At 46.6% G+C, this 57,671-nt stretch carries 53 protein-coding genes and 1 tRNA gene (1 of these 54 running past the window's edge); 19 read left to right on the top strand and 35 right to left on the bottom strand.

Annotated features, from left to right (window positions below; genetic code table 11):
* The 17 genes from VST71_12915 to VST71_12835 form a co-directional block, all read right to left on the bottom strand.
* A protein-coding gene (locus tag VST71_12915; GenBank protein ID MEC4686618.1) for a DEAD/DEAH box helicase family protein crosses the window boundary here: on the bottom strand, positions 1–1,107 show its start. 1,221 nt of this gene lie to the left of the window's left edge; only the first 1,107 of its 2,328 coding nucleotides appear in the window; it begins with the start codon at positions 1,105–1,107; its stop codon lies beyond the left edge, outside the window.
* A 2-nt stretch (positions 1,108–1,109) separates the two neighbouring features.
* Positions 1,110–1,967 (bottom strand): Bro-N domain-containing protein, encoded by an 858-nt coding sequence (locus VST71_12910; GenBank protein MEC4686617.1) that lies wholly within the window; start codon positions 1,965–1,967, stop codon positions 1,110–1,112.
* Position 1,968: 1 nt separating this feature from the next.
* Complete coding sequence (locus VST71_12905) at positions 1,969–2,259, bottom strand: hypothetical protein (GenBank protein MEC4686616.1); 291 nt, start codon at positions 2,257–2,259, stop codon at positions 1,969–1,971.
* Positions 2,256–4,133 (bottom strand): DUF87 domain-containing protein, encoded by a 1,878-nt coding sequence (locus VST71_12900; protein MEC4686615.1) that lies wholly within the window; start codon positions 4,131–4,133, stop codon positions 2,256–2,258. The genes VST71_12905 and VST71_12900 overlap by 4 nt, the downstream gene beginning before the upstream one ends.
* Entirely contained in the window at positions 4,126–5,229 is a 1,104-nt protein-coding gene (locus VST71_12895) for an SIR2 family protein (GenBank protein MEC4686614.1), read from the bottom strand. The genes VST71_12900 and VST71_12895 overlap by 8 nt, the downstream gene beginning before the upstream one ends.
* Positions 5,230–5,232: 3 nt before the next feature.
* Positions 5,233–6,363 carry a restriction endonuclease subunit S gene (locus tag VST71_12890; GenBank protein MEC4686613.1) on the bottom strand — a complete coding sequence of 377 codons (1,131 nt, stop codon included), beginning with the start codon at positions 6,361–6,363 and terminating at the stop codon, positions 5,233–5,235.
* The gene (locus VST71_12885) at positions 6,360–7,814 is read right to left on the bottom strand and encodes an N-6 DNA methylase (GenBank protein MEC4686612.1); all 1,455 of its coding nucleotides are present in this window, start codon (positions 7,812–7,814) and stop codon (positions 6,360–6,362) included. Before VST71_12885 ends, VST71_12890 begins: the two co-directional genes overlap by 4 nt.
* A 629-nt stretch (positions 7,815–8,443) precedes the next feature.
* The gene (locus VST71_12880) at positions 8,444–8,851 is read right to left on the bottom strand and encodes a PIN domain-containing protein (protein MEC4686611.1); all 408 of its coding nucleotides are present in this window, start codon (positions 8,849–8,851) and stop codon (positions 8,444–8,446) included.
* 3 nt (positions 8,852–8,854) lie between these two features.
* On the bottom strand, positions 8,855–9,112 hold the full coding sequence (locus VST71_12875) for an AbrB/MazE/SpoVT family DNA-binding domain-containing protein (protein ID MEC4686610.1): 258 nt from the start codon (positions 9,110–9,112) through the stop codon (positions 8,855–8,857).
* 355 nt (positions 9,113–9,467) lie between these two features.
* Positions 9,468–12,044 carry an AMP-binding protein gene (locus VST71_12870; GenBank protein MEC4686609.1) on the bottom strand — a complete coding sequence of 859 codons (2,577 nt, stop codon included), beginning with the start codon at positions 12,042–12,044 and terminating at the stop codon, positions 9,468–9,470.
* Between the two features lie 9 nt (positions 12,045–12,053).
* Positions 12,054–12,740, bottom strand: coding sequence for a ribonuclease H-like domain-containing protein (locus tag VST71_12865; GenBank protein ID MEC4686608.1), 687 nt, complete (start codon positions 12,738–12,740; stop codon positions 12,054–12,056).
* Entirely contained in the window at positions 12,721–14,070 is a 1,350-nt protein-coding gene (locus tag VST71_12860) for a S41 family peptidase (GenBank protein ID MEC4686607.1), read from the bottom strand. Before VST71_12860 ends, VST71_12865 begins: the two co-directional genes overlap by 20 nt.
* 40 nt (positions 14,071–14,110) lie before the next feature.
* Positions 14,111–15,289 (bottom strand): peptidoglycan DD-metalloendopeptidase family protein, encoded by a 1,179-nt coding sequence (locus VST71_12855; protein MEC4686606.1) that lies wholly within the window; start codon positions 15,287–15,289, stop codon positions 14,111–14,113.
* Positions 15,290–15,311: 22 nt separating this feature from the next.
* Entirely contained in the window at positions 15,312–16,181 is an 870-nt protein-coding gene (locus tag VST71_12850; GenBank protein ID MEC4686605.1) for a permease-like cell division protein FtsX, read from the bottom strand.
* Positions 16,182–16,844, bottom strand: coding sequence for a cell division ATP-binding protein FtsE (gene ftsE, locus VST71_12845; GenBank protein MEC4686604.1), 663 nt, complete (start codon positions 16,842–16,844; stop codon positions 16,182–16,184).
* Positions 16,845–17,048: 204 nt separating this feature from the next.
* Positions 17,049–18,182, bottom strand: a complete 1,134-nt coding sequence (locus tag VST71_12840; GenBank protein MEC4686603.1) for an aminopeptidase — start codon at positions 18,180–18,182, stop codon at positions 17,049–17,051.
* Between the two features lie 204 nt (positions 18,183–18,386).
* Complete coding sequence (locus VST71_12835; GenBank protein ID MEC4686602.1) at positions 18,387–19,601, bottom strand: MFS transporter; 1,215 nt, start codon at positions 19,599–19,601, stop codon at positions 18,387–18,389.
* Positions 19,602–19,789: 188 nt separating this feature from the next.
* Here VST71_12835 and dcd point away from each other — a divergent pair, with 188 nt between their 5' ends.
* From dcd to VST71_12820, 3 genes are read left to right on the top strand one after another with little or no spacing between them, the layout of a single operon-like run.
* On the top strand, positions 19,790–20,338 hold the full coding sequence (dcd, locus tag VST71_12830; GenBank protein MEC4686601.1) for a dCTP deaminase: 549 nt from the start codon (positions 19,790–19,792) through the stop codon (positions 20,336–20,338).
* Positions 20,339–20,364: 26 nt separating this feature from the next.
* Positions 20,365–21,084 (top strand): orotidine-5'-phosphate decarboxylase, encoded by a 720-nt coding sequence (gene pyrF / locus VST71_12825; protein MEC4686600.1) that lies wholly within the window; start codon positions 20,365–20,367, stop codon positions 21,082–21,084.
* Positions 21,085–21,121: 37 nt separating this feature from the next.
* Positions 21,122–22,681, top strand: coding sequence for an anthranilate synthase component I family protein (locus VST71_12820; GenBank protein ID MEC4686599.1), 1,560 nt, complete (start codon positions 21,122–21,124; stop codon positions 22,679–22,681).
* On the opposite strand, the gene VST71_12815 is transcribed toward VST71_12820, so the two are convergent.
* The 10 genes from VST71_12815 to hemL form a co-directional block, all read right to left on the bottom strand.
* Complete coding sequence (locus VST71_12815) at positions 22,678–23,709, bottom strand: ADP-ribosylation factor-like protein (protein ID MEC4686598.1); 1,032 nt, start codon at positions 23,707–23,709, stop codon at positions 22,678–22,680. The genes VST71_12820 and VST71_12815 overlap by 4 nt on opposite strands.
* A gap of 79 nt (positions 23,710–23,788) precedes the next feature.
* The gene (locus VST71_12810) at positions 23,789–25,177 is read right to left on the bottom strand and encodes a sensor domain-containing diguanylate cyclase (protein MEC4686597.1); all 1,389 of its coding nucleotides are present in this window, start codon (positions 25,175–25,177) and stop codon (positions 23,789–23,791) included.
* Positions 25,170–27,848, bottom strand: a complete 2,679-nt coding sequence (gene secA / locus VST71_12805; GenBank protein ID MEC4686596.1) for a preprotein translocase subunit SecA — start codon at positions 27,846–27,848, stop codon at positions 25,170–25,172. Before secA ends, VST71_12810 begins: the two co-directional genes overlap by 8 nt.
* A 94-nt stretch (positions 27,849–27,942) precedes the next feature.
* The gene (locus VST71_12800) at positions 27,943–28,302 is read right to left on the bottom strand and encodes a hypothetical protein (protein MEC4686595.1); all 360 of its coding nucleotides are present in this window, start codon (positions 28,300–28,302) and stop codon (positions 27,943–27,945) included.
* Complete coding sequence (locus VST71_12795) at positions 28,277–28,516, bottom strand: AtpZ/AtpI family protein (protein ID MEC4686594.1); 240 nt, start codon at positions 28,514–28,516, stop codon at positions 28,277–28,279. Before VST71_12795 ends, VST71_12800 begins: the two co-directional genes overlap by 26 nt.
* Positions 28,517–28,741: 225 nt before the next feature.
* Positions 28,742–29,992 carry an NrfD/PsrC family molybdoenzyme membrane anchor subunit gene (gene nrfD / locus VST71_12790; protein MEC4686593.1) on the bottom strand — a complete coding sequence of 417 codons (1,251 nt, stop codon included), beginning with the start codon at positions 29,990–29,992 and terminating at the stop codon, positions 28,742–28,744.
* A 4-nt stretch (positions 29,993–29,996) separates the two neighbouring features.
* Positions 29,997–30,761 (bottom strand): 4Fe-4S dicluster domain-containing protein, encoded by a 765-nt coding sequence (locus VST71_12785; GenBank protein ID MEC4686592.1) that lies wholly within the window; start codon positions 30,759–30,761, stop codon positions 29,997–29,999.
* Positions 30,762–30,766: 5 nt separating this feature from the next.
* Entirely contained in the window at positions 30,767–31,237 is a 471-nt protein-coding gene (locus VST71_12780; GenBank protein MEC4686591.1) for a cytochrome c3 family protein, read from the bottom strand.
* A gap of 81 nt (positions 31,238–31,318) precedes the next feature.
* Positions 31,319–32,302: a cytochrome c3 family protein gene (locus VST71_12775; protein ID MEC4686590.1), complete on the bottom strand. Its 984-nt coding sequence runs from the start codon at positions 32,300–32,302 to the stop codon at positions 31,319–31,321.
* 98 nt (positions 32,303–32,400) lie between these two features.
* Positions 32,401–33,687: a glutamate-1-semialdehyde 2,1-aminomutase gene (hemL, locus tag VST71_12770; GenBank protein ID MEC4686589.1), complete on the bottom strand. Its 1,287-nt coding sequence runs from the start codon at positions 33,685–33,687 to the stop codon at positions 32,401–32,403.
* Between the two features lie 924 nt (positions 33,688–34,611).
* On the opposite strand from hemL, the gene VST71_12765 reads away from it, so the two are divergent.
* The 3 genes from VST71_12765 to VST71_12755 are packed head-to-tail and all read left to right on the top strand — an operon-like array spanning position 34,612 to position 35,895.
* Positions 34,612–35,481 carry a methyltransferase domain-containing protein gene (locus tag VST71_12765; GenBank protein ID MEC4686588.1) on the top strand — a complete coding sequence of 290 codons (870 nt, stop codon included), beginning with the start codon at positions 34,612–34,614 and terminating at the stop codon, positions 35,479–35,481.
* Positions 35,453–35,707 (top strand): hypothetical protein, encoded by a 255-nt coding sequence (locus VST71_12760; GenBank protein ID MEC4686587.1) that lies wholly within the window; start codon positions 35,453–35,455, stop codon positions 35,705–35,707. The genes VST71_12765 and VST71_12760 overlap by 29 nt, the downstream gene beginning before the upstream one ends.
* Before the next feature lie 35 nt (positions 35,708–35,742).
* Positions 35,743–35,895 carry a hypothetical protein gene (locus tag VST71_12755; protein ID MEC4686586.1) on the top strand — a complete coding sequence of 51 codons (153 nt, stop codon included), beginning with the start codon at positions 35,743–35,745 and terminating at the stop codon, positions 35,893–35,895.
* Between the two features lie 62 nt (positions 35,896–35,957).
* On the opposite strand, the gene VST71_12750 is transcribed toward VST71_12755, so the two are convergent.
* Positions 35,958–36,055, bottom strand: a tRNA-Sec gene (locus VST71_12750).
* A gap of 95 nt (positions 36,056–36,150) precedes the next feature.
* On the opposite strand from VST71_12750, the gene VST71_12745 reads away from it, so the two are divergent.
* Positions 36,151–38,460: a PBP1A family penicillin-binding protein gene (locus VST71_12745; protein ID MEC4686585.1), complete on the top strand. Its 2,310-nt coding sequence runs from the start codon at positions 36,151–36,153 to the stop codon at positions 38,458–38,460.
* A gap of 22 nt (positions 38,461–38,482) precedes the next feature.
* Positions 38,483–38,800, top strand: coding sequence for a tetratricopeptide repeat protein (locus VST71_12740; GenBank protein MEC4686584.1), 318 nt, complete (start codon positions 38,483–38,485; stop codon positions 38,798–38,800).
* On the opposite strand, the gene VST71_12735 is transcribed toward VST71_12740, so the two are convergent.
* From VST71_12735 to serC, 7 genes are all read right to left on the bottom strand, one after another.
* A complete protein-coding gene (locus tag VST71_12735; protein ID MEC4686583.1) occupies positions 38,797–39,255 on the bottom strand; it encodes a MerR family transcriptional regulator in 459 nt (152 codons plus the stop codon). The two genes, VST71_12740 and VST71_12735, sit on opposite strands and share 4 nt — an antisense overlap.
* A 237-nt stretch (positions 39,256–39,492) precedes the next feature.
* Complete coding sequence (locus VST71_12730; GenBank protein MEC4686582.1) at positions 39,493–40,194, bottom strand: ComF family protein; 702 nt, start codon at positions 40,192–40,194, stop codon at positions 39,493–39,495.
* Positions 40,173–40,676 carry a PilZ domain-containing protein gene (locus VST71_12725; protein MEC4686581.1) on the bottom strand — a complete coding sequence of 168 codons (504 nt, stop codon included), beginning with the start codon at positions 40,674–40,676 and terminating at the stop codon, positions 40,173–40,175. The genes VST71_12730 and VST71_12725 overlap by 22 nt, the downstream gene beginning before the upstream one ends.
* The gene (locus VST71_12720) at positions 40,676–41,968 is read right to left on the bottom strand and encodes an adenylosuccinate synthase (GenBank protein ID MEC4686580.1); all 1,293 of its coding nucleotides are present in this window, start codon (positions 41,966–41,968) and stop codon (positions 40,676–40,678) included. Before VST71_12720 ends, VST71_12725 begins: the two co-directional genes overlap by 1 nt.
* 56 nt (positions 41,969–42,024) lie before the next feature.
* Complete coding sequence (hisZ, locus tag VST71_12715; GenBank protein MEC4686579.1) at positions 42,025–43,278, bottom strand: ATP phosphoribosyltransferase regulatory subunit; 1,254 nt, start codon at positions 43,276–43,278, stop codon at positions 42,025–42,027.
* Between the two features lie 29 nt (positions 43,279–43,307).
* Positions 43,308–44,885, bottom strand: coding sequence for a phosphoglycerate dehydrogenase (gene serA / locus VST71_12710; protein MEC4686578.1), 1,578 nt, complete (start codon positions 44,883–44,885; stop codon positions 43,308–43,310).
* Positions 44,886–45,051: 166 nt separating this feature from the next.
* Entirely contained in the window at positions 45,052–46,134 is a 1,083-nt protein-coding gene (gene serC, locus VST71_12705; protein ID MEC4686577.1) for a 3-phosphoserine/phosphohydroxythreonine transaminase, read from the bottom strand.
* A gap of 96 nt (positions 46,135–46,230) precedes the next feature.
* Here serC and VST71_12700 point away from each other — a divergent pair, with 96 nt between their 5' ends.
* From VST71_12700 to VST71_12650, 11 genes are all read left to right on the top strand, one after another.
* Positions 46,231–47,691, top strand: coding sequence for a DegQ family serine endoprotease (locus tag VST71_12700; GenBank protein ID MEC4686576.1), 1,461 nt, complete (start codon positions 46,231–46,233; stop codon positions 47,689–47,691).
* Positions 47,692–47,769: 78 nt separating this feature from the next.
* A complete protein-coding gene (locus tag VST71_12695; protein MEC4686575.1) occupies positions 47,770–48,777 on the top strand; it encodes a PIN domain-containing protein in 1,008 nt (335 codons plus the stop codon).
* Positions 48,774–49,457 (top strand): 2-C-methyl-D-erythritol 4-phosphate cytidylyltransferase, encoded by a 684-nt coding sequence (gene ispD, locus VST71_12690; protein ID MEC4686574.1) that lies wholly within the window; start codon positions 48,774–48,776, stop codon positions 49,455–49,457. The genes VST71_12695 and ispD overlap by 4 nt, the downstream gene beginning before the upstream one ends.
* Positions 49,458–49,463: 6 nt before the next feature.
* Entirely contained in the window at positions 49,464–49,949 is a 486-nt protein-coding gene (gene ispF / locus VST71_12685) for a 2-C-methyl-D-erythritol 2,4-cyclodiphosphate synthase (protein ID MEC4686573.1), read from the top strand.
* Positions 49,946–50,122: a hypothetical protein gene (locus VST71_12680; protein MEC4686572.1), complete on the top strand. Its 177-nt coding sequence runs from the start codon at positions 49,946–49,948 to the stop codon at positions 50,120–50,122. Before ispF ends, VST71_12680 begins: the two co-directional genes overlap by 4 nt.
* Complete coding sequence (locus VST71_12675) at positions 50,122–50,730, top strand: YkgJ family cysteine cluster protein (protein ID MEC4686571.1); 609 nt, start codon at positions 50,122–50,124, stop codon at positions 50,728–50,730. The genes VST71_12680 and VST71_12675 overlap by 1 nt, the downstream gene beginning before the upstream one ends.
* The gene (locus VST71_12670) at positions 50,730–51,266 is read left to right on the top strand and encodes a hypothetical protein (GenBank protein ID MEC4686570.1); all 537 of its coding nucleotides are present in this window, start codon (positions 50,730–50,732) and stop codon (positions 51,264–51,266) included. Before VST71_12675 ends, VST71_12670 begins: the two co-directional genes overlap by 1 nt.
* Positions 51,267–51,321: 55 nt before the next feature.
* Positions 51,322–52,263 carry a bifunctional 5,10-methylenetetrahydrofolate dehydrogenase/5,10-methenyltetrahydrofolate cyclohydrolase gene (locus VST71_12665; GenBank protein ID MEC4686569.1) on the top strand — a complete coding sequence of 314 codons (942 nt, stop codon included), beginning with the start codon at positions 51,322–51,324 and terminating at the stop codon, positions 52,261–52,263.
* A 166-nt stretch (positions 52,264–52,429) separates the two neighbouring features.
* The gene (locus VST71_12660; protein MEC4686568.1) at positions 52,430–53,557 is read left to right on the top strand and encodes a glutamate synthase; all 1,128 of its coding nucleotides are present in this window, start codon (positions 52,430–52,432) and stop codon (positions 53,555–53,557) included.
* Positions 53,518–55,179 carry a glutamate synthase-related protein gene (locus VST71_12655; GenBank protein MEC4686567.1) on the top strand — a complete coding sequence of 554 codons (1,662 nt, stop codon included), beginning with the start codon at positions 53,518–53,520 and terminating at the stop codon, positions 55,177–55,179. The genes VST71_12660 and VST71_12655 overlap by 40 nt, the downstream gene beginning before the upstream one ends.
* Before the next feature lie 60 nt (positions 55,180–55,239).
* Complete coding sequence (locus VST71_12650; protein ID MEC4686566.1) at positions 55,240–57,573, top strand: FAD-dependent oxidoreductase; 2,334 nt, start codon at positions 55,240–55,242, stop codon at positions 57,571–57,573.
* Positions 57,574–57,671: the final 98 nt, after the last annotated feature.

The following is a 57,671-nucleotide window of genomic DNA, read 5'->3' as shown; positions in this document are numbered from 1 at the left end:
TTTATCAAGGGTTGTTTGAATTCGTTTTACCTTAAATGGGGTCAGAAATCCATCGTTAATACCTTCTTTGAGCGAATAAAGATAAACAGGTTCTCCGAAATAGGCGTATGTGTCGATGTTCTGCTGTCTTTTTGGCGTTGCGGTTAACCCCAATTGAACGGCAGGAGAAAAATATTCCATAATGGATCGCCAATTGCCTTCATCATTAGCGCCGCCTCGATGACATTCATCAATGATGATAAAATCAAAATAGTCCGCAGGATATTCTCCAAAATAGGGAGAGGGTTTTCCTTCCGCGTCCCGACCACTCATAAAGGTCTGGAAAATGGTAAAGAAAATACTGCCGTTTGTAGGAACTCGGCCTTTCTTTTTTATTTCGTCTGGAGCTATGCGTACCAAAGCGTCTTCAGGAAAAGCGCTGAAAACATTAAATGCCTGGTCAGCTAAAATATTTCTATCTGCCAGAAATAAAATTCTCGGTCTTCTGGAGCCATCCCGTTTTAAATTCCATCGGGCTTGAAAAAGTTTCCACGCGACTTGAAAAGCAATAAATGTTTTACCTGTTCCGGTGGCAAGTGTCAAAAGTAAACGTTCTTTGCCGTCCGCAATCGCATTAAGAGCCCTGTTTACCGCTATTTCCTGATAAAAACGAGGCGCTTTTGTTCCGCCCATATCTTCCAATGGAATATTATTGAAGTTATCACGCCACTGGTTCTGATCTTCATGGACTAAATTCCATAATTTGTCAGGTGTCGGGAAGGCGATTATCAAAGCTTCCTTTCCGGTTTTCATACAAATCTGGTAAATCTTTTTACCATTGGATGCGTAGGTATAGTCCAATTTTAGTTTTTCGGCATATTCCTTTGCCTGTGCGACACCTTCTCCAACTTCCAGCTCATCACTTTTGGCCTCAACTATGGCAAGTTTCACATTTTTATAGGAGAGGATATAATCCGCTATAAGGGGCTTGCTTCTTTTTCCACCTGTTTGGATTTTTCCATGTGTTATATGGAATTCACGAAATACCTTTGTGTCTGCAACTTCACCCCATCCGCTTGTTTTTAAAGCGGGGTCTATAAGTTCGGCTCTGGTTTCTGCTTCATTCATAATTATTCTTCCAACTTCTTTTTATCATCTTTGCCAAGAAAGTTCTCCTTGGAAATCACGCTTCTGCCAAGCTCTTTTTCCGTCTCTTTTCTGGCATTCCCGGCTACTTTTCCACCTCTTTTGGCAACATCCTTACTTTTATCAAAAGTTTTAGGTTTTTCTTTCCTGGAAATCTCTGTTGTAACACGCTCGCCAAGCATGGTGAAAATCAGTTCCAAATCGTCCATGTGGTCACGCAGATTGTCGTTTGACGTTTTCGGCAAATTTTTTAGATTTCTATATTGACTGGGAGTCATTCCGAAGGTTGCTTTGGATATCTCGGCGGTTAGAATAGCATAATCTCGCTGTTCTTCAATACCTCGTTCTTTCCATTCATCAGTAAGGTTCTGGCGTATGGCGATTCCTCGTAATCTTTTGTCTATCCAGTCTTTAGGGTAGCCCTTTTGCTCGTAAATCTCTTTCATTCGGGCTTGAGCAAGTTCGGGATTTTCAATTTCTTCTATCCGCTCGTATCCAACTTTGGCGAGCCATCTTTTAAAGGGTTCCGCTTTAGGGGAAGGGATAGACTGGATGATGCGGAGAGCTCCTTCCGTATTGGTGCAGTCGGTAAGCCGTTTTTTCCCGTCCGGTGCTTCCATTTTCAACTGTCGACAAACTGTCGACGGTTCAAATCCGTCCTCTTCTTTGACTCGAATCTTCATTTTATACCAATAATCGCGGGGATTTGCGGAATCGGTTAAAGCGGCTACGATGTCTATTACCGAAAATACCCATTCATTTTTGTACCAGAGACGGCGGATTTTTTTGGATCGAAATATTACAAGCTTACTCTGTGGTTCTATATCTTTGTTTTTTGCCATTTTATAGAACCTCCGTTTTTACTTGGGGACAATTTGTCCCTATCAATCTGTACTTTGTGGTATGTTCCAAAGTGGAACCAACCACTTTTTCGTCTAATTCGCCACTTTCAAAGATTTTTTTCAGGTGTTTTGTGATTGCAGGGCGTTTAACATCAAACAGTTCCGCCATTTTGACCTGAGTCAGCCAGATGGTTTCATTTTGGAATACCGTATAGATTTTGACGGTGCCGTCAGGGGTGGTGTAGAGGACGATTTCGGATTGGTGGAGGGATGGGAGATTAGATTTTTTCATTCCGACACCTCCGTTATTATCTCGAATTGCAATGTATGACTATCCGGCTTTTGTTTATCTGGTAATTCGGAAATTTTAAGTTTTAAAGGCATTGGTGTAGCAATACCGCTAAAAACACAAGTTCCAACTGGTAGGGTAGGAATTGATTCTTCAGTAATTTTGTCAATATAAGAAACTGTGTTTCCGATAGTTTGCAAATCTCTTTGATTGATAAGCTGATGAATAAAGTAATTATGAACCTGAGAAATAATAGTTTCTGATATATCATTTGGCCTTTGGCTTGCAATAGTTACAAATACACCAAATTTACGCCCTTCCTTTATTATTTCTTCAAATGTCTCAAGTCTGTAATCTTTCCAGTCTTCTGTCTCCCGAAATGATGTTTTGGATAAAATGTTGTGAGCCTCATCAATGATAATTGAGAGGGATTTCTTATTGTTTTCCCGTTTATGTTCATTGTAAATATGCTTTGCCATCAAAAGAGGAATGGTTTTTCGCATATCGAGATTAACATCATGTAGATTTAAAACAACGGTGTTTTTATCTTTCCAAAGGTCAGCATCTTCTTCAATTTGAAAAGTACGTTCAATGCTTGGCTGCTTTGCTTTAAATCTGTTTATTACAGGTAAAACATGGTCAACCTGTACCTTGTAGCGGTATAAGTCATTAATCAGTTGTAAAAGTAGAAATATGAAGAATTGATTTAATTCTGATATGTTGTTTAATGAGGTTGCATCTGCACTGTCAGCTGCTTTCTGTAGGTTAGTATTATCTATTTCATTTACATCTGTTGAATAAAATATAGATGTACCTTTTTTGAAAAACCCATTTGATTGATTGTGAAACTCTATGTCTGAACGAAGTTCTTTTTCTGTATCTCCATCAACAAAAAATGTCAGGATTTCCTCTAAATAATCAAGGATTTTAAACGCGGTATCCTTGTTTGTCATTTGAAGGACATTTCTAATATCCTTTTTGAGAATATTTTTGAAATATCTTACAAAATCATCGTCTCCTTTATCTGTAGTACTTTCTTTAACTCTTTTGTAATATCGTAATGCTCGTTTTAAAAAAGGTTTTTGTGTTTTCTCGGTCGCTTCAAGCAGAATTGCCAACGTTTCTACATCCATTAACTCATCAAAGGTCATCGGAACCTTATCTTTACTGTCATCTTTTGTTGTTAAATTATAAATAATCTTTTCATTGGTAATACAATCCGATTTTACATATTCTCCGTTAAAATCAAAAATGAAAAAACGACAGTTATTTTTGAACCCCGGCTTGTTTTTTAATGCACTTATCATATCTTGATACAGAGCTGCAAGTGTGTTTGACTTACCGCTTCCAGTATTCCCAAAAATTGCGATATGACTGTTAAATAGGCCATCGACAGGAAAACTGATAGGCACTTCTTCAATATCAGTTTTGGCTATGTTGATTTTTAAAGAGGTTTCATTTCTTAACAAATTGTGAATGGTGTGAATTTTCTCTTCGGTAAGGATAAAAGCTTCATTTCCAATTGAGGGAAGTTCTTTGATCCCTCCGACAAAACGTCCATCCGTTCCAATGTATCCGGATAGGGTAACTGTAAGTGTGCGTTTGTTCTTGTCAATGTATTGATATTGATTTTCCTTATCTTTGTAGGAAAACGAATCTTCGACAAGTTTTTCGCCTTCCGCTTTCCCTATAATGCTTAGAAATCCTTTTTTAATTTCTACATAACTACCTACGGAAATATTTTTAAGTATATCACCATCATAAAGAAGCTCTGAGGAGTTTTTGTTTTTATCGAGAGTTATAAAAATCTTCCGCCCTTCAATGCCGGATACCTCGCCAACCCGAAGAACGGCATCTTTTATTAGAGCATCATTCATCGGCAGACTCCCTTGTTTCAACTTTATCGACCGGCGTATCCGGCTTTTGAGGCAAAATATCTAAAAGAATCGAATTGAACATTTTGAAATCAAGATTTTCTTTTTCAGAATAAATAATATCCACATTGTTGAATGATGAAAATTTATCTACGTATTCTTTAGGGTCTTTATCAAAGCAGAAGATTACCAATTTTAATGTTGGGTTTTTTAATGCTCGTTTTGTCAGATCTAAAATATGTTCATCAGCAAATGAAAAACCTTCGGCTATCAATAGGGTGTTTTCTCTATCCAATTCGTTTGTGTAAATCCGAAGCAAATCATAATAGGTTTGATTTAATATTGTTTCTTTGAATTTATCTTTCTTAGGCAGAACAAGAGAAAAGAGGTCAATAAACTCAGCTATTTTATCAGCGCCTGTTTCGTCTTTTAATCCGTCCGCCTTTTTTAAATAGCATAGTGATTGAATAATTGTGTTTGCTCCTGGCTGCCAGTTTAAAGAACCGTGCAACTTTACCAGATTGATAACCGGCACCTGGACCTGATAATTATAGAGATTCCCTGTATTGAATACCGTGTTGAAAAATTGCTTTGGAGAAAATGTATAGGAATTTGTCAGTGATGGAGTGCGATTAAAGCCATCATTAAGGATTACGGATTCGGATAATGATTCAGACGCTTTTTCAATAAACAAATCGTAGCTGGTGGTGAATATGGTAGCCTGCTTATGTAATATGTTGCTTTTTCTTTCAAAAAGAATATTTGAAATTGCCTGAATGAATTTCCTATAGTTTTGAAATGTTTTAAGTAAGTTGCATTGTTCTGTTGTTTCACACTTTTCAATAAATTGGTCTTCAACAAGAATGTTTGTAGATTCTAAAAAAGAGGCCAAGAATTCGGAGAGCTTTTTATTGGCTTCATTATCTTTATTCTCGCTACGTAGCTTTTCGATTTCTTGTTCGATATTTTGAAGGACTTGCAATACGGGAGTTGAACAGCCGGAACCAAAGAGGAAGTTCAGATTTGCAGACTGTACCGCTTTTTGGAGGTTTCTAATTATTTCTTTTTTATCATTATCAATATTGATTGTCTTTGCCATAACCTACAACTCCCCCTTAAATGCTTTTTGCAGTATTGATTCCTTCAATTCTTTCAAAACAGTAATTTTCTGTTGATAGATTTTCACAAGCCGGTTTGTTTCGGCTGAAAAAGCGTCGAGCTTGGAGACAATGCGTTTTTGTTCGGGGAGCGGAGGGATGGGGATCTGAATTGCCTCAATTTGTGCTTTGTTTATTGAGTTGAAAACCGCACCTTCATTGCCCGTTATTTCATTTTCATGTTTAATAAGAGACTGGAAAAGAAATTCTTTGTCAATTTCATCTCCTGCTCGTATTGCTGCAAGACCACGACCTATGCAAATCTTCTGTATAGAAAAATTAACTGGCCCAACAGGTGCACGAACTGACATGAGGATATCGTCCTTGAGAGCTTCTTTAGTTGTAACAGACGTCCAAGTAGTAGGGTTACCGATAATTTTCTCCATGAAATCTCTCTTACCCTGATAAAATGGTAATCCCACTCCGCTTTTATTATAGTATTTACCCTCTGGTGATTGGCCCGCGATAACTTTACACACATCCCCCAGCCTCTTCTCCTCCCAATCCTTCCCCGGATTGCTGAAAATACCATTCAAATAACTCTCAAACAGCTCTTTGGCATTGGCAAAATTCTTTTCGGCATTTTCTTTTGCCTTGTCAATTGCTTTAAAGGCTTTATCGAGGATTTTTACAATGCGTTTTTGTTCGGGGAGCGGGGGGATGGGGATTTCTATTGCTTCGATTTGAGATTTATTTATAGAGTTAAATACTGCACCTGTGTTACCCGTAATTTCATTTTCATACTTTACTAAAAAATTGAAAAGGAATTCTTTATCTAACTGGCCATTACTTCTAATTGCCGCAAGACCACGCCCGATACATATTTTTTCAGTTGAGAAATTGACTGGACCTACTGGTGCTCGAACAGACATCAAAATGTCATCTTTAATAGCTTCCTTTGTTACTTTTGTTGTCCAAGTTGTTGGCTTCCCAATAAACTTGTCGGTGAATTCTTTTTTGCCTTGATAAAAAGGAAGTCCGGTAGAGTTTTTATTATAAAATTTTCCTTCCGGTGATTGTCCGGCAATAACCAGGCAAACTTGGCCGATTCTTTTTAACTCCCATCCTTTTTTCATACCAACTCTTTCACCTTCTTCAAAATCTCAGCGCTTTCCTTGTCCAGTTTTGCAATTTCAGCCCATATCTCTTTCGGCTCCCTCAAAACTGTTTCATCTTTTTTATTGGGATTCTTAACCGATAAATCAAAGGTGGTCTGGTCAATATCTTTTATATCAACCGTCCATGAATTTTCAGAATCTGTCTTTGTTTTTTGCAGTTGTACAAACTCCGCCAAGTCATATTCATTCAACGGATTTGTCTTACCAAGATTACGGTCAAGATTAAGCTGATAATACCAGACCTTTTTTGTGGGAGCGCCTTTTTCAAAAAACAAGACAACCGTTTTAACGCCCGCCCCGGTAAACGTTCCGCCGGGCATATCAAGAATCGTATGCAGATTACAGCTTTCCAGCAGTGTTTTTCTTAAAGAGATAGAAGCATTATCCGTATTGGATAAAAAGGTGTTTTTTATAATAACACCGGCTTTTCCTCCGGCTTTTAAAATCTTAATAAAATGCTGTAAAAACAGAAAAGCTGTCTCACCGGTTTTAATGGGAAAGTTTTGCTGAACTTCTTTGCGTTCCTTACCGCCGAAGGGCGGATTTGTCAGAATGACATCATAACGGTCTTTTTCCTGAATATCTCTGATATTTTCTGACAGGGTATTGGTATGCACGACATTCGGCGCTTCGATACCATGAAGTATCATGTTCATAGTGCCGATGATGTATGCCAGAGATTTTTTCTCTTTACCGTAAAAGGTAGCCTTCTGCAGAGTCGCCATATCTTTGGTAGTAAGTTCTTTACTTTCCTGGAGATATTGAAACGCCTCGCATAAAAAGCCAGCAGAGCCAACTGCACCGTCATAAATTTTATCTCCAATTTTTGGAGAGACAACTTTTACAATGGTTTTAATAAGCGGACGGGGCGTATAATATTCACCGCCGTTTCGTCCGGCATTTCCCATGTTTTTAATCTTGTCTTCATAAAGATGAGACATTTCATGTTTTTCTTTATGGGAACGGAAACGGAGTTCATCCACGAGATTTATTACTTCACGAAGATTATATCCACTCTGAACTTTGTTTTTTAATTCGCTGAATACTTCACCAATTTTGTATTCAATAGTATCGGGACTGTCCGAAGATGTTTTGAGCTTTTTTAAGTATGGAAAGAGCTTCAAATCAACAAAATCTTTTAAATCATCACCGTTTGCTGCCTTGTGGTGGTCAAGGTTTCCATCTTTGGTTTTTGGCGCAGCCCATTTATCCCACTTGAATTCGGATTCTATAATGGGTGTATATGTTTTACCGGACAAATCAGCTTTGGTTTGCTTATCTTTTTCAAGGTCATCAAGATATTTCAGGAATAATACCCATGAGGTTTGTTCTACATAATCCAGTTCACTGCTACATCCTGCGTCTTTATGCAGTATGTCGTCAATATTCTTAAAGGTCTGTTCAAACATTTACCGCGTCCTTTTTAATTGTTTTAGCCCAACAAGACGTTGGGCGTTCCTGTACGGGAATTTTTTATTTCTTTATTCACTTCCTTTTTCATAGGGCTAACGTCCTCTGGATGAGTTTGTTATGTGTTTGCATGTAATCTCGATAGCTTTGATAAAAAATAGTTTGGCTTATTGTCCATTAGAGAAGAAAATAGTTGGTTGATTTTCAAATTATTTTCTTCTGTTATTTCTAACTCATTGAGTTCATTACTTTTCACATAGTTAAAGCATACAAAGTATAAGTCAAACCACTTCACCCAAACATTATCAGTTGGCTTCCAACCTATACACCCAAGATATTTATTATGAAGGTCTATAGACTCAAAGTGTCACGTCCCAGCTAATCGAGACCGGTACAATCTCAGGTAACGGAGACCACCAAATTAATATGCTGCTTCTTCTTCACTTTTAAGTCAATATTTTTCACGTTGGTTTTACCTTCTTACCATACCCACTATGTCAACCAGTGTCGTAGTCGACATGCGTTCATGAGTTCAGGAGATTAAGAGTGCAGGAGTTGTTGATAAAGACTCCTATATTCCTCAATCTGCAATTCCCCACCCCTTCAGCTCTCGCACTTATAAATTCTGTTACGGTTCCTCTCTTTTAATTCCTTTAATTGCATTAAAATCTTCATCATATGAATAAATTTCCGAAACGCCATGATTCTTCATGAAAATAGCATTATAGGCGTCAATATAATCGATGTTTTTTCTGCTGTAAAGGACAAGGGCATCTGCAATGATATCCCTGTCCGGGATATACAGGCTCTCGGTGCTAACTATGATTGAAATCTTTTCAATAACATCAGCCTTGGGAACCCTGTAATAAGATGAAAGGGTCCATACCAGTTCAGCAATTACCATCCCTGATGTTACAAGTGCTATCTTGCCTTCGATGGCTTTCTTAAAGAGGCTGTTGCACTTATCATATTTTGAAGGGTCATCCCTGGTTAGATACCTGAGAAATATGTTTGTATCAATAAACTTTTTTTCCATAGCCTACTTACCTGCCGCCACCACTTTAGCAACTCTTTTTTTCGTCTCTTTTCTCACTTTATGAAAATCCATGGGCTTCTCCTTGTCTGGTATCCTTATCGAACCACCGATATCAAGGATATTGCCCCGCAGGGGTCTAATAACAGCCTGATCGCCCTCGACAACAATGATGACCTTTTCAGACGGTTTCAGGTTTAAGGCTTTTCTTACTTCTTTTGGTATGGTCATCTGTCCTTTTGATGTTAGTGTTGCAATAGGCATTATCTCCCCCTTCTGTATCTTTTTCTTACATTTTATCATTTTTCTTACATATGTGCAAATTTATTCCAGCTTAATATTTTTCGTATACTATTTGCTTCGTCGCTTTGCTCCTCGCAATGACAGTGATGGACTTTTTACGAGAACATCAACTTTTTATCTCCTTCAATATCCCCTCAAAGGTCTTCAGGAAGTTTTTTTCATCTGACGATGCGTCGAATTCCTTTAGCCGGCTATTCTGGAGAGGGTCTCTTCAAACATGAATTCAGCACCTTTGCAATCCGTATATCTACTTCTATGCCTTCCAAAGGGTCTTTTGGAGGCAGCACCCCCACCCTGACCCTCTCAATAAAATCCTTTACGGCTTTAACTTGATTACCTCTTCTCTCACCCTGTCGGCAAATGCCTGGTGGGGATCAGGGGCCTCTTTATCCGTTTCCGGGACTACCGGGGGGCCGATGTGTATCTCAATGTGTGCAGGTTTGGGGTACTTACTGCCCCTTGGCATGGATTTGAATGTTCCTTTGATATAGACCGGGACAACGGGTACATTGAGTTCAACGGTGAGGATAGCCATGCCTTTTTTGAATTCCATGACTTCTCCGTTAAAGGTCCTTCCGCCTTCAGGGAATATGCAGAGTGCCCTCTTCTGTTTTAATAGATAGGCACTCACCCTCAGAGCACTCAGGAGTGAGGTGTCCGGGTCGATCGGTATTACATGGGCAAAATGAGCAACCCATCTCATAAAAGGGCCTTCAAAATATTTACTTGCCCCCTGGAAATAAAGGGATTTAAAAACCCGGAAGGGCAGGTTGGCAGCAAGGAGAAAGCTGTCAAGGTAGCTTGCATGATTCGGCGCTATAATAAAGGGCGGCTGGGGTATGTTCTCTATGCCGGTGATCCTTACCCTGAAGTAAATCCTGCTCAGGAGCCTCAGGAATCCAAGCACTATAAAGAGCAGTCCCTTTTCATACAGGCCCTGAGAAAGTAGACTCTCGGCAATCTTCTTCTCACCCTCCTCTGCATCAAGGAGCCTGACGTCTTCTCCCCTCTTCCGGCCTCCTTCCCTGACAGTGCTTCTTACCTTTTCTATCAACTCCTCAACCGTCTGAACATCAAGGGTGAAATCATCGTAAAGTTTTATGCCGAGGTTTCTCTCCAGTGCAACGACCAGCTCGATCCTCTTGAGGCTGTCAAGCCCGATATCCAGCTCCAGGCTGTCTGTTCTTCCTACAGCAATATCCTTACCCGCAACCTCCCTCAACGACGATATGACCTTTGAGGAAATCTCATCCCCGAGGAGGGTTTCATCTACTTCCGCCTTGGCTTCTCTCTTCTCTTCCTCCAGGAGTTTCTTTACCATAAACCTCCTCAGTTTACCAAGAGGTGTTCGCGGCAGGGGGGCAGAATGAAGGACAAATCCTTTCAGCCTCATATGAGGGGGAAGCTTCATCGAAAGGGCGTTTATCTCCCATTTGAGATATTCATAAATGTTGCCGACCTTCATCTTCTTTGCCATCTCCATATCAGGTACTACAACTGCGCTCAGCCCGTCACCGGTGCCGACTACGCATAGTTCCTTTATCAATTCAATCCCCTGATAATGCCTCTCCACATCCTCGGGATAGATGTTTTTGCCTGAACTCAGCACAATAACCTCTTTAGTCCTGCCTGTGATATGGAGATAGCCCTCGCTGTCCAGATAACCAAGGTCTCCGGTATGCAGCCAGCCATTCCTGATCACCTTTTCCGTCTCCTCGGGGTTTTTATAGTATCCCTTCATAACCATCGGCCCCTTTATCAGGACCTCTCCGTCACTGCTTGTTTTTATCTCCACATTGCTGAGGGGTCTGCCGGCAGAGCCGGTTTTTCTCCTGTGCGGGGGGTTGAACGTCACAACAGGGGAGGTCTCGGTGAGGCCGTAACCCTCAAGCACTGTAAACCCGATCGCCTCCAGGTCCTGCATAACCTGAGGGTCGAGTTTTGCCCCTCCGGATGCAAAGAACCTGAACTGCCTGCCGAACTTCCCGTGAACTGAAGAGAACACATATTTGCCGGGGTTTATGTTAAACCTGTTCCGCAGGAGACTGAAGAGTTTCAGCAGATAAGGGAATACCCTGTTAAGCAGGGGCACCTCACTGAATCCCTGAAAAATCCTGTTTCTGAAGAGTTCGAGCAGTTGGGGGACACCTACAAGGATAGTTCCTCCCCTTTCCCTTACTGCATTGAGGAGTTCCGGTCCCTTTAGCCCCGGCGGATATGTTACTGTTGCCCCTTCAAAGAGTGGTACCAGAAAGGTGGTCATAAAGGGATAGGTGTGATGAAGAGGGAGGACCGAGATTATGTTGTCATCATGACTGATTATGCCTGCTGCAATCAGGGCATCTGCATCCGAGCAGAAGTTGCCGTGAGTCAGGACAACACCCTTTGGCTTGCCCGTGGTCCCGGATGTATATATGATGGAGGCAATATCGTCAGGGGTCAGGGGGGTATTGGGGGCCGGGATTTCAGCGTCCTTTGGGGGTGTGGAATCTGTGATTCCGTTTATGTCGAATGTCTCAACAACAAGACCCTCTGATGCCTCCATAACCTTTGTCCCGGTATAATCATCATAAAGGACAAAGGCCACCTCAGCATCAATCATAAGGTTTCTCATCTCCGAAGCAGTGAGCTCAGGGTCAACAGGAACCCCCACGGCACCGGCAGCGGAAAGGGCAAGATAGGAGATGCACCAGCAGGGAGAGTTCCTTGCAGACAAAAAAAACCTGTCGCCCTTTTTAATCCCCTTTTCCTTCAGTCTTCCAAGCAGAGAGACTGTATAATGGGCGACGTCCCGGTAGGTGAGCTGCTTCCACTCCTCTTTGAAGTAGTGAAAGGCTACCTTTTCTGAAAATCTCTCGGCAGATGTGAAGAATCTATCAGGGATACTGCTCATCAACGTGATTCAGGATGCAGGTCCGGGTTTGAATTTCACATAGTTTTCCCAGCGAAGAAGCAGCTCCCTGGTGGCAAGGAGGTCTCTGGCGCAATACCGGGCTATGTCGGCATAGTGACCTTCCTGAAAAAATCTCTTTACATCCTGTCCTGCAATACCCTCGTCTTTCGGGCTCTTGATTCCGAGTGCCCTGCACCACATATCAAGGCTGAACCTCCGCCTTGTGGCGCCGTAAAATGTTAACTGGTCCAGGAGGTCTATATGCGGACCGTTGTACCTGTTCGGCATCAACTCCCGTGTTGGTCTGAGTTTATGCATTGCAGAGCGTATCAGGATAAACGGACAGTCAAAGGCCCTGCCGTTAAATGTTACAAACTGGGTATAGCTCTTTATAACATCCCAGAACTTCTCGAGTATCTCTTTCTCTGTACCTGTCTCATACTGAACTCCGTCCTCCTCAAAGGGGGAAATGCCCTTGCCGGGCGCCTGAAAGTATATTACCCCCTTCAGGGTGTCCGGATTCATAAGACCTATTGTAACTATCTCGCCGGTAAGTGGATAGAGACCGAGACTATCCTTTACTGCCTCGGCCTCCTCTTCTGTCTCCGCATATTTCAGGAGATATTCCTGCTGTGGCAGGTCAAGGGCATCGAAGTCAGTGCCTATGGTCTCTATATCAAAGATTATCCGCGACATTTTTCTCGCTGTCCGGGGATTTTTTCTCAAATATCCGCCAGCCCTTAAGCAGATCTATTGCCATCTGCAGCTGAACATCATTTTTCTCATCCACTTGCAGTGGAGCCACCTCGGTCTCCTTTTCTTTTTCCTTCTTTTCCTTCTCCTTCTCCTCGGGTTTCTGCTCGTTTTTGAGGTGATGTTCCAGGTCCTTCTCCCTGATTACCGGATAAGCCTCACCGTCCTGAGGCTTGACCTTGACCACAATATCAGGCTCAATACCCTCGTTCTGTATGGATATACCCTTGGGGGTGTAGTACTTTGCAGTAGTGAGCCTTAGGCCGGAGCCTCCACTGAGCGGAATAACGCTCTGGACAGAGCCCTTGCCAAATGTTTTTACGCCAAGCAATACCGCCCTCTTCCAGTCTTTCAGCGCACCTGCCACGATCTCCGAGGCCGAGGCACTCCCGTGATTCACCAGCACTATCATCGGCAGTGTATCATAATAAGGAAGGTCTCCCTTGGTCAGATACTCTGTCTTTTTTACAGAACGTCCTTTTATATACACAACAAGTTTTTCCGGTGTAAGGAACTGTTCGGTAACATCCACCGCACTCTTCAGCAGCCCTCCGGGATTGTTCCTGAGGTCAAGCACCAGGGAGTCTATCTTTTTGTCCGTCAGCTTCTTGAGGGCGTTTGAAAGATCCGATGCCGTCCTCTCCTGGAACTGATTGATCTTTACATACCCTATGCCGTCATCCACCACCCTGTATTTAACGCTCTTTATCTTGATTACATCCCTTGTTATGGTGAAATCCTTTGGCTCCTTCCATCCTTCCCTCACTATGGTTATGGTTACCGCAGTCCCTCTGGGCCCCCGCATCTTCTTGACGGCTTCAAAAAGGGTCATCTCCCTGGTTGACTCACCATCCACCTTGACTATTTTGTCACCCGCCTTGATGCCGGCCTTCCATGCCGGGGTATCCTCAATAGGGGCTATAACCGTAAGCATCCCCTTTTTGATGCCTATCTGTATGCCGAGGCCTCCAAACTCTCCACGGGTGTCTATCTGCATCTCTTTATACTCCTCAGGGGGCATAAAGCCTGAGTGGGGATCAAGTGTCCTTAACATCCCCTTGAGCGCGCCATAGATGAGGTCCTGTGTATTCACCTCTTCAACATATGATGTCTTTATAATGGTGAGGGCCTCTGTAAAGAGCCTGAGGTCCTGATACTCCTGAGAATCTGCAACCGCACTCTTCAGGGGCATCTCACTGATCAGCAAACCACCTATCGCCAGAGAGACAATTAAAATCCATCCAAATATAGCCAAACCTCTACGTTTTTTCATATATCTATACCTCCGGTTATCCTTTTCTCTATTTAAACCCCTAACGTTTTAACCACTGAAGCGGGTTGAGGGGTTTGCCTTTGTATCTGATCTCAAAATAAAGGCCGGGTGCATTCAGCATACCTGAGTCCCCGACCCTGCCGATTAAGGCACCTCTTTTTATTATATCTCCTTTGCTTAAAAAAATCTCGCTCAGGTTTGCATACACTGTGTGATACCCCTCGCCATGATTTATTATCACGACCTTGCCGTACCCCCTGAACCAGTCTGCAAATACTACTTTTCCTGAATATACGGCCTTGACAGCCTCGCCCTCTCTTGACTTGATATGTATGCCGTTTCTGAAGACCGGGGTCTTGAATTTAGGGTCGCGGTAACTGCCGTAGGGCAGGGCAAGTACGCCCTTGACAGGCCAGGGAAGGGTTTTTTTGGCCCTGAAAAAGCCTTTCTGGAGATACTTTGTCTTTTCTGATTCATCAATCAACTTGCGCATCTTCCTTGATGACTCCTTGAGCTCAAGGAGCATTCGCTTGTAAACGTCCCTCTTTTTCCGGACAGATGCCAGAAGCCGCCTTTTCTGTGTCTTCTTGTCTCTCAGAACGGTATTCTTTTTATCGAGTTGTCTCTTCTGGCCTTTAAGCTTCTTCATAAGCACGGACAGGTGGTCCTGTCTCTGTTTCAGTCCCTGAATGTTTGCCGAATAGTCTTTGAGGAGGGAATATTCATACTCTGCCAGACGCTTCAGGTAGTGCCACTTCCTCACTGCCTGGGGGATATCCCTGGCTGACATCAACAACATAAGGGGATCAGTCTTCAATGAAGATGACCCCGGTGTGCTGCCAAAAGAGGATAGTCCGTACTTCTGCATTCCGACAACTTTTCTCCTGAGCCAGGTTTTCTGCCTGTCGAGTTTTTTGGAGATCTTTTTAATCTCTGCTCTTACTAACAGGATGCTTTTTTCATTCCGGCGCATCTTCCTTCTCTGAACCCTGAGTTCCCTCTTTATGCGGTCAAGCGCCCGGTTGGTCGATTCAATCTCATCGAGTATGGAGACTTCCTTCTTTTTTACCTTCTCAAGCGCCTTTTTCTTCTTCTTTATCTCCTTCTGTATCTTCTCGTAGCGGGTTCTGGGGTCTTTTGCCGCCTGGACATTTGTCAGGCAAAAGCCCAGGAATATAATGCAGACAAGGAATATGGCGGTATTTTTTAAGCGGAACATGGCGGTCTCAAAGTCATGGGGCTCAGAATCTCAGCCTTCCCAACGCAATGGTTGATCCAATAATACCCAGAATCGCTCCACCTGCCGGGAGTGCTGCAACGAGTCCGAGAGGCAGGTGCATTACGCCGAGCATGGGGAAATCAGAGATGACCAGTCCGTTGATAAACCGGTAAAGGACATACGTGCCCGCCCCTCCAAGAAGGCCACCGAGGAATCCAAGAGTTCCTCCCTCGATCAGAAAGGGCAGGCGTATAAAGCCCTTTGTGGCCCCAAGCAGTTTGAATATCTCTATTTCCTCCTTGCGCCTGTAGAAGAGGATCTTTACCGTACTGTAACAGACAAAGATAATCGCCATGGAAAAGAGCAGGATGACTCCTGCACTTATGGTCTTGACACCGTTGCGGATTGTATAGATTGTGCCCAGCAGGTCCTCGCCATACACAACGTCATCAACACTCCTGAGGCCTTTAAGTTCGTTAATAAGGCCCTCCACCCTCGTTCTGTCAAAGCTGTTTTTCTTAAGCTTGATCTCTATGGAAGGAAAGAGGGGGTTTTCATCCAGTCCCTCAAGTATGTAGGCTGCATCCTTTAACGAGGTCCTGAGTTCAACAAGGGCATCATCTTTTGATATATACTTTATGCTCTCAACTATCGGGTCTTTTCCGAGTCTTGTCTTGAGGTTGTTGATTTCACGATTCCCTGTGCCGTCAGAGAGGAAGACCATAACAGAAAACCGTTCAGGGAGCCTGTTTGTAATGCCCTCGATGTTATAGAGGGAGAAGAAAATCAGTCCAAGGACAAAAAGCCCAACCCCGATAGTCACAACCGTTAACATATGAATCCACTTTTCAAACCATAGACTTTTTAAGGCAAGCTTTATCGAATAAATCATTTACCCTTCCTCATCTGACACAAGATTGCCACTGTCAAACCAGAGGACCCTCAGTCCTGTATTCCTGAACAATTCCCTGTTATGGGTTGCGATCAGAATGGTTGTTCCCCTTGCATTGATCTCTTTAAATATCTTCATGATCCCGGCTGCATTGTCAACATCAAGGTTGCCTGTAGGCTCATCAGCAAGAAGCACTGTCGGCTCACCAACAATAGCCCTGGCTATGGTAATCCTCTGCTGTTCGCCTCCGGAGAGGGCAACGGGAAAATTGTCGTTCTTATGCCTCAATCCCACCAGTTTTAACGCATCCTGCACCCGTCCCTTTATCTCTGACTCTCGAAAGCCCCTGATCCTCAGTGCAAGGGCGATATTATCATAGACCGTGCGGTTTGCAAGTAGTTTGAAGTCCTGAAACACCACCCCGATATTTCTCCTGAGATAGGGGATAGCGGATTCCCTGAGGGTATCCGTATCCCACCCGGCAATTCTTATGGTGCCATCATCAGGTTTCTCTGCAAGGTAGATCAGTTTCAGTAATGTGGATTTGCCGGCACCGCTTGGACCTGTTACATAGACAAATTCACCTTTTTCGATTCCAAAGGTGACTTTTCTGAGGGCAGTCATATTGTCGTAAATCCTGGTAACATCCTTAAAGCCAATCATTCAATCTCCACTCCTTTAAGCCGGGGACGCAGATTCTGAAGTAACCACAGGGGCATTAAAGCACAGAAGCCCGTACAGAGCATTTTTGTCCTTTGATATTATAAAGTATTAACGTTTCTTTTGCAATTGTTCCCGCCGTTCTTGTCAACGCTGCTCTGTATTTTCAGTAGACAGGATATTGCAATGGAACGGCCTGTTTTCTGCTCAGAAGGAACGGGAGCGCTTTCCGTCCTTCATCAGGGTCTCTTCTGATGAATCCCTGAATATAAGCACCACGGTTGGCCGGAAGAATACAAAGTCCTGATGAAACGGTGTTTTCACCTTGCCGCCAAAGGAGCTGTTGTCCCCGAGTGCAACATGTATGGTGCCAAGGATCTTTTCTGATTCAAGGATATTGTCCGGCCTTATGGCCCTGTCGTTGGTGCCGATGCCGATCTCGGCAATGTTTGCATTCTCCCTCCTCTCTGCAAGCCGCTCCCTCAGTGTAAATACAAAATCGTCCTCACCCTCAACCTCTTCTACATTCCCGCCTCTTACCCTGAGGCTGACCGGAGAGGAGAGCCTCCTCGTTGGTGCCCATTCAAGGACAAGCGTTCCCTCTGCCGTGCCCTCAAGGGGAGCAAAGTAGACCTCTCCGGCGGGCAGGTTTCCAAAAGAGCCGGGCCTTTTCAGGTCCCCTGTGTCAGCAAGGGCCCTTCGCCCCTTTTTGGAGAGCCTCATCCCGGTTCCGTTGGGGGTGCTGATAAACACCTCGACAGCCCTGTTGACCAACTGTGCTATGGCCTTTGTCCTCTTCCGGAGGGTCTTCCAGTCCACATCCATTGCCCCCTCAAACATCCGGACATCAAACAGCGGCATACTGGCATATCTTGCACTGCATACACGGGTAAGGAGGTCCCTGAACCTTGTATGGCTTGTGGAGTAGTTTGCCAGGGCAATCACTACATCCACTGCATGCGCACTGTATCTCCTGATTATCTCTTCTGCCTCCTCTATCTTCCCGGGTGAGGCCTTTTTTTGAATTATGGCCCTGAGGAGCTTTTTCTCCTTCAGTGCCTCCACGGCCTTCTCACCAAAGGCTGCCTTCCAGAGGCCCTCAGGCGGCTCAACCCCGTGTCCGCCCCTGGAGGGATAGCAGTAGAAGATGACCTCACGGGCAAAACCCCTTCCTGTTTCCACCAACAGCATTGCAATATCCTTTAACCTCAACCACCTCTGCAGGTCCTCATCCGACACCACGTCTCTTTTGGTGGGCCTGTCAGTAAAGACAAGCACCCTCTCGGTCCTTTTTACCCCAAGGTTGGTATGGAAGATCTCCCTTACAGCCCCTGTCAACATGAGTACCTCCTCTTAGTCCTGTTAAATAGTTCCTTACGACAAACCAGAAAACGCCATCCGGAATAACAACTCCCTACTGTCATGCTGAACTTGATTCAGCATCTATCTGTTCCGGCCTCTTTGAGATTCTGAAATAAATTCAGAATGACAGCTTTTGGATTTTCGTTTTCCTCAACAGGAACTTATTAGCGTGTGCGTATAACATCAAACTCCAGCCCTCCTATCCTCTTTAACCCCTGAAATCAATACACACCCCAGCAGTGCAAACAACCCGCCTGTAATAAAGGCGTACTCATAACCCCACTTCTGCCAGATAAGGCCGAATATGAGGCTTGCGGGCAGGGAGGCGATGCCGACGGCACCGTTGTAGTAACCAAAAGCCCTTCCCATCAGTTTCTGCGGTACAAGGGAGGCGACCCATGCCCGTTCAACAGGCTCAGTCAGGCCAAAATAGACCCCATACAGCAGGAATGTCGTGATGAGAACCCCTCGTGTTTCAAGGAAAGCAAACAGCAGATAGATGGCGGCATAGTATATCCATCCGGTTATGACCATCGGTTTCCGTCCAATCCTGTCTGATATCTTCCCCCCCAGAAGCGTTGAAACCATCTTTACGATATGAAAAGCCGACCATAACAGTGCAACTCCTGTCCCGTCAACCCCTGCATGGTTAAGCCTCAGCAGGAGAAAGGCATCTGTTGAATTTCCGAGGGTAAAGACAACAACGGCAAACATAAACAACCTGAAGTCCTTAAGACTGCCGTGCCCTGTACCGTGCTCTGGAACCTGAGGGGCTGAACCTGCCTTTTCCCCGCTCTCTGAAACCGTATCAGCATCTCTCCTCTCCTTCACAAAGATCACCACGATGAGGATAACCAGTGCAGCAGGCAGGGCGGACAGGAGGAAAACAGTCCTTAATGAGACGTCAAACACTTTAAGCAGGAGGACCGCAACCAGGGGCCCTGCAATCGCACCGGCATGGTCCATGGCCCTGTGAAACCCGTACGCCCAGCCCCTGAACCTCAAATCAGTGACATCTGCAATCAATGCATCCCTTGGAGATGTCCTGACCCCTTTGCCGATCCTGTCGACAAACCTGAGGACAAGCACCAGCGGCCACAGCCTGACAAGGCCTATCAGGGGTCTTGCCAGGGAGGACAATGTGTAACCCCATACCACGTAGGGCCTCCTCCTGCCGGACCTGTCAGTGAGATAGCCGGAAATAATCTTGAAAACCGAGGCGGTCATCTCCGCAATCCCCTCAATCAGTCCGATGGCAAATGCCCCTGCACCAAGGACTGTGGAGAGGAAGAGGGGCAGGAGTGGATAGATCATCTCACTTGAGAGGTCGGTCAGAAAGCTGACGGCCCCAAGCGCTATAACTGTAGGTGATATATTCCTGAGTATGGATTTTTTCACGGGTTTACGGGTACGTATGTCCAGGGATTACCATTAGAAAGTCCGCTAACTTCCGAAAATGCCTCTATCGCTATCCCGGGTGATCTCCAGTTATTGTTAAGAATTTCCTTTTTATGTTAAGCTTTTTTACCGACATTTACATTATAACCTGACAGCCCGGTTATTACACCAACAGACGGAGGTTTAAAATGGTAAAAAACGACAAATGGATAAAGGATATGGCAGGACAGGGGATGATAGAACCCTTGAGCAAGAGCCACGCGGGCGACGGGGTTGTCTCTTTTGGTGTAAGTTCCTATGGATACGATATGCGCATATCCGACGAGTTCAAGATATTCACAAATATAAACACCACTGTTATTGACCCAAAATCCTTTGACCCTGAGAGCTTTATTGACTACAAGGGGGCAGAGTGCATTATCCCTCCGAACTCATTTGTGCTTGGCAGGTCTGTGGAATACTTCAGAATCCCCAGGGATATACTTGTCATCTGCCTCGGAAAATCCACCTATGCACGATGCGGTATAGTGGTGAATGTTACTCCGCTTGAGCCTGAGTGGGAAGGGCATGTCACCATTGAAATTTCCAATACAACACCACTTCCGGCAAGAATATACGCAAATGAAGGGATAGCTCAGTTGATATTCCTCGGCGCTGCAGAGCCGTGTGAGGTATCCTATAAGGACAAGACAGGTAAATATCAGGCCCAGAAGGGGATTACTCTACCAAAGATATAGCAGCCACCATGCCCTGAGGAGGAGATTTGCCGGCTAAGGAAAGACTGATACTTGCACTCGACGTCAATGACCCCGTACATGCACTCGATATAGTTGACAGGTTCAGCGAATGGGTCACGACCTTCAAGGTCGGGCTTGAGCTCTTTACCACCGCCGGACCTGACATCGTAAAAAAGATCCATGACAGGGGAAAGAAGGTATTTCTTGATCTCAAGTTCCACGATATACCCAATACAGTCGTAAAGGCATCGGTAGTGGTAACAAGGCTTGGGGTTTTCATGTTCAACCTGCATGCCTCCGGCGGGTTTGAGATGATGAGGAGGACGAGTGAGACGGTAGTGGAGACCTGCCTGAAGGAGAACCTGCCAAGGCCAAAGATAATCGCCGTTACAGTGCTGACGAGCATATCACAGGATGAGTTCAAAAAGGATATGGGCTATCAGTATGGGATAAGGACCCATGTAAAACACCTCTCTGCCTTGGCCCATCGTGCTGGGCTTGACGGTGTGGTTGCATCAGGGCATGAGGTATCTGCAATAAGAAACTCCATCGGGGCGGGTTTTGTCATTGTCACCCCCGGCATAAGACCTTCCTGGTCGCCACCGGATGACCAGAAGCGGACCATGACACCCAAGGAGGCTCTCCGTAGCGGTGCAGACTATCTCGTGGTCGGAAGGGCCGTGCTCTCACAAACGGACCCTGAGAAGGCCACTGAACTCATACTCCTGGAGATGCTTTCTTCCTGACGGGGCTCTGGTTTTCATAACCAGGGACTAATGAGTAATGACTATTAAAATACAACAGGCAAAGAAGACGCATCTGTCATCCTCAGGACAGGTGTTACTCTCCCCCCTCTATCTTGAACTGCCATATAAGGCACCCGCTTCTGTCTATGAACGGTTCAGGACAAGCAGGACAGTGCTGCTTGAGAGCATTAAAGGGTCTGAAAAGATTGGAAGATACTCCTTTATTGCCATTGATCCCTATCTTGAGTTTAAGGTGAAGGACTCGGTTGTGGAGGTCTCCACAGGAGGGGTTGCGGGTTGCGGGTTGCGGGTTGCGGGTTGTAAGGACCTGAAGATTGTTGACAGAAGGCCGCTTGGAAGAGTGAGAGAGCTCCTTCTTTCGTACCCACAGAAAAAAAATCCCCACTTGCCACCCTTTCAGGGCGGGGCAATCGGCCTGCTCAGCTATGACTTTGTCCACTACCTTGAAGGGTTGCCAAAGACGGCAGCAGATGAACTGCAGATACCTGATGCCCATTTTTTTCTCGTTGACAGGCTGTTTGCATTCGACCATACAGAGAGAAAGGCTTATGCCATTGTCTGCCCTGGGGCAAGGCGGGAGGGGCTTGGAGTGCTGGAGAAATGGAGTGCTGGAGAAGTGGAGAAATGGAGTTCCGATTTCCACTACCCCGGAATGTATGATGAGGCCGGTGACTCTCTCTGCCGCATGACTGACGAATATAACCGTGTCAGGGACGATTCCACGGATACAGTAGTACCTGAAAGACATGGACGGGCGGATATTGTATATGAGATGACAAAAAAAAATTACATGGATATGGTGGTCAGGGCAAAGGAATACATCCATGCAGGTGATATTTTTCAGGCAAATCTTTCCCAGAGACTCTCTGCTGATATAAAAGCATCCCCGTGGAGACTTTATTCGATTTTGAGACAGATAAACCCATCGCCTTTCTCTGCATTCGTGGATTTCGGAGACTACCAGATCGTAAGCTCTTCTCCCGAGAGACTAATCAGGCTGAGGGAGGGCATTGCCGATACAAGACCAATTGCCGGTACAAGACCCCGGGGCACCACTGCAGCAGAGGACGAGAGACTGAGGGCTGACCTTCTGCTTAATGAAAAGGAACGGGCAGAGCATATAATGCTCATTGACCTCGAAAGAAACGACCTTGGCAGGGTCTGCAGCTACGGCACTGTCAGGGTTGATGAATTGATGACAACAGAGGATTATTCGCACGTAATCCATATCGTATCCAATGTAAGGGGCGTCCTCTCGGCAGAAAGGGATGCCTTCAGCCTCTTGAGGGCCACCTTTCCGGGGGGTACAATCACAGGGGTGCCAAAGGTGAGGTGCATGGAGATTATAGATGAACTCGAACCCGTTGTCAGGGGACCCTATACCGGTTCCATCGGCTACATCGGTTTCAGCGGTGATATGGACATGAACATTGTTATCAGGACGTTTGTGATAAAGGACGGAAGGGCCTATGTTCAGGCCGGGGCCGGGATAGTGGCGGACTCGGTGCCGGAAAGGGAATACTATGAAAGTCTGAAAAAGGCTGAGGCCTTGCTCTCAACACTGGAGAGACTTTAACCGAAGAAGAACCACCGCTTCTTTGTCTTTGCATTATCAATTGATGCCTTTATTTCCTGCAGCATTGACATCAGTTTCTCCTGTTTTCCCCGGATATCCGACATTGCCTTGTCAAACTTCTGAACGGCAAGATCATACCTGACTTTTTCCTTGTGTGCATCCCTGCTGTTATCTACGGACTTCTCCACCCGCTCGATCTGTTCTCTGAGGTCACTCAGGGTGGAAGTGATATCTTTCAGGAAGAGGGTTATATCAGGCCCCCTGGGCTCTGCAGGTGCGGGCCTTGGGGTAGGATTATAGGCCGGCTGTTCAATTGCAGGCTCAAGTAGCGGCTCGACGACAGGTTCAACTATAGGCTCAAGTAGCGGATCAACTACAGGCTCAGCTACCGGGGGTTTCGGTAAGGGTTTTTCAACCTTCTCTGTCAACTTTACATCGATCCTGTGCTTTCTGGAAATATACTTGAGTATGAGTTTTGTTGCAGTATCAAATGTCTCCCTGACACCCTGACCATCTACTGCAACGGCCTCAAAATAAGGGAAGCCGTTCGGGTTGAGTTCCCTGTTCATCTCATCCACTGACATGATATCATCAAGGTCCCTTTTGTTGTACTGAAAGATAATCGGGATTTCCTCGGGGTTAAGGTTGTTGGCCAGGAGGTTTTCTTTCATGTTTGCGAGACTCTCACTGTTCTGTTCCCTCATCATTCTTTGAGAGTCTGCAACCAGGACCACGCCGTCAGCCCCTTTCAGCACAAGTTTTCTCGTTGCATTGTACCTCACCTGGCCGGGAACGGTATAAAGCTGAAACCTTATCGAGAAGTCCTTTATTTTACCCAGCTCTACCGGCATGAAATCAAAAAAGAGGGTCCTGTCCGCCTCGGTAGCGAGTGAGAGGAGCTTGCCCCTTCTCTCGGGACTCAGTACGGAATGAAGGTGCTGGAGGTTTGTGGTCTTGCCACTAAGCCCCGGCCCATAATAAACTATCTTTAGAGTAATCTCTTTTGTAGCGTAATTAAAAAGTGCCATTATTTACCATTTCAAAACAATGCCAACACTGATAATCCGTGTTTGTCTGCATCCACGAGAAGAAGTCCTGAATATTTTATTAGATTATAGCATAAACACCATTTCTTGTCTGGTACTTTACCTTATACATAGCCTCATCGGCAAGCCGCATGAGGTCTTCCTTTGAATTTGCAGTTTCCGGATACGAAGCAACACCAAAACTTGCGGTCAGCCTGATACTGTATCCCTCCTTCTTCAAAAAGACTGTAGCTGCAATCGTCTTTCTGAGCCGTTCAGCTATCTGGGCTGCGTATCTGGGGAATGTCTGCGGCAGGACTATAACGAACTCATCGCCTCCGTAACGGGCTACAATATCCACTGACCGGAGCTTTTTCAGCAGGAACTGTCCAACTTCAACCAGTACCTTGCTGCCAACAAGGTGACCGTGCCTGTCATTGATATGCTTGAAATAATCAATGTCCATAAAGATAAGAGAGATGGAGGTTTTATAACGTTTACACCGTTCAATCTCCATGTCGAGGGTCCTCTGAAGATATCTTGAATTAAAGAGCTTTGTGAGGTCATCGGTTATGGCGAGCTCTGCCATCTTCTGATGAACGGTTATCAGGTTGATTGCTGTGGCGACAAGACCGGAGAGTTTTGTCACAAGTCTGATGTCATCACTGGTAAAGCCCCCCGGGCTTCTCTTGTTTATCATCTCAATTACGCCAAGGACCCCGTCCCTGTCTCCGATTGGAACCGTCATGACAGACCTTGTATTAACTCCGGGATACCCGTCAATTCCTGAAAGAAACCGCTTGTCCTCGCTAACATCATTAACAATCACGGGCTTTCCTTTTTCAACAACCCATCCTGCAATACCCTCACCGACCTTCAGCCTGCAGTTTCTCGACCGTTTGCTCTTTTTAGCAGAGGCCTGCATAACGTATAATTCGTTCCTCTTGTCATCCCTTAACAGTATTGCCCAGCCCCTTGCCCCTACCTCGGATTTTATCCTGTTCATTATCCTTGAAAGGACATCATCCAGTTCATCCGAGCCCTTCAGTATACGGCTTATCTCATCAAAAAGATCCGTCAATCTGGAAAGGGTAGCGCCTTCCTTTTTCAGATACAGGTTCTCTGTAATCAGCCCTCTCTCATATTCCAGTCTTTTTATTGAGTCTATAAGCTCTTTGCATTCAGGATTTATTAATAAATCGGAGAGGGGTCTGTCCTTAATAAAGGAGAGTCTCCTGTTTTTTTTAGCTGACAGGACAACCTTGGGTACCGAGGGAAATGCCTTATCCAGCTGCTGAAGACCCTTTCTGGTTGTGAGACCTTCGTTAAGAATAATAATATCCGGGGGAAAGTCAGGGCTGTCCTGTTTTACCGGAAGTTCCTTTTTCAGGGTCAAATCATTAAAGCCGCAATCATGTAATATAGGGGTTGGATCCTTGGAGGGGGGAGCTATAACAAGTATTTTAGGCATTTACTCCACAGCATTTTTTATATTTCCTTCCACTGCCGCAGGGACATGGTTCGTTACGGCCGACCTTCTTCGACTTCCTTACAGGCCGCTGTGCCTCACCACCGTTGCCACGATTGTACACAAGACTTAACTGGTGCTGTTGCGAGACCCTTGATGCGTCTTCCTCTGATCTCACCTGTACCCTGTAAAGCCTTGTCAGGACCTCGGTCCTTATACGTTCAGTCATGTCTGAAAACATGTCGAATGCTTCACGTTTATATTCAACAAGGGGGTCTTTCTGTCCATAGCCCCGCAGGCCGATGCCCTCCTTGAGATAGTCCATGGCCAGGAGATGGTCCTTCCACTGATTATCCACCACCTGGAGCGTTATGATCTTCTCCAGATACCGCATCAGATCACTGCCAATCTCCTTCTCCTTGTTTTCGTAGTATTCCTTCAGTTCTCCAATAATCGTCTCTCGAAGTGCCTCAATGCCCGATATTTCGGAGGCCTTTTCGGACTTGAGACCAAAGATGCCGTAAATGGAATTGTTCAGTTCCTTAATATCCCAGTATTCGGCGTGACGGTCTTCGGGGCAATACATGTCCAGAAGGGAATCAACTATTTCCTCGATTAACTCATCTATCTTCTCTTTGAGAGATTCCGACTCCAGTATCTCCCTTCTGAAGGCATAGATCTCTATCCTCTGTTTATTCATCACATCATCATATTCAATGAGATGCTTTCTTATGTCAAAGTTATGGGCCTCCACACGTCTCTGTGCGTTCTCAATCGCCTTGGAGACGATCCTGTTCTCTATCGGTATGCTCTCATCCATCCCGAGCCGGCCCATCAACCCTGATATCCTGTCTGAGGCGAATATGCGCATAAGGTCGTCCTGAAGAGAGAGGTAGAACCTTGAAGAACCCGAGTCTCCCTGACGGCCTGAACGTCCCCTGAGCTGGTTGTCGATCCTCCTTGACTCATGTCTCTCTGTGCCCAGAATATGCAATCCTCCGGCCTGCACAACCTTGTCACGGTTCTCCCGGCAGATAACCTCGGCACGCTTTAATGCCTCTTCCCTGTCCTCTTCCGACGGGTCTTTTTTCTTCTTTAAAATATCCTCCATAATGGCATCCAGGTTTCCTCCAAGCACTATATCCGTTCCCCTGCCTGCCATATTGGTTGCAATGGTAACGGCACCGGGACTGCCTGCCTGGGATATTATCTGGGCCTCTTTGTCGTGATGCTTTGCATTAAGAACAGTGTGTGGAATACCCTTCTTCTTGAGTATCTTGCTGAGCAGTTCGGATTTCTCAATTGATATCGTGCCCACAAGTACGGGCTGGCCCTTTTTGTAACAGTCCTCTATCTCATCAAGCACTGCATTAAACTTGGCAGTTTCCGTCTTGTATATCATGTCGGGATAATCCATACGTACCATTGGCTTGTTTGTGGGTATCACCAGTACGTCAAGATTATAGATCTTTGCAAACTCCTCGGCCTCTGTATCGGCAGTACCGGTCATACCTGCAAGTTTGTTATACATACGGAAATAGTTCTGGAAGGTTATGGTTGCAAGGGTCTGATTTTCGCTCTCGATCTTCACCCCCTCTTTGGCCTCGATTGCCTGATGAAGTCCGTCCGACCAGCGTCTTCCGGGCATCAGCCTGCCTGTGAATTCATCCACTATGATAATCTGCCCATCGTTAATAACATAATCCACATCACGCTTAAAGAGATGGTGGGCCTTAAGGCCCTGTAACACATGGTGAACAAGTTCTATATTGACGGGGTCAAAAAGATTGTCCACACCAAGGAGCTGCTCAGCCTTTATGCTGCCTTCTTCCGTGAGTATGACTGTTTTTGCCTTTTCATCTATTGTGAAGTCAACCTCGTTCTGAAGCTTTGGTATTATCCGGTCAATTTTATAATATTTGTCAGTCGATTCCTCTGACGGACCTGAAATGATAAGCGGTGTCCTTGCCTCGTCAATCAGGATGCTGTCCACTTCGTCAACTATTGCATAGTTCAGCTCCCTCTGGCAGTAGTCCGCAATCTCATACTTCATATTATCCCTGAGGTAATCAAAGCCGAACTCATTGTTTGTTCCATAAGTTATGTCAGCGCCGTAGGCCTCCTTGCGGGAGCATGGCCTGAACCTGTCATGCTGTTTGTCGTCGGAGCGGGACTCGGGGTCATAAAGAAAAGAGGCATCATGCTGTATAACACCAACAGAGAGGCCGAGGTGATGATATAAAGGGCTCATCCACTGGGCATCCCTCTTTGCAAGATAATCATTGACGGTCACCACATGGACGCCTCTTCCATCAAGGGCGTTCAGATAGACGGGCATGGTTGCAACAAGGGTCTTGCCTTCACCAGTCTTCATCTCAGCGATCTTTCCCTCGTGAAGGACTATGGCACCGATAATCTGAACATCAAAATGCCTCATATGGAGAAGCCTCCTTGATGTCTCCCTCACGAGTGCAAATGCCTCATAGAGGATGTCATCAAGTGTCTCCCCCTCCTCAATCCTCCGCTTAAACTCTTCCGTCTTGTCCCTCAGCTGCGTATCTGAGAGCGCAGAGAAATCAGGCTCCAGGCTGTTGATATGATCAACCATGGGCCAGATCCTCTTAATCTCCCTGTCATTCTTTGTCCCGAATATTTTTTTAAGAATAGAAACCATACTTTAATTTTAAATAATCAGCGAGGTTTTATGCAACAAGGGATGGGGGGATTTCCCGACCGGCCTGTAGGATAAACTGCGGCTTTCCGTGATTTCACAACCTCCTTGCCTCCACCAACCCTTCCTTCATCACTAATATAAAAACGACCGTCAGACCGGTAAGTGCACCGAAGATATTTATGAGTCTGAAATACAGGAGCGCCGTAAGTATAATAAAGACTATCAGGAGCCTGAACATACTGAAAAAGAGGAGTTTCCCCATTGCTCCCCGTGCTGCCTCAGGATTCGTCAGCCCGAGCACACCCCAGTGAAGGCCCTTCAGGTTAACAAGGGCGAGTGCCCCGCCTGTCAGAATACTGAGGGGCAGTCTTTTCCATTCTATCAGGGCAGACAGGAGGGATAAGGGAATGAGTATGAGTACCGCCTGCCTATTTATCCTTTTTATCATCTTCACGTTCCATTCTCCTTGCGTATCTGAACAGCTCCCTGAACCCTGCAATGATACCCAGGATGAAAAAAATTATCGTGAGATAGGGAGAGGTTCCGAATAATTTATCAAGACCATAACCAATGGCAAAACCCACAAATGTGGCAGCCACGAGATTCAACGGGATTGCACTTGCATCCAGGAGCTGCCGCCAGAGTTCCTTTTTACTGTTTTTTTCCATCCGTCAACCCCTTACGGCCGGGAGGGATATCCGGGGTGGCAGAACCTCTATATTCAGGCCTGTTATCTGCAGGGGTGTTTCTCCCGGTTTACAGGAGACCTCCGGGGTTCTATTCGGGGAGTATAATGACACAATTAAATTTTAAAACAAATACGGTCAAAAAATCCCGGGATGGCAGGTTGTTTCCTGCCATCCCGGGATTGGTAACATTTACTTTGGGAGCCTTTATTTATGATACTTCAGCGATGGGATAAATTTATTAATAACCCAGAAGAGGCCAAAGGGCATCAGGCCGATGGTAAGTGCGCCAAAAAACCCCTCTTTATAGGCATCGAGGGTATCGGGAATAAAAGGTATGTTGTAATGCATATATCCGGCAAAGGAGAGAGAAAAGGCCTGTCCGCCGATTACAACATTCCACCTCATCATAAATACCCCGAAGATAACCAGCGCGAGGGCAAACGCTGTCCTCCTTATCGTGAGTCCGGGTATCACGAGCATAAGAAAAGGAAGAAGGTTACCGAAGCCATACTGGAGGATAAAAATATCAACAAAATCCTTCCCGTATATAACGGAGCGGAGTATCTCCCAGGACTTCACTGCCGTATATCCCCTGAATACAAGGTCAAGAATCTCCAGGGTTATTGCAGCTATCATAAAGCCGACGAGGTACTTTGCGGTATTTTTGATAAGATCGATCTCTGCCCCGCCAACATCCGCAGCCGTAACCTCCCAGGATTTCCTGGAGGTCTTGATCCTGAACTTCTTCCACTCCATTATCACTATATAGGTCAACATACAGAGGGCGATACCGGAAACAATGGCCGACATGATAAATATTACGGGCATAAGCGGTGTCATCCATAGCGCGTTCGCCTTGACTGAGCCGAATATGAAGCCTGCATAACCGTGCAGAAAGCAGGCAACGGGTATACCGATGCCTGCAAGTATCTTTATTGCCTTCTTGTCCTTATGCAATGCCTTTTCACCGATATCATAAGCCCCGAGTGTAAGGACCGAATACAACAACTGCTTAAGACTGTTACCGATGCCCTCCTTACCCTTTAAGGCAATGGACTGCTCAACAAAAAATTTCCTGTAGACAAACCATATCTCGGTAACCACAATTATTGAGTATGAGAAGAAGACTATGCCGAAGGCGGAGATTGCAGAGGTGAAATGGGGGGTAAAGAAGACCTCCATACCCCTTAACGGCTGCTGCAGATGAAACATCAACGGCATGGGTGCTACTATAAGCAGGGCAAAAGAGAAGACAAGGGAGAACTTGGCCATATCCTTAAGGTCTTCCAGTCCAAAGACATGGTAGAGGGACGAAAGGACAAAGGCGCCTGCGACCAGCCCTGTCATCAATGGGTACATCACTATCTGGATGCTCCAGTAAATATACTCATTCGGATAGACAAAGAGATCTTTGACCGTCCATAAAGCTTCCGGGTACGTCCATGCTTCCGTCATTTTATCACCTCACATTTTCATCCAGGCCAATGTAATAAACCTGGGGTTTGGTTCCGTATTCATCTTTTAAAATAGCAACCCTTTCCGTCATGATTATCTTTGTAACAGGATCATTCGGGTCCTTCAGATTGCCTATCTGCCTTGCACCAAACGGACATGCATCCACACAGGCTGTCTTCATGCCTTTATGGATACGGTGATAACAGAAAGTGCACTTTTCTGCAACCTTGTATACAGGATGGAAAAACCTCACGCCATAAGGGCATGCCATAATACAGTATCCACATCCAATACACCACGTCCTGTCGATAAGCACAACCCCGTCTGCTGTCTGATAGGTTGCCCCTACAGGACATACCTGAACGCAGGGCGGGTTTTCACACTGGTTGCAGAGCTTTGGAACAAAGTAGGCCTTGGCAACCTCTTTCGGCTCTACTACCTCGTCCTGTATCTTCAGTTCGGTAAAACCATCCCTTCCCCCCAGGGGCGTATCCGCAATCATCCGCCCGTCTTTGAGGATCAGGTATCTCTCAACCCAGGTTCTGGTGACAGGTGCATCATAGGGGATTTCGTTCTCTATCTTGCATGCCTTCACACAGAACCCGCAGCCAACACACTTGTATGTGTCAACAATGAACCCCCATCTGACGTTGGCAGCCTCAACAGCGGCCTTTGCCTCAGCAGGGCTCAGAAACTTGAAGGCACTCAGCGGAAGTGCCGATGCCACTGCAACTTTGAGTGTGGACATTAAAAAGTCTCTTCGCGATATACTCATTACCAACCCTCCATATCTGGTTTATGCGGGTTATGACACATACTGCACTCCATCCCCACATTATGTTCTTCCGGATTGATGCCTTTGATCTTTGCCCTCTGGGTCCGTGGATAAAGGAGCTGGGCATGGCACCTGATACAGAGCGACCTGCTTTTGTTGACAACGAGCTTTGCGGGATCTTCAGGGTGGTCAATAGCAGGCCCATGACAGTTTTCGCACTGAATTATTTTATGCTTTGAAGACATGATGGATTCATACTTGTCTGAATGGCAATCCTTACAGTACTTTCTCGTCTGATACTTTACCTTGAACGCCTTCCAGTCAGCCTCATTGCTCTTTCGATGATAGCCGTACATGAACCCTCTTTCCTGAATTCCAAAATCCGACGGAACAATAAGGTATCTTGCGACAAGGATAAGTGCAACAACACCTATCACTACCCACAAGGGCCGCAATACATGACTACTCATAAACTTGCCTCCTCTTGTTTTAATTATGTAAGTTTATAACTTAAATATCAGAAAAACTGTACTGCCAGCTTTATCTATAATTCAGCCCTCAGGGCCAATAAAAGTAAGCGGATCCCTGTATTCATGGCATTTAGTACAGGTAGTTTTTGCCTGCTCCTTTGTTACCCTCCAAGAATGCGGCAAATGACAGGTTTTACATTCAAGCCCCATTGTCTGGATATGCAACTTGTGTCTGCCCACATTCAGTATCCGGGGATGACAGTTCAGGCATGTCCCGTAAACCGGCATTATCTTTGCGTGAGGCTTATGGCACTTGTAACAGAAGAACTGCATTGGTGCATCCTTGGGAACATTAATCTTGTCAGCCTTTTTGATCATTGCTTTACCAGGCTGAAAGAATTGGACGTCAATTGTGTCATCTGCTATCAGTTCTTTTCTTACCTGTTCGTTACCGTGACAGAAAAGACACTTCTTTCGCCCTGGTCTCAGGTCTACTGTCCTGTCTGTGTGGCAGTTCAGACATGCAAGACCCTCCATTCCAATACCATGCACCTCCTTGCCCTGATGGCACCGGAGACAGAATCTCTCCTCCGGTGTAAACTTGTGCACTTCATACCCATGACACTTGGAGCACTCTATCTTTTCCATAAAGTAATGCTTTGCATGCATCCTGGAGTCGTTTATCTTTTTGGCATCTGGATACTTCTTGTCTTTCTCCCAATGACATTCAATGCAATACTTCCAGGGGACTATTATCTTGCCGTGTCTTGGCGGGACACTCTTGGGCCTGCGGAGGACAAAAGTAATCAGGAGTCTGTTCTGCTCGGGAATGGTAAGGTGATGACACTCATGACAGTTGATTCCGGTATGTTCACTCTTCTTCCAGGCATCATAGGCAGGTTTCATTAGATGACAGCTGATGCAGAACTTCGGGTTGTTCTGGGTGAAATCATAAAACTTGAAGGCTACTACACCACCACCGATAATTATTACAAGGAGCAGCACAGCAATAATTATCTTTCCCTTTAAAGTGAGGCTTTCTTTTACCCAACTCAACCACTTCATCGCTTTCACCTCATAGGTCGTTGGTTTTCTGTTAGTGGGTCACCGGCTCTTTATTATTTTTTTATTTAGGTTTTAGCCGGCGAGCATCACAACAGATGCTATATATCTTTCATCGCCTCGTACGCAGCCCCTATAGTCTTGTCAATATCCCGGCCGGAATGTGCAAGTGAGATAAACCCTGCCTCAAACTGGCTCGGAGCAATATTCACCCCCCTTTTCAACATCCCCCTGAAGAACCTTGCAAAACTTTCAGTATCAGATAGTTTTGCAGTACTGTAATCATGGACATTCCTGTCTGTAAAATACGTACAGAACATGGTTCCAGCCCTGTAAAATCTGGTCTTTACTCCTGCCCGCATTGAGGCATCCCTAAGACCTTCCTCCAATGCCCGGGCCTTTTCCTCCAGCCTCTCATACACCCCTTTTTTAGAGAGGGCCTTCAGTGTCTCTATACCCGCGGTCATGGCAAGGGGATTGCCTGAAAGAGTGCCTGCCTGATACACGGGTCCAACTGGTGCAACCTCTGACATAATCTCTGCCCTGCCCCCATAGGCGCCTACAGGCAGACCGCCGCCTATCACCTTGCCAAGACACGTCATATCAGGCTTTATGCCATAGTATTCCTGGGCCCCTCCATAGGAGACCCTGAATCCCGTCATGACCTCATCAAAGATAAGAACAATCCCGAATTTTTTTGTAAGCCTCCTTAAACCTTCAAGAAAACCCTTTTTCGGAAGGACGCATCCCATATTGCCAACCACGGGCTCAATAATTACACAGGCTATATTCTTCCAGTCCTTCTCAATAACACCTTTTACAGTCTTAAGATCATTAAAGGGTACTGTCAGGGTATTCCTTGCATAAGACCCCGGAACCCCCGGACTGTCCGGAACACCAAAGGTGGCTGCACCAGAGCCTGCCTTTACCAGAAGACCGTCGGCATGGCCGTGATAACATCCCTCAAACTTGACAACCTTGTCCCTTCCCGTAACCCCCCTGGCTACCCTGATTACACTCATTGTTGCCTCGGTGCCCGAATTTACCATCCTTACTTTATCCATAGAGGGATATGCCTTTAGAACCATCTCTGCGAGTTTTATCTCAAGGGCCGTTGGCGCTCCGTAACTTGTTCCCAGCTCTACTGCTGCCTTTAATGCCCTGACCACTGCGGGGTGAGCATGACCAAGTATCATCGGACCCCAGGAGAGCACGTAATCTATATATACGTTACCATCCACATCACGGATCTTTGATCCCTTTGCTGAAGCTATGAAGAGTGGACTGCCCCCAACAGCCTTAAATGCCCTGACAGGACTATTGACGCCGCCGGGGATAAAATTTTGTGCTTTTTTGAAGAGTTTTTTTGATTTGTTTAATTTCTTCATAATTTCTTCATAATTTTTTATAAAAATAGAAGTATTTTTAATGAGCCTCCTGAAGGCACATAAATCTATCACAACCATGCTGTTTTTGTCAAAAAAAAACCGCTCTAAAGCTATTTAAAACTCTAATAAGTCTATATCACTTAAAGCCAGGCCACTCAAAAGTTCAACAAACAAAAGCATTCCCCGGCATAGCAAGACAAGCGTAAGGTGAAGCCGAAAAATACAAATAAAATTACTCAAAAACTATTATCATTAAGAGTGGTCTTAATAACATATTCGCATACATAATATTTTTATGCAACTGTCCAGGTAATTCCGGTTAATAATCCCGGATTACGAAAAGGTGCCGGTTTGTTCACTCACTGATATCCATTCGTATTCTGAGGTGCTGGGCTAAGTTTACGGACATCCTATTGACTACGTTGACTTAGTGCTTTTCCTGTTAGCATCTTACATGCAGCTGAGGCAAAGTGAAAAGAACAGGACCCAGCCGTTGAATCGTAAGACTAAGGTCTTCTCTATTGCCTTGTCAACTTCTTGTTTACTTGTATCCTCCTGGCATTCACTTTTTGCAGGTAAGGACAAAAAGTTACGAGACAGCCCTAAAAATGATTACCCGGAATTTCATTAAAACATTGACAGCTTCTATTTCCACGTGCTACATTTGCTTGCTTGTTTGATTTTAAATCCATGCTTTTTGCACTATATATCAACCTGGAATTTTCTAAAATCTGCCGGTTATCATGAAAGCAGTTAATATATTCTTCTGCGTTGAGAACTGAAAATCAAGTTGAAGGAAAGATGAAACTAAGACAGCTAATCTATGGCATCGCAACCTTTGTACCGCGAGTATACCGGACAAAAGGAACAGGGGGAACGGACTCCGATAGATATTGCTATTCTGTCTGGTTGCGGCATTTAGTAATGGCAAAAAGCAATGGGCTCAATCCATATCCTAAAATAGTGGCAGAATTAGGTCCGGGTGATTCTTTAGGTATCGGGTTAGCCGCCTTAATCTCTGGATGTGACAAATACTTTGCTTTTGATATCGTTGAATACGCAAACACCGAAAGAAATCTGAAGATATTTGACGGACTTGTAACACTTTTTAAAAATAGAGCAGCTATTCCCGGAGAGGATGAGTTTCCAAAACTTAAGCCATATTTAGATGGATATGATTTTCCTTCTGATATATTGGATGAAAACAGATTACAGCATGCATTGGAAAAATCACGAATAGAGAAAATCAGGGATGCAATCAGCCATCCTCAACTTAATGAATCGTTGATACAATATAAAGTTCCCTGGTATGATGCGAGTATTCTTGAAAAAGAATCTATAGATATGATTTATTCTCAAGCAGTTCTTGAGCATGTTGATGATTTGCGGAATACATACAAATCCATGCGCTTATGGCTGAAGCCAACTGGTTACATATCAAATCAGATTGATTTTAAGTGCCACGGAACCGCTGGTGAATGGAATGGTCACTGGGTGTATTCGGATTTCACGTGGAAACTACTAAGAGGAAAAAGGCCATACCTGCTTAACAGAGAACCGCATTCAACACATGTTGCGATCATGAAAGAAGAAGGCTTCAGGGTTGTATGTGATAAAAAAATCAAATCTAAATCACGTTTCACTATAGATGACCTTGCTTCAAGATTTAAATCTATTTCCGATGATGACTTAACCACAAGTGGTGCATTTATTCAAGCAGTAAAGATAAATAAGCCCGGGAACGGAAGACAGGAGGAATTTGTTTATGGAAAAATTAAGCAGAACCCAGGTTGAACAAGCCCTGGATAAGGTTAGGGAATGGTTTCCCGAAGAGGCAGAAAATATCAGCCGTAACAAAGAGCTGATTATTGATCATATTGTAAACGATAAGACCCCGAAGACCGACTCGCCTCTTCGTTTGATTGAACCTGCCATATATGCTGAGCGCGAAAGACTTGAGATAGCAGGCCTGACGGCATGTGAAGAAGCATGTGGTATGGTGGCTTTAAAGCGGCCTTGAAGGTAGTTAAAGACGAGATGTCATGGTGGGATTGGATGAAAACTGGTGTGATAGCTGTTGCACAATTAACCGCCTGGTTTGCTACAGATGGTATCGCGTTCGTTGCGGAAGCTGCATTATCCGTTATGAGCGCAGAGCAACTCATCGAAGATTCTGTTAAAGCTGATAACGTATGCAGTACCTCTTAACCAGCTAAAAACTCTGCTTTTATTTGCCGGGTTAATAACTTGTCTAAAAAGAAGAAAAATATTGGCGGGAGCGAGTGGGAATCGAACCCACCTTCCCCGCTTTTGGCAGGGAACACCGGATTTGAAGTCCGAGGGGGACACCAGAGCCCCATTCACTCCCGTGCTTGATTTTACAGGGTTTTCGTTTTTTTCGTCAAACACCCCATTCTCTGGAAGTACCACATAGTCACTGGTTTTGAGTTATTATAAAGAAGCGTGAAAATCAGGACAATCATTAAAATCTCATCCCTTCTGCTCATATTGTCGGGTGTGGCTTTCTATTTCTTTATCCTGAAGGACCTCCCGTCAGTGGAGCAGTTGAAATCATACAAACCGGCGGCTGTGACAAAGGTTTATGCCAGTGACAATGTGCTTATTGGTGAGTTCAAGATGGAACGGGGCAGGTATGTGGGTATCAGTGAAATCCCTCAGTATCTGGTCTACGCAGTGCTTGCAACTGAGGATTCGAGGTTTTTTGAGCACAAGGGGCTTGATTACTTTGCACTTATGCGCGCCCTGGGAAAGGATATTGTTCACTGGAGGTTCAAGGAGGGGGGCAGTACAATTACGCAGCAGCTTGCCAAGATTCTCTATCTTTCCCATGAAAAGACGCTGAGACGCAAGTTCCGGGAGGCGATACTTGCAATGAGGATAGAGAGGGAACTCTCAAAAGAGGAGATACTGGAGCTCTATCTGAACAGGACTTATTTTGGTGAGGGGGCTTACGGTGTTGAGATGGCTTCAAGGGTCTATTTTGGCAAGTCGGTCAGGGAGATAGACCTTACAGAGGCTGCAATGCTTGCCGGGCTTCTTAAATCCCCCGGATACTACTCCCCATACAAAAACATTAGAAGGGCTGAAGACCGGATGAAGCTCGTATTAATGCGGATGGAAAAAGAGGGGTTTTTGAGGCCATCCGAGAGGCGCAGGGCTGCAAAAAAGGGTTTGAGGCTCTTGAATGCTAGTGCTAAAAAAGAGGGTTACGGGTATTTTTTAAGCTATGTGCGTAATTACCTTGAAGAGGAGTATGGCACTGAGATGGTTTATAAGGGTGGCCTCCGCGTATACACCACGTTAAGAAGATGGGCCCAGATTCAGGCCAGGAGGGCACTGAGGGAAGGGCTTGAGGCCGTGGACAAGCAGAGGGGCTGGAGGGGAGTGACAGGACATATCGATGGAGTGGATGTGCAGAAGGAACTCGGCTCTATTGCCAGGGCGGACGTGCTCTCCTCCCTGAAAGGGGAGCTGTTGAGGGCAACTGTGCTCAGAGTATACAGAGACAAGGCCATTCTGAAGGTCAACGGTGCCTATGGTATTCTGAAGCTAAGGGATGCCCTGTGGGCAAGAAGGGTTTTTAAGCCAAAACAGAAGACCCCTCTCTATCAGGAGACCTTCAACCTTGAAAAACTGCTCTCTACCGGGGATGTAATCCTTGTGAAACTGATAAAGATAGAGGATGGTGTTGCTTATGTATCGCTGGAGCAGGAGCCCCTTGTTCAGGGGGCCCTGATTGCAGTGCAACCCAGAACCGGATATATAGAGGCGATGGCAGGCGGGTACGATTTCAGAAAAAGTCAGTTCAACCGTGTCCTGAGTGCAAGACGGCAGGCTGGTTCAGCATTCAAACCCGTTGTTTATGCCCTTGCCCTGGAAAAGGGCCTGACCCCGGCAACCATAATAAAGGATGAACAAATAAGTTATCCCACAGGAGATGGCGGGCAGTGGGAGCCTGTTAATTATGACAGGAAATATTCCGGCCCTGTAAGGTTGCGGGAGGCATTGGTAAATTCTCTCAATGTGGCCACTGTAAGGCTTGCAGAATCTCTTGGAGTGGAAGACCTCGTCTCTTTTGCCAAGGCCTGCGGGTTTGAAGGAAACATTCCGTATGACCTCAGCCTTGCACTTGGCTCCCTGACGGTTTCTCCCCTGAGGCTCACGATGTGCTATACTGTCTTTGCAAATGAAGGGGTCAGAATGAACCCTGTAGCCATAAAACAGGTGGTCTCTTCTGATGGACGCATTCTTGAGTTTAATATTCCCGAGGGTTCTAAGGTAACTTCACCTGAGGTGGCTTACCTTGTAACCAGTATGCTGGAAGATGTAATACAGAGAGGTACGGGCAGAAGGGCTGCAGGACTCAAGGTGCCGTCTGCCGGAAAGACCGGGACGACAGACAACTTCATTGATGCCTGGTTTGTTGGCTATACCCCCGGGCTGCTTGCCGGAATATGGGTTGGCTATGATAACCCTGCATCCCTGGGCAATGGCATGAGTGGTGGAAGGGTGGCTGCCCCCATCTGGCTGAATTTCATGAGGGCCGTTACAAAAGGTGACACAGGGGATTTCATTAAACCTGATAATGTTGTAAAATATTACATAGATAAAGAGACAGGCTTGCAGGTCCTTAATAATTCAGCCAACTCCGTAGAGGAGTATTTTATAGACGGGACAGAGCCTGAGTGGAAGTACATGAACAGATTGAGGAAGTTGTTAAAGAGTTTGTTTGGCGGAAGAGGTAATGACTAATCAAACACCAAAGGAGGATGGTATGAAAAGGGTTGTTTTATGTTTTGTTATGATAATCTCTTTGTCACTGATAATGGTTCCAGGTATTCTGAATGCCCAGCCAAACGGCACTTATGACCATGCGCTCTACCTGTATAAAGAGGGCAAATTCAAGGAAGCGGTTAAGGAACTGAGGGATTACCTGCAGAAAAGACCGGAACCATCAGCATATTACCTTATGGGATACGCCCTGTATGAGCTTGGCAGGTACCAGGAGGCAAGGAAGTATTTTGATGAGGCATACTTGGTGGACCCGGAGTTCAGACCTGAAAAGATAGATTTCCAGCGTGCAAAACCCTAATCAGGCTCTGGTTCCGATAGTTTCCCGACCACCTGTGAGATATAGACAATGCAGTCTTCACATATCCTGCCGGGTTCACTGTTACATATCATGCGGTTGAGCTCCCAGCAGGGTTTGCTCTTGTCGATATAGGCGGAACAGAAGTCTCTTGTCTTTTCCGGACAGTCGGTTATCTGCCAGCACGGGGCATACTCGAGGAGCTTCTTGATCCCCTCAATACTTATCTTCTTTATATGGATGAGATCCCTCAGGCATTTCAGCCATTTGATATCGTTTTCAGAATAGTATCTGTTCTTGTTTCTCCGTGAAGGTTTTATCAGACCGTGCTTTTCATAAAGCCGCAGGGTCTGGTCCGTGGTGCCGATTAATTCAGCCACGATCCCTATGGGATAAAGAGGCATCGCCATCTTTTCCTCTTCCGTCATATCCTTTCTTGTCTTTTTCTTTTCTTTCATCTTAACTCATTCACTCCACTTAACCCTGTAAGCCTTGGCGCACTATTGTTATCAGTTCAGCAGGATTTCCATGTTCTGTTTCCGGCGCGGTTATCGCGGATTTATTATTGCCGTCCGCCTTTATTTGAGGTTGCAGATGTCCCGGGCAATCAGGACCTTTACTAATTATAATTATTAAAAACTTTTTTAATTAAAAAAAGCAAGGTAATTCAACGATTGCCTGATAACTGTCCCGGGTTATTCGGATTTTGTCCGGGCAAGAACAGCTCCATAGACCTCTTGCACGCCTGCACGGAGGAGAACCCTTGCGCATTCATTAATAGTGGCACCGGTTGTCATTACATCGTCAACAATAAAGACCCGGCGGGGCAGAAGTTTTTTGCCGGGGCTGATGACCGAGAAGGCACCTCTTGGATTTTTCAGGCGTTTTGCCCTTGACAGGAGGCTCTGAGGCTGTATGTCTCTGGGCTTAACGAGGATGTTTGGCTCCAGGGGAAGCGAGAATTCCCTGGAGAGAATCCGGCACAGGAGATGGCTCTGATTAAAGCCCCTCAGAATCAGCCTCTCCTTACTCAGGGGGACTGGCAGGATTACATCCACAGGCGGCAACGGAAGACCGGCAAGGAGTTTACCAAGCGGCATGGAGAGCCTTCGAACCTTTTCAAACTTCAGGAGATTGATTGCTGCCTTCAGTGCTCCCTCATAGTCCCCAAAGACGTATATTTTTTTGTAGTGAGGCCTCTCTTTTATGCAGGTTATACACTTGAAGGAGTAATCCGGAGGGAGCGCAATGCCACAGGTGCGACATCTTTTTGTATCAGGGTTATGAGTTAATGATTGCCAGCAGTCAGTGCAAAAGGGAGCGTATTTCAAGCCGTCTGTGAGTCTGTCACAGGAAGGACACGTTGAAGGGAAGATCAGGTTAAAGAGCTTCCACATTTTCCGCATCTTGGTTTCATGGAGAGTGCTGCAACCTTGACCCTGTTCTTTATCCCGCAGGCAGGACATGCCTGGAGTATAAATGCCTCTTCCTGATCCTCCTCCGCCTCAGACCGGGAATTGGTTTTGACCTCCACGACATCTGATGGCTTTGATGTATTGTCAGGTATGCCGATGAGTTCTTCCCTGACGAACCTTATATAAGTACTGTCGCTTTCAAGAATCTCTATCCCCATACCGTTTTTTACAAACTGTAAATGGGTCTTTACCGTCCGTTTCACCAACCCCCTCAAATGTGGAGCTGAGCCATCAGGAAGCCTCAGTTTTATATTAACCGTAGTCCCGGGGACAAAACCATGCTGTGTCCTGATAAAGAGTCCCTTTTCTGAAAGATCGGAGGATATGCCCCGGAAGTGCATGTCTCCGGAACTAAACTCGGTCTCTATTCGTTTTGTATATCGTTTATGTCTCCTTCTCGACATTATTTGAAGTGTTCTTTAAGTTTAATAATATCCTTTCTCTTCTGACCTGTAGAGATTATATCAATGTTTATGCCAAGGGTTTCCTCTATCATCTTTATATAGGACCGGGCATTTTCCGGTAACCCGGCAAATTCCGTGACACCGAGAGTCGATTCATGCCATCCTTTAAATTCCCGGTAGACGGGTTCGCACTCCTCGAGCACCGGCAGTTCGCTGGGAAACTCTTCAAGGGTTTTTCCCTTGTAGCGATAACCAAAACATACCTTGATCGTATCAAAGCCGTCGAGAATATCGAGTTTTGTAAGTACAAGTCCTGCGAGTCCATTAACCCTCACAGCATGTCTCAGCACCACCATGTCCAGCCATCCACACCTTCTTGGCCTTCCGGTGGTAGCCCCGAACTCGCCTCCCCTCTCTCTTATCTTTTCACCAATGGCATCATGTATTTCCGTGGTGAAAGGTCCTCCTCCCACCCTTGTTGTATATGCCTTTGCCACGCCGAGCACGGCATCTATGCGTGTTGGACCCACACCAAGTCCTGTGCATGCGCCTCCTGCTGTTGCTGAGGAGGAGGTCACATATGGATATGTGCCGTGATCTATATCAAGCAGTGTCCCCTGAGCACCTTCAAAGAGGACTTTCCCCCCTTCATCAAGCGCCCTGTTGACAAGGATATCCGTATCATCAATGTAGTCCCTGAGTTTTTCGGCATAGCCCATGTACTCGGAATAGATATCCTCAACATCAAAGGTCTCTGTCCTGTAAAGATTTCCGAGGATGTAGTTGAGGTCCTTGAGGTTTGCCTGCAGCTTGTCTCTGAAGACATCCGGATAATAGAGGTCAGCAACCCTTATGCCGGTTCTTGCCATCTTGTCCATGTAGGCAGGGCCTATACCCCTGCCTGTGGTGCCTATCTTCCTGTTACCCTTGAGTGCCTCTTTTTCTCTCTCTATGGCAATATGGTAAGGCATTATGAGGTGTGCACTCCTGCTTATCCTTAGGCTGCCGTTCAACTTCACACCCCGCCTCTCCAGCCCTTCCATCTCCTCTATCAAGGCCTCGGGGTTTATAACCACTCCGTTTCCTATCAGGCAGAGCTTTCCGCTGTGCAGAATCCCTGAAGGGATAAGATGGAGAACAAATTTCTCATCATTAATAACCACTGTATGGCCGGCATTATGCCCGCCCTGAAACCGTGCAACCACATCGGCCTTATCCGTTAATGAATCGACGATCTTTCCTTTTCCTTCGTCACCCCACTGGGCTCCGAGTATAACAACTGCTCTGGACATGTAAAAAACCTCCTGAAACTGAATTATGTAAAAGTGTTACGCTTTTTGATTTCCTGTCATTTACTGAACTTGCTCATGATTGTCCTGACCTCATCAAGCTGGCCTGAATCCTCACTGCCCTTGCCCGGGCATATTAATGATACCAGTTTTCCCCCCTTCCCTGCTCCTTCGATCTTTATTACATACTTGATTTCATTGAGTTTTGCGTACTCAAGGGAGCTTTCAAAAGGCCTCTTTATAATATCCCTGACCGCATCAAAACCCTTTTCCCTCAACTCCTTTGCGAGCCTCAGCGCCATGGTCTTGCCAGCGGTAAGATCAACGATAAGTATCGAGATCCTTTCAGGTGCCGCCTTTTTTGAGACATTCAGTATATTCCCCAGATCAATGGAAAACCCTGTAGCTGGGGATTCATCGCCAAAGGAGCCGACGAGGGAGTCATACCTCCCGCCACACCCGATTAAAAGGCCCCCTTCCGGAATAAACGCCTCAAAGAAAACCCCTGTATGATAATCAAACCCCCTGGCCTCCGAGAGGTCAAATATGACCTTCCTGTGAACACCATGGGTCTTCATAAATCCGTATACCTCCTGAAGATTTTTCAGGGCAGCCTCTGAAACAGGATTGTTGACAAGGCTTTCCGCCTTCCCGAGAATATCTTCATCTCCGTATAGATACATTATCTCTTCATACAGTCTCAGCTCCTGCTCCGTAAGTATGCCGGCCTTGTGAAGACCATAAAGCCCGGAGGTATCCTTACGGACAAAAATGGACTTCAGTCTCCCGATATGGGGAATGAGTCTTTCCTGCTCCCAAAACCCCCTCAAAAAATCTCTCTGCCCCATGGATATCCTGTAATCCTTCAGGTGGGCTGACCTTAGCACCTCCGTAAAAAGGGAGATTATCTCGGCATCTCCCTCCGGCTCCTTTATGCCTACAAGCTCTGCACCTAACTGAAAGCTCTCTCTCTGCCTGCCCCCATGCACTTTTTCATACCTGAAGACATTCAGGCAATAAGAAAGGCGCAAAGGGCGTATATCGCGAAGCGCCGTGCCTGCAATCCTTGCAATCTGTGGTGTAACATCAGGTCGCAGGATCATGACCCTGCCACTCTGGCGGTCGGTCAGCTTGTAGCCGCTCTCTATAAGGTCCTCTCCGGCACCACGGGATATTACGTCAAGATACTCAAATATCGGAGTTATTACCTCCCTGTAGCCCCACCTTCTCATGGTATCAAGGCATTGGGACTCAAGTGCCCGTTTTCTTTCAGCATAACCGGGCAAAAGGTTTATACATCCTCTGGGGCTCATGGGGCGGTCTGAGAGCAGGGCGGTCATTGTTACAATCTGATGAGCCTGACGGAAATGATATTTGGGAGTTCTCTTATCTCATCAAGCAGACCGGCACTCACTTCAGCGTCCACGCTGACAACGGATATGGCCATCCCGGCCGCAGATTCACGTCCAAAATGCATTCTTGCAATGTTTATATTATTTTTGCCAAGCAGTGCCCCGATATTGCCGATTACCCCCGGACGGTCCTTGTTGTGAATATAGAGCATGATACCCTCGGGGATAATCTCAACAGGAAAACTGTCAACACGTATGATCCGGGGCTCTTTCTTTCCGTACAGGGTGCCATAGACCGAATTCTCTTTCCCGTTGGCCTTTACCTTGATGACGAGCATATTATGAAAATTACCGGAATCCGGACTCCTCATCTCCTTTACCTCTATGCCGCGCTCTCTGGCTATCAGCGGGGCATTAACAAAATTCACGGTCTCGGTCAGTATGGGTGTAAGCAGACCCTTGAGTGCGGCAATGGTGACGGGTTTCGTATCTATTTCCCCGGCCTCTCCCCTGAACTCTACTGTTACCTCTGTTATCCCTCCCTCATATACCTGAGCCGCAAAGCTGCCCAGTGCCTCTGCCAATGTGATATAAGGCCTGAGCCGTGGCAACTGATCAGCAGGAATGGAGGGGAAATTTACGGCATTACGTATGGTGCCGTTCAGCAGGTAATCGACCACCTGCTCTGCTATGGCGATGGCCACATTCTCCTGGGCCTCCCTCGTGGATGCAGCGAGATGGGGGGTGCAGATAACACGGTCGAGCTTTATCAGGCTGAGGTCCTCAGGCGGCTCCTTCTCAAATACATCCAGCGCAGCGCCACCAAGCTTTCCTGACCGAATTGCATCACCAAGGTCCTTTTCATTTACAATCCCGCCCCTGGCGCAGTTAATGATATATACGCCATCCTTCATGGTCTCTATGGTCTCACGGTTAACAAGGTTTCTGGTCTCGGCCGTAAGGGGCGTATGGATCGTTATGAAATCAGAGCGTTTAAAAAGTTCGCTTATGCTCACCTTTTCCACCCCGAGCTCCCCCGCCTTTTCGTCACTCAGAAAGGGGTCATAACCAATCACATTCATCTCAAATGCATGGGCACGCCGGGCTACCTGTGAACCTATATTTCCGAGTCCGAGAATTCCGAGGGTCTTGTTAAAGAGTTCAACTCCCATAAACTTCTTCTTCTCCCACTTTCCCTCTTTCATCGAATAGGTGGCCTGCGGGATATTCCTTGCAAGTGCGAACATCAGTGCAATCGCATGCTCTGCTGTTGTAATGGTATTTCCACCAGGGGTATTCATCACAACAATGCCCCTTTTCGTGGCACTGTCTTTATCAACATTATCAAGACCTGAGCCGGCCCTGCCGATTACCTTCAGGCTGGTGGCTGCTTCAATAATCTCTGCGGTCACGGTTGTGGCACTCCTTATGACCAGGCCGTGATATTCTGCAATACAGGCCTTCAGTTCCTCAGGGGTCATTCCGGTTTTGACATCCACGTGAATGCCGGCCTTCTTCATCAGTTCAACACCCTTTGGAGAGATATTGTCACTTACAAGAACCTTCATTACTTTTGTTCCTCCTGTTTTTAACTTAATATCATTAATTATCTTTACTTAGTATCATTAAATTATAAGGAAGCTTGCCGGATACCCGAAACTCAACCAAACCTCCGGCACCCATTCAGCCGGGGATGAAGGCAAGCCCAAACCTTTGATCCGGGTCTCTCGTACGTCAGGCGTATTTCTTCTCGAAGTCAGCCATGAATGCAATCAACGCATCCACACCCTCTTCGGGCATTGCATTATATATGCTTGCGCGCATTCCCCCGACGGACCGGTGTCCTTTAAGGTTTACCAGCCCTGCATCCCTTGCCAACTCAAGAAATTTGCCGTCAAGTTCAGGCTTGGCCAGTACAAATGGTATATTCATCCATGAACGGTAGTCCGGAGCAACCGGGTTGCTATAGAAGCCCGAGTTGTCAATGAAGGCATAGAGTTTATCGGACTTGCGTTTGTTGATCTCAGCTATTGCCTTGATTCCGCCCTTTTTCTTTATCCACTCAAATACCAGACCGGCAATATACCAGCTGTATGTGGGGGGCGTGTTATACATGGACCCAGCCTTAGCATGTGTCTCATAGTTGAACATTGTGGGTGTGCCGGGAATGGTTTCCCCCAAAAGGTCATCCCGTACTATTACAATGGTCAGACCGGCAGGACCTATATTCTTCTGCGCCCCTGCATAGATCACTCCAAACCTGGAGACATCAACAGGCCGTGAGAGGATGGTCGAAGACATATCGGCAACAAGGGGAACATTACCAACATCCGGTATCCCGTGAAACTCAACTCCGCCGATCGTCTCGTTGGGTGTGTAGTGGACATAGGCAGCGTCAGGGTTGAGAGACCACTGCTGCCGTGGCGGTATTGTAGTGAAATTGCTTGCCTCAGCCGTTGCAGCTATGTTTACATTACAGAAACGCCCGGCCTCGGTAATAGCCTTTTTGGACCAGGAGCCTGTGTTGATGTAGTCTGCGGTATCCCTGCCCCTCAGCAGGTTCATGGGAACCATGGCAAACTGACTGGAAGCACCGCCCTGGAGAAAAAGGCTCTTATAGTTATCAGGAATGGACAGGATCTCTCTCAGGTCGGCCTCGGCCTTCTCTGCAATGGAGGTAAATTCCTTGCCGCGATGACTCATCTCCATTACTGACATGCCGGTGCCGTGCCAGTCCACCATCTCAGCTGAAGCCTGTTCCAGAACATCTACAGGCAGCATGGCCGGTCCGGCACTGAAGTTAAATACTCGTGACATATTGCACTCCTTTTTCCCTGTGTCTGCTAATATAACATCAGGATATTTTATTTTAAATTTTGCATTTATCCCAGACTGACTATTATAATAAAAGTAATGAAAAAGAAGATACTTTTTGGGTTATTAACATTACTTATAGGATTCCTCATTGGCGGGCTCACCTATTATTCAATATACGAGCGTGTAAAGATTCCGCAGAGAACCGTTTACACACCCCCGCTACTTTCACAAAAGGTTGTGGATACAAGCAGGGCCTTTGCAGAGATTGTCGAGGCAGTCTCTCCGTCAGTTGTAAATATATCCACTAAAAAGACCGTCCGGAGAGAAAGGTCGTCTATCTTTAATGATCCATTCTTTGATTTCATCAATCCCTTCCAGGAACTTCCCAGGAAGTGGAAGGAGCAGAGTCTCGGCTCAGGGGTTATTGTTTCAGATGATGGCTATATCATTACAAACAACCATGTAGTGGAACAGGCCGATGAGATAAAGGTGACCCTTTACGACAGGAGAACCCTTACGGGCAAGGTGGTCGGGGCTGACCCCAAGACTGACCTTGCGCTCGTAAAGATAAATGTGCAGGGCCTTCCCACTGTTCCATGGGGTGATGCCGAAAAGCTGAAAGTAGGAGAGTTTGTCCTTGCAATCGGCAATCCTTTCGGCCTCAGCCACACCGTAACAATGGGAATTGTCAGTGCCGTTGGGCGGGCCAATGTGGGAATCGCTGATTATGAGGATTTTATTCAGACGGATGCAGCGATCAATCCGGGCAATTCAGGTGGTCCCCTCGTCAACATTCAGGGTGAGCTCGTGGGTATAAATACCGCCATATTCTCCCGGAGCGGCGGTTATCAGGGGATAGGGTTTGCAGTCCCCAGTAATATGGTCAGGAGTGTTATGGAGCAGCTCCGGAAGGAAGGCAAGGTTATCAGGGGCTGGCTTGGGGTTACCATTCAGGACATGACCCCGGAGCTGGCAGAAAAATTCGGCCTCAAGACTACTGCCGGAGCCCTTGTAAGTGATGTCTTCAAGGACAGCCCTGCACAAAAGGCGGGCATAAAGAGGGGTGATGTAATCACTCAGTACAATGGAAAGGCTATAACGAGTGTTTCAACCCTCAGAAACATGGTTGCCCAGAGCAAGGTCGGCTCAGAGGTGGAGATCACGGTTGTACGTAACAGTACACAGAATAAATTCAGGGTTGTAGTTAATGAGCTTCCAACGGAGTTTTCCGAGGTTTCCTCTGCAATCCCTGAGGAGAAGCCTGATGATGTGAAGGCCCTGGCAGGGATAACAATAACAGAGTTGACAGGCGCTATTGCCAAACAGCTTGGAATTGACCAGTCAGAGAAGGGGGTTGTAGTGCTTGATGTCGATCCAGGCAGCGCAGCGCAGGAGGCGGGGATCAAGAAGGGCGATGTGATACAGGAGATAGACAGGAAAAGGATTTACGGTATTGATGACTGGAAGAAGATCGTCTCCGGGATAAAACCCGATGAGATGGTTGTGATGTTCTTAAACAGGGGGGGCAGGAAATTCTATGTGGCTCTGAAGCCATAGCAGTCATTAGGTGGGGAGCCAAAATCGTTGGTCTCTGGTTTCTGAAAAAAAGACCAGCCAGGGAGAGGAGGTGAGAAAATGCTGATACTTATGAAGCTTTTGATACTTGCAGCCTTTGTGTCCGGGGGGTTTTACATGGGCGGCAGGTACGGCTATGAGTACTGGGGGGCAGTGTCAGGCATGATTTTAGGGATTATAACCCTTTTGTCAGACAGCATTCTTCAAAAAGTTAAACCAGGCAGATTTATCGGTGCCTTTATCGGTCTTCTTTTTGGTCTGCTATTTTCAAAGCTTGTTTTAATTCCCTTGTCGCCGGTACTTGCAGACAAGATTAACAGCCTTTCTTTTGCCTTAAATGCCATTTTAGGATATGGTGGTCTGCTTGTGGGTGCAAACAGGGGGAGAAATCTTACAATCTCCAGTGTCCTCAGGCTCTTTAAAGGACAGGCCATTGAGAGCAATCTGAAGCTTCTTGATACCAGTGTTATTATTGACGGCAGGATAGCGGATATCTGCGAGACGGGATTTATTGAAGGAACCTTTATTATACCCCAGTTTATTCTTCAGGAACTCCAGCACATTGCGGACTCTTCCGACTCTAATAAAAGGGCACGGGGCAGAAGGGGCCTCGACATACTGCACAGGATTCAGAAAATGCCCAATATCTCGGTGAAGATAGTGGAAGAAGATTTCCCCAATATCAAGGAAGTGGATGCAAAACTTGTAGCCCTTGCCAAGATGCTTGATGCAAAGGTCATGACAAATGACTTTAATCTCAACAAGGTTGCAGAACTCCAGGGTGTATCAGTCCTGAATATCAACGAGCTTGCCAACACCCTGAAACCCGTTGTCCTTCCGGGAGAGACCATGAATGTCTTTGTCCTTAAGGAGGGAAAGGAATACAACCAGGGAGTTGCGTACCTTGATGACGGGACAATGGTTGTTGTAGAGAACGGCAGGAGGTTTATAGGGAAGAAGATTGACGTTGCTGTGACAAGCGTGCTGCAGACCACCGCCGGCAGGATGATCTTTTCAAAGCCGAAGGAAGAGTATGAAAGGGAAGAGTTGAAATTGCAAAGGGGATGATGAAACCCGTTATTGCAATAGTCCCGTCTGCGGGTTCAGGCAGGAGATTTGGAGAAGGAAAGACCCTCCTGAATCTGGGTGGGATGCCTGTAATCGCCCGGACACTCAGTGCGTTACAAGACGTTGAGGAGATAGTTGAGATCATACCTGTAATGCGCAATGATGAGATGGAAAAGGCGCTTGAGATCGTGGAACATTATGGTTTCACAAAGGTCAGAAAGATTGCTCCCGGCGGCAGGGAGAGGCAGGAGTCCGTGTCTCATGGTCTTGCCCTGATTGAGCGTAAGAACTGTATTATACTGGTGCATGACGGTGTAAGGCCCCTTGTTACTCCGGGGATAATACGCAAGGCGATTGCAGCACTTGGAGACCTTGACGGAGTTGTGACTGCTGTTGCCGTAAAGGATACAATCAAGGAGGTCAGGGACGGTCTGGTTAAAAAGACCCTTGAGAGGGAGATGCTTTTTGCTGTTCAGACCCCGCAGGTATTTCATTATAATGTCCTAATGGAGGCATATACAGAGGCCCTGAGTTCCGGTATGTATTTTACTGATGATGCTGCCATGGTCGAACACCGCGGCGGCAGGGTGAAGGTGATAGAGGGTGACTATACCAATATCAAGATTACAACCCGGGAAGACCTTGACGTGGCAGAGGCCTTTCTGAAGAACCGTTCCTGACCCGGTATGCATATCGGCACCGGATATGATTCCCACAGGCTTGTTTCCAACAGGAGGCTTGTGATCGGCGGGGTCAGTATCCCCTTTGAAAAGGGCCTGCTCGCGCATTCGGATGGAGACGTACTCATCCATGCCATAATTGATTCACTTATAGGGGCAATGGGGATGGGTGATATAGGTAAGCACTTTCCTGACTCAGACCCCAAATGGAAGGATGCATCAAGCCTTGAGATGCTGAAGCATACAGTTGAGATTGTCAGGATGAACGGTTTTGAGGTAGCCTGGATTGATTCAACTGTTATTACGGAAAAACCCCGCCTTGCCCCTTTTATCCCAGAGATGATCCGCTCTATAGAGGGGGCGGGTGTGCCTGACGGGTGTGTAAATATCAAGGCCAAGACCAACGAAGGCATGGGGTTTGTTGGTCGCGGTGAGGGCATTGTGGCAATGGCTTCAGCCCTGTTGAGAAAATTGACGGAGGAACCGTTATGAGGGACATTATACTCTATTGTACCGAAGAGGGGCTCTGGGCTGCCGAGACAATGAAGCTCCCCGGCTACACGGCATACGGCAGGAGTGAAGAGGAGGCAATGAGGAGAATAAGAGATGCCATCACCATATATTTTCCCTGCGGGGAGTGCAAAGAGACGGAAGGCGGTCATTAATGGAATTTGATGCAGCAGTATTCATGGATAAACTCTTTAAGATATATGGAGAGATCGACAGGGTTTGCAAGGACTCAGCGGATTATTACGGGTTCAGCTGTGATGGTTGTGATGACAACTGCTGCCGGACGGTCTTTTATCACTACACAGTAGTTGAATCTTTTGCCCTCCTTGAGGGGTTTGATAAACTGCCCGCTGAAATCAGGGACGAAAGCATGAGAAGGGGGCGGGATTATCTGAAGGACCTGGACAAACACAGGGGCAAGGAGGAAGAGCTGGAGATGATGTGCCCCCTTAACTATGACGGGCGATGCAGGATTTACGAATACAGGCCCCTTATCTGCAGGATTCACGGCTTTCCCGGAGGACTCGACCATCCGGTTAAAGGTAACCAGAGTTTTACCGGTTGCAGGATATTCAATAAAACCTTTCAGAAAAAATGGACACACCTTATTGACCGCACCCCGTTTTATACCCGGATAGCCAATCTTGAGGGTCAGATAAGACGCGAGATGGACTACAGGATGAGATTCCGAAAGACTATCGCAGAGATGCTGATTGAGAGGAGCCTCTATGACGGGCGGGTTCCGGGTGTAAGGGACAAGTAATGGAAAAAAAGAAAAAGAAGATACGGAAGAGATTTTTCAGGCACAGGGAGCTGCGGTTTTCGATCGCCCTCATGATCCTCTGGTCACTTCTTGCCATGGCTTTTTTGACATATTTAACCAGGGTACTCGGTGGAAAAATAGAACCGGGTCTCTTCTTTTTTATAATTGTTTTTGCGGGTTATGCGGTTGTTGTGGTTTTTTTAACCCTCTTTTTTACGCATCGCTTTGTAGGCCCCTTTGAAAGGTTAAAGATGGAGATGAGGATCATACTCTCAGGTGATTATCAGAGGCGGTTGTGCGTAAGGAACAACGATGATGTTTATATCAGGTCATTTATCTCGGATGTTAACAGGGTGCTGGATGAACTTGAAAGGATGCAGCTCGTTAAAGAAGAGATTCACGCAAATATAGATTCCGAATTGCTGGAGATAGTCTCTCTTCTTGAAAACAGGGATGTTTCAAGGGAAGAACTGAGAGATGCAGTTATTGCATTTCATGAAAGGCTAAATGCCCTGTTTAAGGAACAGAACAGGTAGCTTTAAATAATAAGGCTGCACTCTAATTTTCAGAATACAAGCGGAGGAAAAGTTTATGGCACAGATAATGGATGGGCGGAACCTTTCCGATGGTATAAGGGAGAAAGTTAAAGAGGATATAGAGAAGCTTCAACAGTACGGTATAGCCGTTGGACTGGGGCTGCTGCTGATAGGCGAAAATCCTGCTTCAAGGCAGTATTTTTCCGCTACCAAAAAGGCATGCAGCAAGGTTGGAGTTACTACATATCAATTCAAACTCCCTGAGACTGCATCCATGAATGAGATACTCAATGTAGTTCATTCAATAAACAGCGATGAAAGGGTCAATGGTCTGCTGGTACTCTTTCCCCTTCCACAGAGGATTAATGCCAGGAGGATTGTTAACGAGATAGCTCCTGAGAAGGATATCGACGGCCTTGGCTCCCTTTCGGTGGGACGGCTGGCTGCAGATGAATCCACCTTTCAGATATTCAAGGAGGGATACTATGAGATGCTTTACGAATGCAGGTTCATGCCCACGGTCTCAAGTTTTCTGCCTTGCACCCCCTTTGGTGTCATAAGGCTTCTGGAGCATTACGGCACAGGGATAAAGGGGAAACATGCAGTTGTTGTGGGGAAAAGTCTTGCAGTAGGAAAACCCCTTTCACTTATGCTGCTTGCAAAGGAGGCCACCGTTACGGTTTGTCACAGGGAAACCCATGATCTAAGGGCCTTTACCCGTCAGGCAGATCTCATATGTACGGCAACAGGGGTGCGGGGTTTGATAAAGGGAGATATGGTCAAAGAGGGTGCAGTGGTAGTGGATATAGGGATTAATGTCCTTGATGACGGAAGCATTGTTGGAGACGTTGACTTTGAATCCGTTGAGAAAAAGGCCTCCTTCATCACCCCTGTCCCCGGCGGTGTCGGACCTGTAACCATAGCAATGCTCCTTGAAAACACCGTCCGCTCAGCACAGAGAAACGAATTCCTGAAGAGTCCACTGATGCCGGGATGAGGCAGAGATAAGGACAACCCCTTGTTTTTAATGCCTATTTGACAAAAGCATTAGATTAATTTTATTATTACGGACGGCAAATTCCGCCTATCGTCACAAAGGGGGCTGTCCCTTCTGTGTTATCCAAGGATCAGGGACCTGTTTTCCCTCAGAGGAGTTTTTTAAGATGTGCCGTCTGTCAGCAATAACATCATCGGAATATATATCTCCCATGGAGAACATCCTTGCCCTTGAGACCATGAAGGAGGGGCATGATGGTTCGGGAATGGGGCTTCTCCTGAAGAACCTCGGCGGGGAGTTTGAGGAGTTGAAGGATTATCCCATCCTCTCGGGTATCTGTTCAAAAGACGGTCTTCACGCCCTTGACAGCTACATGGACAACCTCGGCTTTCAACTCAAATACACCTGGACCCCAAAGATTAAACCAGTCAAAGGTGTTGAGAGGCGTGACTATTATTTTGCAAGGGCCTATGAGTATCCTGATGCATTCAGGGAGAAGGGTATTGAAGAGAGAGAGGCACTACTGATGAGTACAAGGATTGCCCTCAGGAAGATGGGCGAGGGGGATGAGTCAATCATTGTCTTTTCCTTTTATCCGGACATTATTGCCCTGAAGGAGGTTGGAGACCCGCTTCAGCTTGGCGAGTTCTTCGGTCTCGATACCTCAACACTAAAGGCAAAGATAATCCTTGCACAGGGCAGGCAGAATACGAATTACGCCATAAATCTCTACGCATGCCATCCCTTCTTTATTCAGGGTTACGGGTCCATGACAAATGGTGAGAATACGGCCTTTATCCCGATAAGGGAGTTTTTAACGAGCAGGGGTTTTCCCGGCTATATGGGTTACAACAGCGACAGCGAGGTCTTTACCCATATCCTCCATTACACATGCAGGCGTCTTGGTTATCCCCTGACATACTACAAGGATATCATCACTCCGCTCAAGACATCCGAGATAGAGACGAGGCCGGACAGTGAGGCAACGGAATTTCTGAAAATATCCTTAAGGCCGCTCTGCATTGACGGCCCTAACTGCGTGATAGGATTCACACCAGACGGCACATGCTTTATGGTACAGGATTCAAAGAAGCTCAGGCCCGGGGTTGTCGGGGGAGTGAAGGGCAAGTTTGCGCTTATGTCAGAGGAGTGCGGTCTTGACAGGGCGATACCCGACAGGGAGCGCTCCAATGATATATTTCCGATGAAGTACGATATGGTTGTCGTATCACCCGGCGCCGAGGAGGTGAAGGTATGGAACCAGCTTCAAGGTTGGACCACAACTATGAGTTAACAATAAAGGACTTCCCATATATAATCAGGTGGCGTGACGACAGGTGCAAGCGCTGTGGAAGGTGTACTGCCGTCTGTCCCATGCTCTCAATAGAGCCGGCAGTCGTTGTTCAAAGGGCTGTCCGCTCAGAAGGGCTTACACCTGAGCCGAAGGTTGTAAGGAAAACTGTCTCTGTAGTAAGGCAGACGAGTGATATCGGTCGTTACTGCACGGGTTGCGGCACCTGCACCCTCGTATGTCCAAATGATGCCATAGAGCCGGAGTACAATCCCCAGCACAAGTTCATATTCCACAAAAACAGGGGCGGTCATCCGTACAGGAGGGGTGGAAGGAGAAACGACCCCCAGCCGGGCACATTGGACAGGCTGAAATTTACAAGGATCTCCATGCTTACAGACCCGGCCCTTGACGCGGGCAGGCATGAGTTCAGGATAAGGACGTATCTCGGTAGAATCCTGCCCCCGGATGAGCTACCACTTAAGGTGGTTAACGGCAGGCTTGATGTGGACAAGACCCTGACGGATTTCATTCCCCCGGTCAGGGAGATATACCCGGTAATGATAGGCAGCATGTCCATAGGCGCCCTTTCGCCCACCATGTGGGAGGGGCTTGCAATGGGTATCACCTATCTCAACGAAGTTGAGGGCATGCCTGTAGTGATGTGCTCAGGTGAGGGCGGAATGCCGGCAAGGCTTCTGAAGTCAAGGTTTATGAAGTACTTTATCCTGCAGATAGCATCCGGGTACTTTGGATGGGATGAGATCGTAAGGGCAATCCCGCATATGGTGGAAGACCCATGCGCCATTGAGATAAAGTACGGTCAGGGCGCAAAACCCGGAGACGGGGGCCTGTTAATGGCCCACAAGGTACTTAAACTTATCTCTGAGATAAGGGGAGTCCCCATGGGTGTTGATCTCCCGTCACCACCTACGCACCAGACAAAGTATTCGATCGAGGAATCAGTGGCAAAGATGATACAGTCCATGTCCATGGCATGGGGTTTCAGGGTGCCGGTCTATCCAAAAATTTCCGGATCAAGGACTGCAAGGGCGGTACTGAACAACCTGGTGAGGAACCCCTTTGCATCAGCCCTCTCCATTGACGGTGAAGACGGTGGCACAGGGGCGGCTTACAATGTCTCGATGGACAAGATGGGGCATCCGATTGCCTCGAATCTGAGGGAGTGTTACCTCGACCTGGTAAAGCAGGGCAAGCAGAACGAGCTGCCCCTTATAGCATCAGGGGGCGTGGGAAAGAAGGGTAATCTTGCTGCAAACTCAGCAGCCCTCTTTATGCTCGGTGCCTCGGCTGTCTCTATAGGGAAATACATAATGCAGGCCGCTGCAGGCTGCCTGGGTGATGAATACAACCGCTGCAATGTCTGTAATATCGGAAAGTGTCCAAGGGGTATCACAACACAGGATCCGAAACTTTACAGGAGACTTGACCCCGACAATGTGGCCGAAAGAGTTGTTGAGGTCTTTAAGTCGCTGGATGTGGAGTTGAAGAAGATTTTTGCCCCCATGGGAAGGAGCACGGAGCTGCCCATCGGTATGTCCGACGGTATAAGTGCAGATGACCCGGCTGTTGCCGAACGTCTGGAGATAAGTTATGCGTGTTGAAAAAAGAAAAGATGTTGCGAGTTGCGGGTTAAAGTATGAAAACATATTGCGGGTTAAGATATGGGTAAAGTGATAATTAAGGGAATCGTTAACGGAAAGAGAGTCCCCTCACGGATATTTGAGGAGGAGATACAGGAGGCTGTAAGGCAGGGTGCCAGGGATCTCCTGATAATTGCTGACGGCCAGCACGGCATCGGCGGCCGTATATGGCCGAGGTCCGAGACGGTCAGGATTACTGTTGAGGGTCCAGTTGGTCAGAGGCTTGGCAGTATGGGGATGTTCGGCACCGAGATTGTAGTCAAAGGCGGTGCCTCTGATGACGTGGGCTGGCTCAACTGCGGGGCAAGGATAACAGTCCTTGGTGATGTGACCAATGGCGCCCACAATGCAGTTGCCCAGGGTATACTTTATGTACAGGGAAGCGGCGGGGCACGTTGCGATACAATGACAAAGCATAACCCCAGGTTCGATCCTCCCCAGTCGTGGTATTTCAGGGACGTGGGAGATACCTTTGCGGAGTTCAAGGCCGGCGGGGTGGCAGTTGTCTGCGGCGTAAACCCGAGAAACCCCAAAAACATTCTTGGTTACCGGCCCTGTGTCGGTATGGTTGAGGGCATTATCTATTTCCGTGGTCCTATGGAGGGGTACAGCGAAACAGATGTAAAACTCCTTGATCTCACTGAGCAGGACCGGCAGTGGCTTACCACACATATAAAGCCCTTTCTTGAATCGATAGAGAGATCCAGCTATTATGACGAGCTGACAAACTCCATGGGAGAGTGGAAAAAACTCATCCCCTATACAGCACAGGAAAGGGCAAAAAGAAGACCTTTTAAAAAGACAATCTCCGAGTTTCGCTCCAATATATGGGAGGCTGGCGTTGGCAGGGGGGGAATATTTGCAGAGTATATAACCCATCCCACAACAGTGCTTCCCTACATTACAACAGGTGCTGACCGCAGATACAGGCCTGTGTGGAACAATGAAAAATATGCTCCACCCTGTGAGTATAACTGTCCAACCGGCATACCGACCAGGAAGCGTGCCGAACTCATCAGGACAGGCAAGGTCCGTGAGGCCCTTGAACTTGTGCTCCAGTACAGCCCGCTTCCGGCAACGGTCTGTGGTGAGATATGCCCCAACCCCTGTATGGATGCCTGCACGAGGTCAATGGTTGACGAGCCCCTGAATATAAAAGGCCTCGGCAGGGCAAGTCTCGAAGCCAGGGCTCCAAAGCCGAAAGAGAAGACCGGCAGGAAGGTGGCGGTTATAGGCGGGGGGCCGGGTGGTCTCTCTGCTGCATGGCAGCTTGCCCTTGAAGGTCATGATGTAGACCTTTATGAGGCAGAGGATAAGCTGGGTGGAAAGCTTGAGTTCTGCATACCCAGGGAGAGACTTCCGCAGGATGTACTCAAGAGTGAGATTGAGAGGTTTAAAGAGATAGGCGTCAACATACATACCGGTGTAAAGGTGAGCAAGGAGAAATTCGACGAGATATACAGGGCTCACGATGCTGTTGTGGTCGCCTGCGGGGCTCACAGGCCAAGGAAACTTAACGTCCCCGGCGCAGAGGACATGGCGACTGCCTACGACTTCCTCAGGAATATAAATACCGGAAATCCCCCGGACCTGAAAGGCAGGCGGGTGATGATAATCGGGGCAGGTAATGTGGGAATGGATGTTGCCGCAGAGGCATTTCACTGCGGGGCCAGAGAGGTGACTGCTGTTGATGTCCAGAAACCGGCTGCTTTTGGCAAGGAGCTGGAGATTGCAGAGTCCCTGGGTACAAAGATCCTGTGGCCGAAGTTTACGGAAAAATATGTAAGGGAAGAGGGACGGGTCTACTTCACGGACGGGACCTCCCTTGAGGCAGATCTTGTGGTTGTCTCCATAGGAGACTCCCCTGTAACGGATTTCCTGCCGCCAACAGTCCATACCGACAAGAACGGCTGGATCGAGGCAGACGAGGCTGGTCATACATCCGACCCGAAGATATACGCAATTGGTGATGCCACAAGACTTGGCCTTGTCACTCATGCCATAGGCCAGGGCGGAAAGGCAGCCATGGCAGTTCATGCCCTGCTCTCCGGAAGATCATACTACAGGCCGGCACCAAAGCCCGTCATCCCTTACGATAAAATAAAGACCGCCTATTATGACGTCTGCCGCGGTGAACCGTTTAAACCCGAGACAGAGGCAAACCGCTGTATGTCCTGTGCCGTATGCAGGGACTGCCGTATGTGTGAGGCCACCTGTTATTACGGGGCCATCAGCAGACAGGAATCCGGGGACGGCTCCTATGCCTATGTGGTTGACGAGGCCCTGTGTATTGGTTGCGGTTTCTGTGCAGGCATCTGCCCCTGTGGTGTCTGGGAAATGGAAGACAATATCTGACCCGTTTGCAACCGGTAACGATTCCAAAACAAACCAGGTCACCTGTCCGATATCCATTGTCTGCTGTTCTTTAATGCTTGACTAATTTACCTTGATAA

This window comes from Nitrospirota bacterium (assembly GCA_035873375.1).
Taxonomy (GTDB): Bacteria; Nitrospirota; Thermodesulfovibrionia; order Thermodesulfovibrionales; family JdFR-85; genus BMS3Bbin07.
The sequence above is the reverse complement of the archived record's forward strand: the minus strand, read 5'-3'. Positions and strand labels throughout refer to the sequence as shown.

Excerpts from the sequence above, each read along its gene's own strand:
- serC (MEC4686577.1), bottom strand. The coding sequence starts at position 46,134 with ATGTCACGAGTATTTAACTTCAGTGCCGGACCGGCCATGCTGCCTGTA.
- VST71_12840 (MEC4686603.1), bottom strand. The coding sequence starts at position 18,182 with ATGTTGACAGGGGCTGTAAGGGAGATCTTCCATACCAACCTTGGGGTA.
- VST71_12650 (MEC4686566.1), top strand. The coding sequence starts at position 55,240 with ATGGGTAAAGTGATAATTAAGGGAATCGTTAACGGAAAGAGAGTCCCC.
- hisZ (MEC4686579.1), bottom strand. The coding sequence starts at position 43,278 with ATGAGCCCCAGAGGATGTATAAACCTTTTGCCCGGTTATGCTGAAAGA.
- VST71_12665 (MEC4686569.1), top strand. The coding sequence starts at position 51,322 with ATGGCACAGATAATGGATGGGCGGAACCTTTCCGATGGTATAAGGGAG.
- dcd (MEC4686601.1), top strand. The coding sequence starts at position 19,790 with ATGGTAAAAAACGACAAATGGATAAAGGATATGGCAGGACAGGGGATG.
- VST71_12765 (MEC4686588.1), top strand. The coding sequence starts at position 34,612 with ATGGCAAAAAGCAATGGGCTCAATCCATATCCTAAAATAGTGGCAGAA.
- VST71_12740 (MEC4686584.1), top strand. The coding sequence starts at position 38,483 with ATGAAAAGGGTTGTTTTATGTTTTGTTATGATAATCTCTTTGTCACTG.
- VST71_12760 (MEC4686587.1), top strand. The coding sequence starts at position 35,453 with ATGGAAAAATTAAGCAGAACCCAGGTTGAACAAGCCCTGGATAAGGTT.
- VST71_12850 (MEC4686605.1), bottom strand. The coding sequence starts at position 16,181 with ATGATTTATTCGATAAAGCTTGCCTTAAAAAGTCTATGGTTTGAAAAG.
- ispF (MEC4686573.1), top strand. The coding sequence starts at position 49,464 with ATGCATATCGGCACCGGATATGATTCCCACAGGCTTGTTTCCAACAGG.
- VST71_12810 (MEC4686597.1), bottom strand. The coding sequence starts at position 25,177 with ATGCCTAAAATACTTGTTATAGCTCCCCCCTCCAAGGATCCAACCCCT.
- hemL (MEC4686589.1), bottom strand. The coding sequence starts at position 33,687 with ATGAAGAAATTAAACAAATCAAAAAAACTCTTCAAAAAAGCACAAAAT.
- VST71_12795 (MEC4686594.1), bottom strand. The coding sequence starts at position 28,516 with ATGGAAAAAAACAGTAAAAAGGAACTCTGGCGGCAGCTCCTGGATGCA.
- VST71_12820 (MEC4686599.1), top strand. The coding sequence starts at position 21,122 with ATGACTATTAAAATACAACAGGCAAAGAAGACGCATCTGTCATCCTCA.
- VST71_12905 (MEC4686616.1), bottom strand. The coding sequence starts at position 2,259 with ATGAAAAAATCTAATCTCCCATCCCTCCACCAATCCGAAATCGTCCTC.
- VST71_12675 (MEC4686571.1), top strand. The coding sequence starts at position 50,122 with ATGGAATTTGATGCAGCAGTATTCATGGATAAACTCTTTAAGATATAT.
- VST71_12700 (MEC4686576.1), top strand. The coding sequence starts at position 46,231 with ATGAAAAAGAAGATACTTTTTGGGTTATTAACATTACTTATAGGATTC.
- VST71_12815 (MEC4686598.1), bottom strand. The coding sequence starts at position 23,709 with ATGGCACTTTTTAATTACGCTACAAAAGAGATTACTCTAAAGATAGTT.
- VST71_12755 (MEC4686586.1), top strand. The coding sequence starts at position 35,743 with ATGAAAACTGGTGTGATAGCTGTTGCACAATTAACCGCCTGGTTTGCT.
- VST71_12720 (MEC4686580.1), bottom strand. The coding sequence starts at position 41,968 with ATGTCCAGAGCAGTTGTTATACTCGGAGCCCAGTGGGGTGACGAAGGA.
- VST71_12670 (MEC4686570.1), top strand. The coding sequence starts at position 50,730 with ATGGAAAAAAAGAAAAAGAAGATACGGAAGAGATTTTTCAGGCACAGG.
- VST71_12875 (MEC4686610.1), bottom strand. The coding sequence starts at position 9,112 with ATGCCTATTGCAACACTAACATCAAAAGGACAGATGACCATACCAAAA.
- VST71_12775 (MEC4686590.1), bottom strand. The coding sequence starts at position 32,302 with ATGAAGTGGTTGAGTTGGGTAAAAGAAAGCCTCACTTTAAAGGGAAAG.
- VST71_12725 (MEC4686581.1), bottom strand. The coding sequence starts at position 40,676 with ATGTCGAGAAGGAGACATAAACGATATACAAAACGAATAGAGACCGAG.
- serA (MEC4686578.1), bottom strand. The coding sequence starts at position 44,885 with ATGAAGGTTCTTGTAAGTGACAATATCTCTCCAAAGGGTGTTGAACTG.
- VST71_12885 (MEC4686612.1), bottom strand. The coding sequence starts at position 7,814 with ATGTTTGAACAGACCTTTAAGAATATTGACGACATACTGCATAAAGAC.
- VST71_12880 (MEC4686611.1), bottom strand. The coding sequence starts at position 8,851 with ATGGAAAAAAAGTTTATTGATACAAACATATTTCTCAGGTATCTAACC.
- VST71_12890 (MEC4686613.1), bottom strand. The coding sequence starts at position 6,363 with ATGAAAAAAGGATGGGAGTTAAAAAGAATCGGCCAAGTTTGCCTGGTT.
- VST71_12860 (MEC4686607.1), bottom strand. The coding sequence starts at position 14,070 with ATGAAAAAACGTAGAGGTTTGGCTATATTTGGATGGATTTTAATTGTC.
- VST71_12655 (MEC4686567.1), top strand. The coding sequence starts at position 53,518 with ATGGAACCAGCTTCAAGGTTGGACCACAACTATGAGTTAACAATAAAG.
- nrfD (MEC4686593.1), bottom strand. The coding sequence starts at position 29,992 with ATGACGGAAGCATGGACGTACCCGGAAGCTTTATGGACGGTCAAAGAT.
- VST71_12680 (MEC4686572.1), top strand. The coding sequence starts at position 49,946 with ATGAGGGACATTATACTCTATTGTACCGAAGAGGGGCTCTGGGCTGCC.
- VST71_12870 (MEC4686609.1), bottom strand. The coding sequence starts at position 12,044 with ATGAGCAGTATCCCTGATAGATTCTTCACATCTGCCGAGAGATTTTCA.
- VST71_12900 (MEC4686615.1), bottom strand. The coding sequence starts at position 4,133 with ATGAATGATGCTCTAATAAAAGATGCCGTTCTTCGGGTTGGCGAGGTA.
- VST71_12735 (MEC4686583.1), bottom strand. The coding sequence starts at position 39,255 with ATGAAAGAAAAGAAAAAGACAAGAAAGGATATGACGGAAGAGGAAAAG.
- VST71_12910 (MEC4686617.1), bottom strand. The coding sequence starts at position 1,967 with ATGGCAAAAAACAAAGATATAGAACCACAGAGTAAGCTTGTAATATTT.
- VST71_12780 (MEC4686591.1), bottom strand. The coding sequence starts at position 31,237 with ATGAGTAGTCATGTATTGCGGCCCTTGTGGGTAGTGATAGGTGTTGTT.
- VST71_12660 (MEC4686568.1), top strand. The coding sequence starts at position 52,430 with ATGTGCCGTCTGTCAGCAATAACATCATCGGAATATATATCTCCCATG.
- VST71_12695 (MEC4686575.1), top strand. The coding sequence starts at position 47,770 with ATGCTGATACTTATGAAGCTTTTGATACTTGCAGCCTTTGTGTCCGGG.
- VST71_12855 (MEC4686606.1), bottom strand. The coding sequence starts at position 15,289 with ATGTTCCGCTTAAAAAATACCGCCATATTCCTTGTCTGCATTATATTC.
- ispD (MEC4686574.1), top strand. The coding sequence starts at position 48,774 with ATGATGAAACCCGTTATTGCAATAGTCCCGTCTGCGGGTTCAGGCAGG.
- secA (MEC4686596.1), bottom strand. The coding sequence starts at position 27,848 with ATGGTTTCTATTCTTAAAAAAATATTCGGGACAAAGAATGACAGGGAG.
- ftsE (MEC4686604.1), bottom strand. The coding sequence starts at position 16,844 with ATGATTGGCTTTAAGGATGTTACCAGGATTTACGACAATATGACTGCC.
- VST71_12895 (MEC4686614.1), bottom strand. The coding sequence starts at position 5,229 with ATGGCAAAGACAATCAATATTGATAATGATAAAAAAGAAATAATTAGA.
- VST71_12730 (MEC4686582.1), bottom strand. The coding sequence starts at position 40,194 with ATGTGGAAGCTCTTTAACCTGATCTTCCCTTCAACGTGTCCTTCCTGT.
- VST71_12865 (MEC4686608.1), bottom strand. The coding sequence starts at position 12,740 with ATGTCGCGGATAATCTTTGATATAGAGACCATAGGCACTGACTTCGAT.